57 protein-coding genes and 1 pseudogene (1 of these 58 cut by a window edge) are annotated in these 54,868 nt (G+C 62.6%); 35 read left to right on the top strand and 23 right to left on the bottom strand.

The genetic code is table 11. The features are described 5' to 3' along the window. The 3 genes and pseudogenes from BLT09_RS34955 to BLT09_RS18705 all read right to left on the bottom strand — a co-directional run. Positions 1-155, bottom strand: a pseudogene (locus tag BLT09_RS34955) (LacI family transcriptional regulator); the annotation flags it as partial. 114 nt (positions 156-269) lie between these two features. Continuing rightward, entirely contained in the window at positions 270-716 is a 447-nt protein-coding gene (locus BLT09_RS18700) for an anthrone oxygenase family protein (RefSeq protein WP_091595508.1), read from the bottom strand. Between the two features lie 60 nt (positions 717-776). Then, the gene (locus BLT09_RS18705; protein ID WP_091595510.1) at positions 777-1,145 is read right to left on the bottom strand and encodes an antibiotic biosynthesis monooxygenase family protein; all 369 of its coding nucleotides are present in this window, start codon (positions 1,143-1,145) and stop codon (positions 777-779) included. A 102-nt stretch (positions 1,146-1,247) separates the two neighbouring features. Here BLT09_RS18705 and BLT09_RS18710 point away from each other — a divergent pair, with 102 nt between their 5' ends. After that, positions 1,248-1,718 (top strand): MarR family winged helix-turn-helix transcriptional regulator, encoded by a 471-nt coding sequence (locus tag BLT09_RS18710; protein WP_091595513.1) that lies wholly within the window; start codon positions 1,248-1,250, stop codon positions 1,716-1,718. A 293-nt stretch (positions 1,719-2,011) separates the two neighbouring features. Here the strand turns inward: BLT09_RS18710 and BLT09_RS18715 are convergent, their stop codons facing one another. After that, the gene (locus BLT09_RS18715) at positions 2,012-3,007 is read right to left on the bottom strand and encodes a LysR substrate-binding domain-containing protein (RefSeq protein ID WP_236473444.1); all 996 of its coding nucleotides are present in this window, start codon (positions 3,005-3,007) and stop codon (positions 2,012-2,014) included. Between BLT09_RS18715 and BLT09_RS18720 the strand changes: the two genes are divergently transcribed. The 3 genes from BLT09_RS18720 (at position 2,991) to BLT09_RS18730 (ending at position 4,783) form a co-directional block, all read left to right on the top strand. Further along, complete coding sequence (locus BLT09_RS18720; protein ID WP_091595517.1) at positions 2,991-3,419, top strand: VOC family protein; 429 nt, start codon at positions 2,991-2,993, stop codon at positions 3,417-3,419. The genes BLT09_RS18715 and BLT09_RS18720 overlap by 17 nt on opposite strands. A 230-nt stretch (positions 3,420-3,649) precedes the next feature. After that, a complete protein-coding gene (locus BLT09_RS18725) occupies positions 3,650-4,030 on the top strand; it encodes a nuclear transport factor 2 family protein (protein WP_091595519.1) in 381 nt (126 codons plus the stop codon). A 102-nt stretch (positions 4,031-4,132) separates the two neighbouring features. After that, positions 4,133-4,783 carry an SDR family oxidoreductase gene (locus BLT09_RS18730; protein ID WP_091595521.1) on the top strand — a complete coding sequence of 217 codons (651 nt, stop codon included), beginning with the start codon at positions 4,133-4,135 and terminating at the stop codon, positions 4,781-4,783. 515 nt (positions 4,784-5,298) lie between these two features. Here BLT09_RS18730 and BLT09_RS18735 read toward each other — a convergent pair. After that, positions 5,299-6,342 carry a LacI family transcriptional regulator gene (locus tag BLT09_RS18735; RefSeq protein ID WP_091595523.1) on the bottom strand — a complete coding sequence of 348 codons (1,044 nt, stop codon included), beginning with the start codon at positions 6,340-6,342 and terminating at the stop codon, positions 5,299-5,301. Between the two features lie 387 nt (positions 6,343-6,729). Between BLT09_RS18735 and BLT09_RS18745 the strand changes: the two genes are divergently transcribed. The 8 genes from BLT09_RS18745 (at position 6,730) to BLT09_RS18780 (ending at position 14,778) form a co-directional block, all read left to right on the top strand. Beyond that, positions 6,730-7,968, top strand: a complete 1,239-nt coding sequence (locus BLT09_RS18745; protein WP_091595527.1) for an ABC transporter substrate-binding protein — start codon at positions 6,730-6,732, stop codon at positions 7,966-7,968. Positions 7,969-8,095: 127 nt separating this feature from the next. Further along, on the top strand, positions 8,096-8,989 hold the full coding sequence (locus BLT09_RS18750) for a carbohydrate ABC transporter permease (RefSeq protein WP_023797405.1): 894 nt from the start codon (positions 8,096-8,098) through the stop codon (positions 8,987-8,989). Beyond that, positions 8,982-9,917, top strand: coding sequence for a carbohydrate ABC transporter permease (locus BLT09_RS18755; RefSeq protein ID WP_027153093.1), 936 nt, complete (start codon positions 8,982-8,984; stop codon positions 9,915-9,917). The genes BLT09_RS18750 and BLT09_RS18755 overlap by 8 nt, the downstream gene beginning before the upstream one ends. 2 nt (positions 9,918-9,919) lie before the next feature. Further along, positions 9,920-11,017 carry an ABC transporter ATP-binding protein gene (locus BLT09_RS18760; protein ID WP_091595671.1) on the top strand — a complete coding sequence of 366 codons (1,098 nt, stop codon included), beginning with the start codon at positions 9,920-9,922 and terminating at the stop codon, positions 11,015-11,017. A 54-nt stretch (positions 11,018-11,071) separates the two neighbouring features. After that, the gene (locus BLT09_RS18765) at positions 11,072-11,818 is read left to right on the top strand and encodes a sugar phosphate isomerase/epimerase family protein (protein WP_091595529.1); all 747 of its coding nucleotides are present in this window, start codon (positions 11,072-11,074) and stop codon (positions 11,816-11,818) included. A gap of 12 nt (positions 11,819-11,830) precedes the next feature. Then, positions 11,831-12,991 (top strand): Gfo/Idh/MocA family protein, encoded by a 1,161-nt coding sequence (locus BLT09_RS18770; RefSeq protein ID WP_091595531.1) that lies wholly within the window; start codon positions 11,831-11,833, stop codon positions 12,989-12,991. Between the two features lie 151 nt (positions 12,992-13,142). Further along, positions 13,143-14,189, top strand: a complete 1,047-nt coding sequence (gene mgrA / locus BLT09_RS18775; protein ID WP_091595533.1) for an L-glyceraldehyde 3-phosphate reductase — start codon at positions 13,143-13,145, stop codon at positions 14,187-14,189. Positions 14,190-14,373: 184 nt separating this feature from the next. Then, positions 14,374-14,778, top strand: coding sequence for a Fur family transcriptional regulator (locus BLT09_RS18780; protein ID WP_091595535.1), 405 nt, complete (start codon positions 14,374-14,376; stop codon positions 14,776-14,778). 116 nt (positions 14,779-14,894) lie between these two features. On the opposite strand, the gene polA is transcribed toward BLT09_RS18780, so the two are convergent. After that, positions 14,895-17,861: a DNA polymerase I gene (gene polA / locus BLT09_RS18785; RefSeq protein ID WP_091595537.1), complete on the bottom strand. Its 2,967-nt coding sequence runs from the start codon at positions 17,859-17,861 to the stop codon at positions 14,895-14,897. A 404-nt stretch (positions 17,862-18,265) separates the two neighbouring features. On the opposite strand from polA, the gene BLT09_RS18790 reads away from it, so the two are divergent. The 8 genes from BLT09_RS18790 (at position 18,266) to BLT09_RS18825 (ending at position 25,334) form a co-directional block, all read left to right on the top strand. After that, a complete protein-coding gene (locus BLT09_RS18790) occupies positions 18,266-19,651 on the top strand; it encodes a M20/M25/M40 family metallo-hydrolase (RefSeq protein WP_091595539.1) in 1,386 nt (461 codons plus the stop codon). A 117-nt stretch (positions 19,652-19,768) separates the two neighbouring features. Next, entirely contained in the window at positions 19,769-20,389 is a 621-nt protein-coding gene (locus tag BLT09_RS18795) for a ribonuclease D (RefSeq protein ID WP_091595541.1), read from the top strand. Positions 20,390-20,440: 51 nt separating this feature from the next. Then, on the top strand, positions 20,441-20,689 hold the full coding sequence (locus BLT09_RS18800; protein ID WP_091595543.1) for a hypothetical protein: 249 nt from the start codon (positions 20,441-20,443) through the stop codon (positions 20,687-20,689). A gap of 108 nt (positions 20,690-20,797) precedes the next feature. Then, positions 20,798-21,052, top strand: coding sequence for a GlsB/YeaQ/YmgE family stress response membrane protein (locus BLT09_RS18805; RefSeq protein ID WP_023797416.1), 255 nt, complete (start codon positions 20,798-20,800; stop codon positions 21,050-21,052). A 27-nt stretch (positions 21,053-21,079) separates the two neighbouring features. After that, a complete protein-coding gene (locus BLT09_RS18810) occupies positions 21,080-21,226 on the top strand; it encodes a hypothetical protein (RefSeq protein WP_027153083.1) in 147 nt (48 codons plus the stop codon). A 204-nt stretch (positions 21,227-21,430) separates the two neighbouring features. Then, positions 21,431-21,820, top strand: a complete 390-nt coding sequence (locus tag BLT09_RS18815; protein ID WP_027153082.1) for a hypothetical protein — start codon at positions 21,431-21,433, stop codon at positions 21,818-21,820. Between the two features lie 452 nt (positions 21,821-22,272). Then, positions 22,273-24,525: a transglycosylase domain-containing protein gene (locus BLT09_RS18820; RefSeq protein WP_091595673.1), complete on the top strand. Its 2,253-nt coding sequence runs from the start codon at positions 22,273-22,275 to the stop codon at positions 24,523-24,525. Between the two features lie 56 nt (positions 24,526-24,581). Beyond that, a complete protein-coding gene (locus BLT09_RS18825) occupies positions 24,582-25,334 on the top strand; it encodes an SDR family NAD(P)-dependent oxidoreductase (protein WP_065010150.1) in 753 nt (250 codons plus the stop codon). Positions 25,335-25,394: 60 nt separating this feature from the next. Here BLT09_RS18825 and ybaL read toward each other — a convergent pair whose 3' ends face one another. Next, entirely contained in the window at positions 25,395-27,164 is a 1,770-nt protein-coding gene (ybaL, locus tag BLT09_RS18830) for a YbaL family putative K(+) efflux transporter (RefSeq protein WP_091595545.1), read from the bottom strand. Between the two features lie 213 nt (positions 27,165-27,377). After that, positions 27,378-27,827: a baeRF12 domain-containing protein gene (locus BLT09_RS18835; RefSeq protein ID WP_091595675.1), complete on the bottom strand. Its 450-nt coding sequence runs from the start codon at positions 27,825-27,827 to the stop codon at positions 27,378-27,380. Between the two features lie 439 nt (positions 27,828-28,266). On the opposite strand from BLT09_RS18835, the gene cysG reads away from it, so the two are divergent. The 6 genes from cysG to BLT09_RS18865 all read left to right on the top strand — a co-directional run bounded on the left by cysG (position 28,267) and on the right by BLT09_RS18865 (position 33,933). Further along, positions 28,267-29,718, top strand: a complete 1,452-nt coding sequence (gene cysG, locus BLT09_RS18840; RefSeq protein ID WP_091595547.1) for a siroheme synthase CysG — start codon at positions 28,267-28,269, stop codon at positions 29,716-29,718. Then, positions 29,715-30,020, top strand: a complete 306-nt coding sequence (locus BLT09_RS18845; RefSeq protein ID WP_023797424.1) for a DUF2849 domain-containing protein — start codon at positions 29,715-29,717, stop codon at positions 30,018-30,020. Before cysG ends, BLT09_RS18845 begins: the two co-directional genes overlap by 4 nt. Positions 30,021-30,067: 47 nt before the next feature. Beyond that, entirely contained in the window at positions 30,068-31,738 is a 1,671-nt protein-coding gene (locus tag BLT09_RS18850) for a nitrite/sulfite reductase (RefSeq protein ID WP_091595549.1), read from the top strand. Continuing rightward, positions 31,713-32,477: a phosphoadenylyl-sulfate reductase gene (locus tag BLT09_RS18855; RefSeq protein WP_091595551.1), complete on the top strand. Its 765-nt coding sequence runs from the start codon at positions 31,713-31,715 to the stop codon at positions 32,475-32,477. Before BLT09_RS18850 ends, BLT09_RS18855 begins: the two co-directional genes overlap by 26 nt. A 161-nt stretch (positions 32,478-32,638) precedes the next feature. Then, positions 32,639-33,175 (top strand): DUF934 domain-containing protein, encoded by a 537-nt coding sequence (locus tag BLT09_RS18860; RefSeq protein WP_091595553.1) that lies wholly within the window; start codon positions 32,639-32,641, stop codon positions 33,173-33,175. 137 nt (positions 33,176-33,312) lie between these two features. Continuing rightward, positions 33,313-33,933: a DJ-1/PfpI family protein gene (locus BLT09_RS18865; protein ID WP_027153074.1), complete on the top strand. Its 621-nt coding sequence runs from the start codon at positions 33,313-33,315 to the stop codon at positions 33,931-33,933. A 75-nt stretch (positions 33,934-34,008) separates the two neighbouring features. Here the strand turns inward: BLT09_RS18865 and BLT09_RS18870 are convergent, their stop codons facing one another. Together BLT09_RS18870 and BLT09_RS18875 are read right to left on the bottom strand one after the other, a co-directional pair. Next, positions 34,009-35,031: a fatty acid desaturase gene (locus BLT09_RS18870; protein WP_091595555.1), complete on the bottom strand. Its 1,023-nt coding sequence runs from the start codon at positions 35,029-35,031 to the stop codon at positions 34,009-34,011. 134 nt (positions 35,032-35,165) lie between these two features. Further along, positions 35,166-35,399 (bottom strand): hypothetical protein, encoded by a 234-nt coding sequence (locus tag BLT09_RS18875; RefSeq protein ID WP_023797430.1) that lies wholly within the window; start codon positions 35,397-35,399, stop codon positions 35,166-35,168. Positions 35,400-35,638: 239 nt separating this feature from the next. On the opposite strand from BLT09_RS18875, the gene grpE reads away from it, so the two are divergent. Both grpE and BLT09_RS18885 read left to right on the top strand, forming a co-directional pair. Beyond that, positions 35,639-36,274: a nucleotide exchange factor GrpE gene (gene grpE / locus BLT09_RS18880; protein ID WP_091595557.1), complete on the top strand. Its 636-nt coding sequence runs from the start codon at positions 35,639-35,641 to the stop codon at positions 36,272-36,274. A gap of 119 nt (positions 36,275-36,393) precedes the next feature. Next, positions 36,394-37,026, top strand: coding sequence for a trimeric intracellular cation channel family protein (locus BLT09_RS18885; RefSeq protein ID WP_023797432.1), 633 nt, complete (start codon positions 36,394-36,396; stop codon positions 37,024-37,026). 84 nt (positions 37,027-37,110) lie between these two features. Here BLT09_RS18885 and olsB read toward each other — a convergent pair whose 3' ends face one another. The 11 genes from olsB to sppA form a co-directional block, all read right to left on the bottom strand. Further along, positions 37,111-37,986 carry a l-ornithine N(alpha)-acyltransferase gene (olsB, locus tag BLT09_RS18890; protein ID WP_167366477.1) on the bottom strand — a complete coding sequence of 292 codons (876 nt, stop codon included), beginning with the start codon at positions 37,984-37,986 and terminating at the stop codon, positions 37,111-37,113. A 177-nt stretch (positions 37,987-38,163) separates the two neighbouring features. Continuing rightward, positions 38,164-40,452: a PAS domain-containing hybrid sensor histidine kinase/response regulator gene (locus BLT09_RS18895; protein WP_091595561.1), complete on the bottom strand. Its 2,289-nt coding sequence runs from the start codon at positions 40,450-40,452 to the stop codon at positions 38,164-38,166. Positions 40,453-40,632: 180 nt separating this feature from the next. After that, complete coding sequence (gene acuI / locus BLT09_RS18900) at positions 40,633-41,622, bottom strand: acrylyl-CoA reductase (NADPH) (RefSeq protein WP_027153069.1); 990 nt, start codon at positions 41,620-41,622, stop codon at positions 40,633-40,635. 53 nt (positions 41,623-41,675) lie between these two features. Beyond that, entirely contained in the window at positions 41,676-42,188 is a 513-nt protein-coding gene (lspA, locus tag BLT09_RS18905; protein ID WP_236473443.1) for a signal peptidase II, read from the bottom strand. A 2-nt stretch (positions 42,189-42,190) separates the two neighbouring features. Beyond that, positions 42,191-43,042 carry a TrmH family RNA methyltransferase gene (locus BLT09_RS18910; protein ID WP_091595565.1) on the bottom strand — a complete coding sequence of 284 codons (852 nt, stop codon included), beginning with the start codon at positions 43,040-43,042 and terminating at the stop codon, positions 42,191-42,193. Beyond that, entirely contained in the window at positions 43,043-44,080 is a 1,038-nt protein-coding gene (locus tag BLT09_RS18915; RefSeq protein WP_091595677.1) for an RsmD family RNA methyltransferase, read from the bottom strand. It abuts the gene before it with no gap. A gap of 89 nt (positions 44,081-44,169) precedes the next feature. Continuing rightward, positions 44,170-44,655 carry a DUF1772 domain-containing protein gene (locus BLT09_RS18920; RefSeq protein ID WP_091595567.1) on the bottom strand — a complete coding sequence of 162 codons (486 nt, stop codon included), beginning with the start codon at positions 44,653-44,655 and terminating at the stop codon, positions 44,170-44,172. A 190-nt stretch (positions 44,656-44,845) separates the two neighbouring features. Continuing rightward, the gene (gene lhpI, locus BLT09_RS18925; RefSeq protein ID WP_091595678.1) at positions 44,846-45,820 is read right to left on the bottom strand and encodes a bifunctional Delta(1)-pyrroline-2-carboxylate/Delta(1)-piperideine-2-carboxylate reductase; all 975 of its coding nucleotides are present in this window, start codon (positions 45,818-45,820) and stop codon (positions 44,846-44,848) included. 134 nt (positions 45,821-45,954) lie between these two features. Further along, positions 45,955-46,287 (bottom strand): LapA family protein, encoded by a 333-nt coding sequence (locus BLT09_RS18930; RefSeq protein ID WP_091595569.1) that lies wholly within the window; start codon positions 46,285-46,287, stop codon positions 45,955-45,957. Positions 46,288-46,368: 81 nt separating this feature from the next. Beyond that, on the bottom strand, positions 46,369-46,653 hold the full coding sequence (locus BLT09_RS18935; protein WP_023797441.1) for an integration host factor subunit beta: 285 nt from the start codon (positions 46,651-46,653) through the stop codon (positions 46,369-46,371). Positions 46,654-46,721: 68 nt separating this feature from the next. Next, positions 46,722-47,675, bottom strand: a complete 954-nt coding sequence (gene sppA, locus BLT09_RS18940) for a signal peptide peptidase SppA (protein ID WP_091595680.1) — start codon at positions 47,673-47,675, stop codon at positions 46,722-46,724. 322 nt (positions 47,676-47,997) lie between these two features. Between sppA and lptC the strand changes: the two genes are divergently transcribed. The 6 genes from lptC to ptsN all read left to right on the top strand — a co-directional run bounded on the left by lptC (position 47,998) and on the right by ptsN (position 53,329). Beyond that, complete coding sequence (lptC, locus tag BLT09_RS18945) at positions 47,998-48,711, top strand: LPS export ABC transporter periplasmic protein LptC (RefSeq protein WP_091595571.1); 714 nt, start codon at positions 47,998-48,000, stop codon at positions 48,709-48,711. Continuing rightward, positions 48,698-49,324 carry an LptA/OstA family protein gene (locus BLT09_RS18950; protein WP_091595573.1) on the top strand — a complete coding sequence of 209 codons (627 nt, stop codon included), beginning with the start codon at positions 48,698-48,700 and terminating at the stop codon, positions 49,322-49,324. Before lptC ends, BLT09_RS18950 begins: the two co-directional genes overlap by 14 nt. After that, positions 49,324-50,142 (top strand): LPS export ABC transporter ATP-binding protein, encoded by an 819-nt coding sequence (gene lptB / locus BLT09_RS18955; RefSeq protein ID WP_027153062.1) that lies wholly within the window; start codon positions 49,324-49,326, stop codon positions 50,140-50,142. Before BLT09_RS18950 ends, lptB begins: the two co-directional genes overlap by 1 nt. 189 nt (positions 50,143-50,331) lie before the next feature. Continuing rightward, on the top strand, positions 50,332-51,858 hold the full coding sequence (gene rpoN / locus BLT09_RS18960) for an RNA polymerase factor sigma-54 (protein ID WP_091595575.1): 1,527 nt from the start codon (positions 50,332-50,334) through the stop codon (positions 51,856-51,858). Between the two features lie 269 nt (positions 51,859-52,127). Further along, the gene (gene hpf / locus BLT09_RS18965; protein ID WP_023797447.1) at positions 52,128-52,712 is read left to right on the top strand and encodes a ribosome hibernation-promoting factor, HPF/YfiA family; all 585 of its coding nucleotides are present in this window, start codon (positions 52,128-52,130) and stop codon (positions 52,710-52,712) included. A 152-nt stretch (positions 52,713-52,864) separates the two neighbouring features. Next, positions 52,865-53,329, top strand: coding sequence for a PTS IIA-like nitrogen regulatory protein PtsN (gene ptsN, locus BLT09_RS18970; RefSeq protein ID WP_023797448.1), 465 nt, complete (start codon positions 52,865-52,867; stop codon positions 53,327-53,329). A gap of 91 nt (positions 53,330-53,420) precedes the next feature. Here ptsN and BLT09_RS18975 read toward each other — a convergent pair whose 3' ends face one another. Then, positions 53,421-53,678: a BQ00720 family protein gene (locus tag BLT09_RS18975; RefSeq protein ID WP_023797449.1), complete on the bottom strand. Its 258-nt coding sequence runs from the start codon at positions 53,676-53,678 to the stop codon at positions 53,421-53,423. Between the two features lie 63 nt (positions 53,679-53,741). Then, positions 53,742-54,167: an Hsp20 family protein gene (locus BLT09_RS18980; protein ID WP_091595577.1), complete on the bottom strand. Its 426-nt coding sequence runs from the start codon at positions 54,165-54,167 to the stop codon at positions 53,742-53,744. A 142-nt stretch (positions 54,168-54,309) separates the two neighbouring features. Between BLT09_RS18980 and BLT09_RS18985 the strand changes: the two genes are divergently transcribed. Continuing rightward, positions 54,310-54,868: the 5' portion of a nucleoside hydrolase gene (locus BLT09_RS18985; RefSeq protein ID WP_091595580.1), read on the top strand. Its footprint extends 383 nt past the window's final position; 559 of the gene's 942 nt are visible here — the first part of the coding sequence; it begins with the start codon at positions 54,310-54,312; its stop codon lies off the right edge, out of view.

Raw genomic sequence — 54,868 nt, forward strand, 5'->3', positions numbered from 1 at the left:
TCCGAGACGCCGTAGATGATGTCCGAGACAAAGCTCATGATCTCGCGCTCGGTGTTGAGCACGAGGCTGATGACGTTGGTCTTGCCGGTCCGCAGCCGCACACCAGCGCGGTTCGGCCGGTAACCGATCTGCTTGGCGACGAGCTGGACGCGTCGATGATGACCGCCTTGGAGGCGAATAGTTCAGCGAGCACGGTCGAGAACAAGAAGGTAAGGATCGTTAGGAGTGCGATCGTGCCGAATGAGCTTGGTCATTGGTTTCTGTGTCTTTCACCGGCTGATGGCGAGCACGCCCAGCGCCGAGGCGGCGGCGGCAAGCCCAATGCGGACGTAGTGAATCATGATCCAGGTGTTGAGCCGGTCAGGAACCTGGTCGAGGGGCAGGGCTTTGGCCGCGAACTGAGCGTTGGTTGGCACGAACCAGATCATCGTGAGCGCCAGGACGCCCGCGATGCACGCGGCCGATCCGATCCAGAGCATATGCGGCCCAACGTCGCCCCAGCCGAGCCAGAGGGAGCCGATCAGGCCGACGAGGGTCGGGACGACGACAATAGGAATCGCCCCGGAAATGAACCCGCTGTTCTTGCTGAACCAGTCGAGGAACTCGGCTGCGGGAAGGCTCTTCCAGTAGCCGCCGAGCGTCACACCAATAGTCAGCATGACTCCGGCGAACATGGCCGAACCCGTGACGGCGAGTATGTTGAACAGGAGCCGCATCGGACTCTCTCCTCTTGGCTTGATTTCGATTGTGATGACTTCGGGCTGCAGGCGTCGCGTTTATGCGACGCAGATGCCGGGCACCGCCACCTTCTGGAACAAGTGCGGAGAGGCAACCGCCGACGACGGATAGGCTCCCAGTTTCGCTCTGAATTCGGGATGCGTCAACGCGGCCCGGAAGGCGGCCGTCGATTCCCAGACTGCGTAGTTCAGGTAGGTCGGGCTTTCGCCGATGGCGCGGTGGAGTTGGATGGAAATCAGGCCCGGCTGGGTCTTCATGAAGGACGCATCGTCCTCCCACACCTGAAGAAACACTGCCTCGTCGGCGGGGTCGAGCGTGAACAGATTGATCAAAACAACGGCATCGGCATCGATTCCAATCTGACGGTCGATGGGAAAGGCGGGATCGAGAGGGCGCATGGTGGGCATGAAAGGTCTCCTGAGGTTGCATTTGACACTATAATGTCGAGTGGGTACTATCAACACATAACCAATTGACATCATCGTGTCAACAAAATCATATGGTGACAAATGAACAAACCGCAGCGGGCGTCAGCCGGAGATGCCTTGACCGATCTCATTCTGACGATGTTCCGGGTGAACAACCTCACCCTTACCTGGGGCGACCGGCTCGTCGCTCCTCTCGGGCTGACCAGCGCCCGTTGGCAGATTCTAGGGGCTATCGTGGCGGCAGAACGGGCACAGCCGGTTGCCTGGCTTGCGCGCGATCTCGGCGCCAATCGCCAGAACGTTCAGCGCATCGTCAACGATCTGGCCAAGGAAGGGTTGGTGTCATTCGCGCCAAACCCGCATCATCGCCGTGCACAACTCGTGGCGCTGACGGACAAGGGACGGCAGACCTTCGACGCTGCCATCCGCCTGTACGCGCCGCGGGTCGAGGCGCTCGCGGAAGGGCTTGCCCTAAAGGACATCGAAGCAGCCCGCAGCGTGATGACGATGCTGCGGCAGAAACTTGAGGGGGATGAAAATGCTCAAGAGTAGGCTTCGCACCGCGAATGGCAGTATCCGCTATCTCGTTTATGGTGGCTGTTGACCCTAGCGTCTGATGAAAGCTCGACGTCCCTTGGGTCAGAGATGTCGGTTCCCGCGAAGGTCCGCTTGCAAGCTGCCAAATCGGCGTGGCAAAGGCTGATTTGGGTAAAATCTTCCGGTTGTCGAACCGACAAGTCGCGCCATTTGCGGTCATTGTGCCCGGCAAGATGGAAGCCTCGATCGAGTCCTTTGCTGATTTTTTTCGATTCAACACTGCCGAAATCCAAAGGCTCGAGCGTCACCTACTCGTGCTTATCCGCAGACATCGCCTGCCTGCACTCAGAGATGAACCGAGCGGCTGGCTCATCACACGTTGGCGGCGTCAAAATACCGATCTCCCTGAAGGTTTCCGCCTCGCCTAGCTCTATGACGCGCACGCCCCGGAAATGATCCGCGTAGGCTTCCGCTCTCGGCACGATTGCGACACCCATGCCGTCGGCAACCATGCTCAACAGGGCAGGAATGTCGTCTATCTCGACCCATTCGTTGACCACAACGCCTTGTTGTTCGATCAAACGCTCTACCAGCCGCCCGCCGAACGAATGACGGTTGTACCTCAGGAAGGCGTGTCCGCTCATCGCGGCTTTCCAATTCATGTCGTCAGTTCCTGGCGGCGCCACCAAGACGAAACGCTCCTGCACCAACGACTCCCACCGAACGGTCGACGGCAATCCGAAGCTTGGCCGGATAATGACGGCCACGTCCAATCCGCCTGCGTCCAGGCGATCCAGCAGCTCTAGTGAAGTTCCCGGCACGATCTCGATGTAGAAACCGGGGAACGCGGGGTGGAAAGCCTTCAAAGCGCGCCGAAGGATCGTCGGCTGCACGGACGAGATTGCACCAATCCGGAGGCGCCCGGGTCGGGCTGACCAATCCAACGGCTTGGTCAGTGTTTCAACACCTGCAAGAACCTCCTGCGCTCGGGCCAACACTGTGCGTCCAGTCTGGTTCAGGGTGGCCGAGCGGCCGGTCCGATCGAAGAGCCGCACCTCGAGCTTGTCTTCGAGACGCATCATCTGCCCGCTAACGGCGGCCTGCGTCAGACCAATCCGAGTGCCAGCAGCCGCGAAAGTGCCATATCGGGCGACCGCCAACAGCGTTCTCAGTTCAGCGATCATGCAGCATTGATAACTTTTAATTGGGCTGACCGCAATTACATATAGTTTTTTGTTTTGCTCGGAATCCTCTATCTGCCGGTCATCGTCAGAATGGAGTTTAACGATGACCGACCAGACCATCCGCCCCTTCCATCTCGCTTTTCCTGTCGGCGACCTCGAAGCAGCGCGCGGCTTCTACAAAGATCTTCTCCGCTGCGGGGAAGGCCGCAGCTCGCCCGACTGGGTCGATTTCGACTTTCACGGCCATCAGATCGTCGCGCACTTGGCGCCCGAGGAATCCGGCAAAGCCCGGACGAACGCCGTCGATGGCCACGGTGTGCCTGTCCGTCATTTTGGAATCGTTCTCTCGATGGAGGAATGGCAGAAGACCGCTGATCGCCTGACGGAAGCTGGAATGAACTTCGTGATCGCTCCCTACATCCGCTTCAAAGGCAAGCCCGGCGAGCAGGCAACGATGTTCTTTAACGATCCGGCGGGTAACGCCATCGAGATGAAGGCTTTCAAGGATATCCGCCAGCTGTTCGCGAAGTGAGGCACCGGGAAGAAGAAGGAAGTGCACGCCGTCACTCGGTCGCCGTTCCAGGCAGCCTGCCAGACCTGGGTAGAGGCTGCGCTCGTCTGTCCTGAAACCTCGTGGAGCCACAAGTTCATGGGATCGATGTGGCGCGGGCGACCCATGGCGCTGACGCATTCCAGTTCATCATGCTGGCTCCGTCGCGAGCCTGCCAACATCACATTCAATCAACTGAAAGGAAAAACAGAATGACCGATCCGACATACGTTCAGGAATACGAAGCAATCGTCAAAGTGCTGAACAAGTACAACGAAGGTGGAGCCAAAGCGGACAGCTCGATCATGCGCTCGGCCTTCAGCGAACGTGCGACTATTTTCGGCATCGAGAACAGCAAACTTGAAGGGGGGCCGATCGAAGGGCTTTTCAAAACGATCGATACGGCGTTCCGGCAATCGCCGGAGGCGAAGGCCGCTATCGTGCGCATCGATATCGTTGGTACCGTGGCGAACGCCCGCGTTGATACGGACAATATCTCGGGGTTTCGCTTCACGGATTTTTTCAATCTGGTAAAGGTCGACGGTCAGTGGACGGTCGTTAACAAGGTCTACCACACGCACCATAGCAACTGATCGGACGCCGGCGCAGTTGATGAGGGCTTCGGTTCTCATCAGCCCCGGCCGTCGCTGTTTCGATCATCGAAACTCCCGCGTAGTTACAGAAGGAACATGAGGATGTCCAAAATCTTCATCGTCGGCGGTGCCGGAAAAGTGGGCCGTCGGCTTGCTCAGCAACTTTCCGAGCGTGGTCACCGGCCGCTCTCCCTTTACCGCAAACCTGAACAGCGTGACGAACTGACGGCACTCGGAGCCACGCCGATTGAAGGCGATCTCATCGGTCTGTCAATCGAGGATTTGGCGGACATGATGAAGGGCTGTGGCACTGCGGTCTTCAGCGCGGGAGCCGGCGGCGCGGGGATGGCAGTCACAAACGCCATCGACGGGGCCGGGCTCGAAAAGGCGGTCGAAGCCGCGAAGGTCGCAGGAGTCCAGCGATTCCTGCTGGTCTCAGTTTTTCCCGACGCGCTGCGCGACCAAGAGCGCAAAGAGGGCTTCGAGAACTATATCAGGGTAAAGAAGTTGGCGGACGCCTATCTTGTCGCCAGCGGCCTCGATTACGTCATAGTGCGGCCTGGCACGCTGACCGAAGAGACAGGCCGCGGATGCGTGCGCGCCGACCTCGCTGTTCCCTACGGCAAGGTGCCGCGGGACGATGTTGCCGCCGTTCTGGCCGAGATCGTAGACCGGCCGGACATTGCCAGAGCGATCATCGAGCTAACCGAAGGAGAGACGCCGGTCTCCGAAGCCATCACGCGTCTCGCATAAAGAGCGCGATCATGATGCTTGGGGTTCGGCCGGTGCTCGCCAGCGAGTTGACTGCAAGGCGAAGAAAGGCTCAAGGCGGACGTCGAGCAAGTAAGGGTGGTCGGCGCTCATAGGCGACGACGGGTTTGTCCGCGAAGCTGCCACTTGCATTGCCCCGATCGAAGGCCGTCAAGGGGCCACATCCAGACCACCCCTAGAGCGCAGCGTACGTCCGTTTCCGCACTTCGACGGCCGAAAGCTGTCAGCCCGCTGTCGGCCCGACTACGCCGACGATTGGGCACGCCAGGAACGACGGCTTCCCGGAAGCCGTCCGTGACCATGGGACGACAGAGATGGGTCGGCTTCTGAAGGGCTGCTTCCCGGCCGTTCGAGCGCAAACCTGTCCGTCAGCAAACGTGAAAAGGCTGCCAGTCAGCAGCGCGCATTTTGCAGCCAGGTGGAATCACTTGACGTCGCAGAAATGCGGCTAAGACAAATAGATGGAGATGCCCAATTCTATTTGAACGTATCCCTGTCTAGTCGGGACGGCGATAGGCCACAACCTCGCCAGGCATGCTCAGGCTCTGCAAGGAGCCAGGTGCCGCGCCGCCGATCCAGCCCAGCACCGAGCGGGCGAGCTCGGCGCCGGCCAGCCGGAAGTTCTCGTTGACCACCAGCAATTCCCTGCGGAACAGGTGCAGCAGGTCGGACGACTGCTTGGACACCACGTCGACGTCCCGGCCGAGCTTGAGGCCGGCGTCCTCGATGCCGGCGACGATGGCGAGTGTCGCGGCAGCGGCACTGCTGACGAAACCGTCAGGCCTGACGTCGCGGCGCATCAGCTGCGCGGTCCTCATCCTGATCTGATCGATAGAATGGTCGACCGAAACGGTGTTGAACGGGATCTCGCTGGCGCCGACCTCGCTCAGCGCATCGGTGAAGCCGTTCAGCGTATGACTGTGGTAGGTCAGTTCGACTGGAGGCGCCAGCAGAGCCAGCCTGCGGCGGCCGATGCCGGCCAGGTGGCGCACAGCCTCGGTCGCGAACGCGTAATTGTCGAAATCATGATAGGGGTGGATCAGCCCCATATCGGTGCGGCCATGCGTGGCAAAGGGAATACCACGCTCGAGCATGTAACGGGCCCTGGGGTCATTCGGCTGGGTGCGCGAAATGATGACGCCGTCGGCGGAACCGGTTTCCAAGAGATAACGTATCGGGTCCAGGGGATCCTGAGAGCGTGAATAGGGCGTGACGATCAGGTGATAGGGTGTGTCGGCAATGACTTCCGAGACGCCGTAGATGATGTCCGAGACAAAGCTCATGATCTCGCGCTCGGTGTTGAGCACGAGGCTGATGACGTTGGTCTTGCCGGTCCGCAGGCGCACACCGGCGCGGTTCGGCCGGTAGCCGATCTGCTTGGCGACGAGCTGGACGCGTCGCCTGGTCTCGGCGCCGATCTCGGGCGCGTCCTTCAGCGCCCGCGACACGGTGGTGACGCCCAGCCCGGTCATGAAGGCAAGCGTCTTCAGCGTCGGCCGGCCCGAGCCCTCGTCGTCCTTTTCCGTCTGATCTCTGTCCATTCATCCCGCCCGTCAGGCGCATAGCAGTTGCCGTGCAGGTCGGCAATCGGCGATGAACACCCTATATACTGAAACGTTACAGATTGTCACTTGCCATCGCGCAGCGGCCAGTAAAAGTTGGCTTGGATGAGCGGCACTCCGTTCGACGCAAAGTCGGTGTCCGTCGGCAAGGGATTTGCCCGCGAGCAAGGGTTTGCCGTTATTTCACGCATTGCAGCATCATTTTTGCGATGCAGCCTGCCTTGCTGCGGTGCAGTAGCGGACATTGCGCGGCGGGTTTGTTCGCGGCTCGAAAAAATGCCGAGCTGCTCCTGTTCGGGGGTTGCGCGCTTCCAACAATTGCCGTATCGAAAATCTGTAACGTTTCAGATTCTGGGAGGAGCCGAAATGCGATACCAAATCATGACCGCTGCGTTGGCAGTGACAACCGCGCTGCCATTCGCCGGCCCGGCGGCAGCGACCGATCTGGAAGTCACCCATTGGTGGACTTCAGGCGGCGAGGCGGCGGCGGTCGCCGAATTCGCCAAGGCGTTCGACGAGACAGGCAATCATTGGGTCGACGGCGCCATCGCCGGCTCCGGCGGCACGGCGCGGCCGATCATGATCAGCCGCATCACTGGCGGCGACCCTATGGGCGCCACCCAGTTCAACCACGGAAGGCAAGCGGAAGAATTGGTGCAGGCCGGTCTGATGCGCGATTTGACCGAGCTCGCCACCAGGGACAAGTGGGCGGAAATCGTCCAGCCGAAGAGCCTGCTCGACGGCTGCACCCTCGACGGCAAGATCTATTGCGTGCCGGTCAACATTCACTCCTGGCAGTGGCTGTGGCTGTCGAACGCGGCCTTCGAAAAGGCCGGTGTGCCGGTGCCGAAGAATTGGAATGAATATGTCGCAGCAGCCCCCGCGCTGGAGAAGGCAGGCATCATACCGCTGGCGGTCGGCGGGCAGCCCTGGCAGTCCTCGGGCGCCTTCGACGTGCTGCTTACGGCGGTCGGCGGCACCGACGCTTTCTTGAAGGTCTATCGCGACAAGGATGCCGAATTCGCCGCCGGGCCCGAGGTCGCGAAGGTATTCAAGGCCGCGGACGATGCCCGCAAGATGGCGAAGAACACCAATGTGCAGGACTGGAACCAGGCCACCAATCTCGTCATCTCCGGCAAGGCCGGCGGCCAGATCATGGGCGACTGGGCGCAGGGCGAGTTCCAGGTTGCCGGGCAGACCGCCGGCAAGGACTATACGTGTCTTCCCGGCCTTGGCCTGAACGAGGTCATCGCCACCGGCGGCGACGCCTTCTACTTCCCGCTGCTGCAGGACGCAGAAAAGTCCAAGGCGCAGGAAGCGCTGGCCGAAACGCTGCTCGATCCCAAGACGCAGGTCGCCTTCAACCTCAAGAAGGGCTCGCTGCCGGTGCGCGGCGATATCGACCTCAAGGCGGCGAACGATTGCATGAAGAAAGGGCTCGACATCCTGGCCAAGGGCAGCGTCATGCCCTGGACGGACCAGCTGCTGTCGCAAGACACCCAAAAGCAGAAGGAGGACCTTTTCTCCGAGTTCTTCGCCAAGCCGGACATGACCGTGGAAGAGGCGCAAAAGCGCTTTGCCGACATCGTCGCCTCAGCGGACTGACTTTTCGACGAACCGCTCGCTCCCGGCCCGCCGCGGGGCCGGGAGCTCAGGGTCAAGGCCCTGACTCTTCGGCCTTGACCCTTGGCCCTAACCCTTTGGCCTTACCCGATCCAGCCCGGCTGTGCAGATGAGCAAGAGCGAACGCCCCAACCAACTCTTCCGCAACCTTAACGCCAAGGTCGCCTCTATTCCGATGGTCCTCACCGCACTGGTGATCTTCGTCGGCGGCAGCGCGTGGACGGTGCTCTATTCCTTCACCAATTCAAAACTGCTGCCGCGGCTGAACTTCGTCGGGCTCGACCAGTATTATCGGCTGTGGTCGACGCCGCGCTGGCTGGTCTCGATCGAGAACCTGCTGGTCTACGGCGTGCTGTCGCTGGTGTTCTCTCTGGTCATCGGCTTCATACTGGCGGCGCTGCTCGACCAGAAGATCCGCTTCGAGGACACGTTCCGCACCATCTTCCTCTACCCGTTCGCGCTCTCCTTCATCGTCACCGGCCTGGTCTGGCAGTGGCTGCTCAACCCGGAGTTCGGAATCCAGGGGGTGGTGCGCGGCCTCGGCTGGGAAAGCTTCAGCTTCGATCCGCTCTACAATTCCGACATCGTCATCTACGGCATCTTGATCGCCGCGCTCTGGCAAGGCACCGGGCTGATCATGTGCCTGATGCTGGCGGGCCTGCGCGGCATCGATGAGGATATCTGGAAGGCGGCGCGGGTGGATGGGATACCCACCCTAAAAACCTATCTGTTCATCATCATCCCGATGATGCGGCCGGTCTTCATCACCGCGCTTGTCATCATCGCCGCCGGCATCGTCAAGGTCTATGACCTGGTTGTCGCCCAGACCAGCGGCGGTCCCGGCATCGCCTCCGAAGTGCCGGCCAAATATGTCTATGACTACATGTTCTTCGCCCAGAACCTCGGCCAGGGTTTTGCCGCCTCGACCATGATGCTGCTGTCGGTGGTGGTCGTCATCGTTCCCTGGGCCTATCTCGAATTCGGAGGCAAGAAGCGTGGCTGACCTTGCCGTTCCCCTGCCTGCCGGCACGGGCTCTATCGGGCTTGAGGCATCCGGGCCGCGAGGGCCGAAGCCGCGGCATGTGTTCTCGCGCCGCAACATCTTCCTCTATGGCACGCTGATCGTGGTGGCGCTGTATTATCTGCTGCCGCTCTACGTGATGGTGGTGACATCGCTGAAGGGCATGCCGGAGATACGCCTCGGCAACATTTTTTCACCGCCGCTCGAGATCACCTTTGAGCCTTGGGTGAAGGCCTGGTCCAGCGCCTGCACCGGTCTCAACTGCGACGGGCTCTCGCGCGGCTTCTGGAATTCGGTGCGCATCACCGTCCCGTCGGTCGTCCTGTCGATCGCCATCGCTTCGGTGAATGGCTACGCGCTTGCCAACTGGCGCTTCAAGGGCGCCGATACTTTCTTCGTGATCCTGATCGTCGGCGCCTTCATCCCCTATCAGGTGATGATCTATCCGATCGTCATCATCCTGCGCGAGATCGGCCTCTATGGCAGCCTGAGCGGCCTGGTGATCGTCCATTCCATCTTCGGCATGCCGATCCTGACGCTGTTGTTCCGCAACTATTTCACTTCCATGCCGGAGGAACTGTTCCGGGCGGCGCGCGTCGACGGCGCCGGCTTCTGGGGCATCTATTTCCGCATCATGCTGCCGATGTCGCTGCCGATCTTCGTCGTCGCCATCATCCTGCAGGTGACCGGCATCTGGAACGACTTCCTGTTCGGCGTCGTCTACACCCGCCCCGACACTTATCCGATGACGGTGCAGCTCAACAACATCGTCAACTCGGTGCAAGGCGTGAAGGAATACAACGTCAACATGGCCGCCACCATCCTGACCGGCCTGGTACCGCTCGTCGTCTACTTCGTTTCCGGCAAGCTTTTCGTGCGTGGCATCGCCGCCGGCGCGGTGAAAGGATGATGATGACAAGACTCGAAAATCCCAGCGTTTCGATCCAGGACCTGTCGCTGAATTTCGGCGCAATCTCGGTGCTGGAAACGCTCAACATCGACGTCGCCGAGGGCGAGTTCATCGTGCTGCTCGGGCCGTCCGGCTGCGGCAAGTCGACCCTGCTCAACTGCATCGCCGGCTTGCTCGACGTTTCGGACGGCCGCATCTTCATCAAGGGCAAGAACGTCACCTGGGAGGAGCCCAAGGACCGTGGCATCGGCATGGTGTTCCAGTCCTATGCGCTCTACCCGCAGATGACGGTGGAGAAGAACCTGTCGTTCGGGCTGCGCGTTGCCGGCATTCCCAGGGACGAGATCGCCAAGCGTATCGCGCGGGCCGCCGAAATCCTGCAGATCGAGCCGCTGCTGCAACGCAAGCCGTCGGCGCTTTCGGGCGGCCAGCGCCAGCGTGTGGCGATCGGGCGGGCGCTGGTGCGCGACGTCGACGTCTTCCTGTTCGATGAGCCGCTCTCCAATCTCGACGCCAAGCTGCGCGCCGAATTGCGCGTCGAGATAAAACTGCTGCACAGCAAGCTGCAGAACACCATGATCTATGTCACCCACGACCAGATCGAGGCGATGACGCTGGCCGACCGCATCGCGGTGATGAAGGGCGGCGTCATCCAGCAGCTCGACGCACCGCAGACCATCTACAATCGCCCGGTCAACCGTTTCGTCGCCGGCTTCCTCGGCTCGCCGGCGATGAATTTCCTCGACGGCAGGCTGGAGAAGGACGATGGCAACTGGCACTTCGTCGCCGAGGAAGTGCGGATTCCGCTTGCCACCTACGCTTTCGAAAAGGAGCCGGCGCCGGGAGCGGCGGTGTTCGGTATCCGGCCCGAGCATGTCGCGTTCAACAGCGGCTCCGGATGGCCGTTCACAACCACGGCGAATGTCGTGGTCGTCGAGCCCATGGGGTCCGACACGCTGGTCTGGCTGAAGCTCGCAAATCAGAATTTCACCGTGCGGGTGACATCTGAGCGCACGCCAAACAACGCCGACACCGTGAGCATCGGTTTCGACCCGATGCGCGCTTCGCTGTTCGATGCTGCAACCGGCAACCGCCTGTAATACCCCGAAATTTTCACCCTCAAGCCCATCCATCCCAGAGAACGGACAGAGACGATGAATTGGTCATTCCAACTTTACAGCGCGCGCAATTTCCAACCTTGGGCAGGGGTGCTCAAGATGCTGGGCGAGCTCGGCTACGCGCAAGTCGAAGGGTTCGGCGGCGTCTATGACGACCCCAAGGCGTTTCGCGCCGAACTCGACAAGAACGGGCTCGCCATGCCGACCGGCCATTTCTCGATCGATGCGCTCGAGAACGATTTCGACGGCGTGCGCAAAATCGCTGACGCGCTCGGCATCACGCTGCTCATCTGCCCCTATCTGGTCGCCGAGAGCAGGCCGACCGATGCCGCCGGCTGGCGCAGCTTCGGCGCGCGCCTGGCCAAGGTCGGCGAGACGGCTGAAAAGGCCGGCTACGGCTTTGCCTGGCACAACCATGATTTCGAGTTCAAGAAGCTTGCCGACGGTTCGGTGCCGCAGGACCATATCCTGGCGGTAGCGCCCGACATCGGCTGGGAGATGGACGTCGCCTGGGTGGTGCGCGGCGGCGAAGATCCGCTGCCCTGGATCGAGAAGCATGGCAAACGCATCGCCTCCGTCCATGTCAAGGACATCGCCAAGCCCGGCGAGGGCCTCGACGAGGACGGCTGGTCGGACGTCGGCAACGGCACGATCGACTGGGCCGCTCTGATCCAGGCGCTGCGCGCCAACAGCGCCGCCAAATACTACGTCATGGAACACGACAACCCCAACGATATCGATCGCTTCGCCCGCCGCTCGATCGCAGCCGCCAAGACCTTTTAGGAGCAAACCAGCATGGCAAGAAAACTTGGGGTCGGCGTTATCGGCTGCGGCAACATCTCGAAGGCGTATTTTTCACTGGCGCCGCTATTTCGCGGCATCGAGATGCGCGCCTGCGCGGATATCGACATGGATGCGGCCAAGACGCGGGCGAAGGAGTTCAAGCTGCGCGCCGAGACAGTCGAAGGGCTGCTCAAGGCCGGCGACATCGACATCATCGTCAACCTCACCATTCCGGCGGTGCACTATGAGGTTTCGAAACAGATCCTCGATGCCGGCAAGCACGTCTATTCGGAAAAGCCGTTCGTGCTGTCGGTCAAGGAAGGGCTCGACCTGAAGAAACTGGCGGAGAGAGACGGACTGCGCATCGGCTCGGCGCCCGACACTTTCCTCGGTGGCGCGCACCAGCTTGTCCGCAACCTGATCGACAGTGGCAAGCTCGGCAAGATCACCAGCGGCACATGCCACGTGATGAGCCATGGGATGGAGCACTGGCACCCCAATCCGGATTTTTTCTTCCAGCCTGGCGCTGGTCCGGTGCTCGATATCGGACCCTATTACATCACCAACCTGATCCAGCTGATCGGGCCGGTGAAGCAGGTGGCGGCCTTGGCGACGATTCCGTCGACGGAACGGACGATCTCGTCCAAGCCGCGCGCGGGTGAAAAAATCCTGGTCGCCACGCCGACGACGATCCACGGGGTGATGGAGTTCGAAAATGGCGCCGTGGTGACGCTCAATACCAGCTGGGACGTGTGGAGCCATGGCCATGCGCCGATGGAACTCTACGGCGAATTGGGCACGGTGTCTTTGCCGGATCCGAATTTCTTCGGCGGCGACGTTCGCTTCACCAATGGCGCCAAGCTGGTCAAGAAGCTGCCAAAGTGGCAGCATCCGTTCGGCGTGGCCAACCAGATGCATTCGCACGGCATGATGGCCAATTACCGCACCGCCGGTCTCGCCGATATGGCCCTGGCTATCGCGGAGGGCCGGCCGCATCGCTGTTCGATGGAACTGGCGCTGCATGCCGTCGATGTGATGACCGGCATGTTGCGGTCGGGCGCGAGCGGAAAGTTCGTTGCCATGCAGACCACATGCGAACGGCCTGCGGCACTGGGCGTAAAAGATGCGGAAGGGCTGTTGGCGAAGAAGAAACCCTCGGCGAAGAAGAAGTAGCGTAAGCGCTTCAGCGAATGCGACACGTTTCTGTTTACCGACGAACCCTCTCCCCATAGAAACCGGCAGAGGCTAAGGGTGAGAGGCAGAGTCGACTCACCCTTTTTTGCGTTGGCAGCTGCCGCGCTCGCTTTCGATTTGAGGATCTCCCATGCCCTATGTGCCCGCTGAAAACCGCTACGAGAACATGGTCTACAATCGCTGCGGGCGATCCGGCCTGAAATTGCCGGCGATCTCGCTCGGGCTCTGGCACAATTTCGGTGACGACACGCCGCACCGGACCAAGCAGGCGATCGCGCGCAAGGCCTTCGATCTCGGCATCACGCATTTCGACCTCGCCAACAATTACGGCCCGCCGCCCGGTTCGGCGGAGACGGCTTTCGGCGAAATCCTGCGGACGGATTTCTCCTCTTTTCGTGACGAGCTGATCATCTCGACCAAGGCCGGGTATGAGATGTGGGCCGGACCCTATGGCGAGTGGGGCGGGCGCAAATATGTGCTGGCCAGCCTCGATCAGAGCCTGAAGCGGATGGGGCTCGACTATGTCGACATCTTTTATTCGCACCGCTTCGACCCTGATACTCCGCTGGAAGAAACGATGGGCGCACTCGATCACGCGGTGCGCTCGGGCAAGGCGCTTTATGCCGGCATCTCCTCCTACAATTCGCAGCGCACGCGCGAGGCCGCCGACATATTGAAGCAGCTCGGCACGCCCTGCATCATCCATCAGCCGAGCTATTCGATGCTCAACCGCTGGGTCGAGGACGACGGTCTGCTCGACACGCTGGAGGGGCTCGGCGTCGGCTCAATCGTGTTCACGCCGCTGGCGCAAGGCATGCTGACCGATAAATATCTCGGCGGCATCCCTGAGGGCAGCCGCGCCAGCCAGGGCAAGTCGCTGCGGCCGGCCTTCATCAACGACAAGACCATCGTCAACATCAAGGCGCTGAACGCCATCGCCGGCCGACGCGGCCAGACGCTGGCGCAGATGGCGCTGGCCTGGGTGCTGCGCAAGGGCCGGGTGGCCTCGGCGCTGATCGGCGCCAGCCGGCCGGAACAGGTCGAGGATTGCGTCGGCGCGCTGAAGGCGCTCGATTTCAGCGATGCCGAGCTCGCCGAAATCGACACCTACGCGCGCGAGGCCGACATCAATCTGTGGGCCGCCTCCGCCGAGCGCAAGGGTCCGCCACGGAAGTGACAATCACTTCAGGTTTGCATCGATTGGCATAGCCAAACAATGCCTCGGAGTTGGCCGGCTTCTGGGCCATGCCGACACAGAAACAGTAGCAAAGAGGCCGGTTCGTCGCTATCTGGAGAGAACTGAAGCCGCTTGCATGCGGAAATGACGTGCGAGCGGCGCAAAACGGGTTGGAAACAGGATCATGGCGGCAAGGGATGTGCTGACGAAAAACCAGTTGTGCGTGCTCGAGAAACTCGAGGCCGCCAGCGGGCCGCTCAGCGCCTATACGTTGCTCGACCAGCTGCGCGATCGGGGTTTTCGTGCACCGCTGCAGGTCTATCGCGCGCTCGACACGCTGGTGAAATCCGGCTTCGTGCATCGGCTCGAAAGCCTAAATTCCTTTGTCGCCTGCGCCGAGCCGCACGACCACAGCCATTCGATGACCGCCTTTGCCATCTGCGACACATGCGGGCAGGTGACCGAGTTTTCCGACCATGATGTCGGGCACCGGCTCGACGAATGGGTGCGCTCGACCGGCTTCGCCGCCAACAAGGCGGTGATAGAATTTCGCGGGACGTGTGCCAAATGCCTGGCAGAGGCGGCTTAAGGGCTAGGCCAGCTAACCTATTGATGCTGGAGGGACAGCACCCCCCTCTGTCCTGCCGGACAGAAGGGGGTGCGAAGGAACTCGACCTAGCGGGCTGCAAGCATCCGCATGAGGCGCTAATGCGCCTCTTCCCAATTGTCGGCGGCGCGAGCGTCGACGTGCAGCGGCACCGACATCGACACCGCCGGCATCGCGGCGTTCTCCATGACATGACGCACGACGGGGATCGTCGCCTCGACCTCCGCTTCGGCCGTCTCGAAGACCAGTTCGTCATGCACTTGCAGCAGCATGCGGGCGGACAGCTTCGCCTTTTCCAGCGCTTCGTCCATGCGGATCATGGCGCGGCGGATGATGTCGGCCGCGGTGCCCTGCAGCCGGGCGTTGATCGAGGCGCGCTCGTTGAAGGCACGGACCGACGGGTTTGACGACCGTATCTCCGGGTAGTGGATGCGGCGGCCGAAGATCGTTTCGACATAGCCGTATTCGCGGGCATAGGCCTTGGTCGCGTCGATATAATCGCGGATGCCGGGGAAGCGTTCGAAGTATTTCTTGATATAGGCGCCGGCCTCTTCGCGCGGGATCGACAGCTGGTTGGCCAGGCCAAAGGCGGAAATGCCGTAGATGATGCCAAAATTGATCGCCTTGGCGCGGCGGCGTACCTCCGAGGGCATGCCCTCGACCGGCACGTTGAACATCTCCGAGGCGGTGATGGCGTGGATGTCGGCGCCGTCGGCAAACGCCTGCTTGAGCTGCGGGATCTCGGCGACATGGGCGAGCACGCGCAGCTCGATCTGGCTGTAGTCGGCGGAAACCAGCTTGTTGCCCTTGTCGGCGATGAACGCCGTCCGGATCTTTCGCCCCTCGACGGTGCGTACCGGAATGTTCTGCAAATTGGGATCGGAGGACGACAGCCGGCCCGTCGTCGTTGCGGCAAGCGCGTATGAGGTGTGGACGCGCTTCGTATCGGGATGGACGAAACCGGGCAGCGCATCGGTATAGGTCGATTTCAATTTGGTCAGCTGGCGCCAGTCGACGATCTTGCGCGGCAGCTCGTGGCCTTCTGCGGCGAGGTCTTCCAGGAGCTGGGCCGAGGTCGACCATTGGCCGGTCTTGGTCTTGGAGCCGCCGGGCAGGCCCATCCTGCCGAACAGGATGTCGCCGAGCTGTTTTGGCGAGCCGATATTGATGCGCTCGCCGACGAGCTGGTAGATCTCGTCCTCCAGCCGCGCGGCGCCCTGTGCCAGCTCGCCGGAGAGCCGCGACAGGATCTGCCGGTCGACGGAGATGCCGCGCTGCTCCATCCTTGCCAGAACCGGCACCAGCGGCCGTTCCAGCCGCTCGTAGACCGAGACGAGGCCCTTGGCGGCAAGCCGCGGCTTCAGCACCCGCCAGAGCCTGAGCGTCACATCGGCGTGCTCCGCGGCATAGGCCGTTGCCTTATCGATGTCGACCTGGTCGAAGCCGACGAAGCTTCTTCCAGAGCCGGCCAGCTCCTTGAGGGCAATGGGAGAGTGGCGGATCCACTTTTCCGACAGAGCCGCCATGCTGTGGCCGCCGGACGTGCCTGCATCGAGCACGTAGGAAATCAGCATGGTGTCGTCGAAGGGGGCGATATCGATGCCGTGGCGGCTCATGACGACGAGGTCGTATTTCAGCTCCTGAACGATCTTGAGAACCGACCTGTCCTCCAGCAACGGCTTCAGAATGGCAAGCGCATCACGGATCGGAATCTGGTTTTCGACCACTCCGCCGCCGAGCAGGTCGCCATTGCCGCGTTTGTGGGCGAGCGGCACATAGGCGGCGCGACCGGGCGCAGTGGCTATGGCCAGGCCGATCAACTCGGCCTGCATCGGATCGGCTGAATTGGTCTCGGTGTCGAAGCCGACGATGCCGGCCTCCATCGCCACGGCCACCCATGCCTTCAACACTTCAGTGTCGCGGATGGAGACGTAGGCGCCGGTGTCGATCTTGCTGGCGGTGGCGTCCTCGAAGCGAAGCGCCGAGAGAAGCGATGGGGTGTCGCCTTGTTTGGGTTCCACCTTGACGGTGGCCGGCACCGCTTCCCCGGCTTCGTCTGTCACTGTGCCCGCCGCGCTTTCGGCGGCGCCCGGCACGCCAAACCCCATATCGGGACCATGCGCGGTGTCGGCGCGCTCGATAATGACGGGCATGGCCTTGACGTCAGCCGCTTCTGTTCCGGTTGCTTCCGCCACGCGGCGGGTCAGCGAGGAGAATTCCATCGTCTTGAGGAAGCCGATCAGCCTTGGTCCGTCGGGCGGGTGCAACACGAAATCATCGAGCCCGCCGTTCAACGGCACGTCGTTCTTCAGCGTCACCAGTTCACGCGAGATGCGCGCCTTGTCGGCATTGGCGATGATCGATTCGCGGCGCTTGTCCTGCTTGATCTCGGTGGCACGGGCGAGCAGCGTATCGAGATCGCCGAACTGTTCCAGCAATTGCGCCGCCGTCTTCGGCCCGATGCCGGGCACGCCCGGCACATTGTCGACCGAATCGCCGGTCAGCGCCTGCAGGTCGATCATTTTTTCCGGCGGCACGCCCCATTTCTCGATCACCTCGGGAACGCCGATCTGGCGGTCCTTCATCGGGTCGTACATGGCGACCGAAGGGCCGACCAGCTGCATCAGATCCTTGTCGGAGGAGATGATGGTGGTGTCGGCGCCGGCTTCGCAGGCAAGCCGGCAATAGGTGGCGATCAGGTCGTCGGCCTCGTAGCCTTCCGTCTCGAGGCAGGGCAGGTTGAAGGCCCTGGTCGCCTGGCGGATCAGGCCGAACTGCGGGATCAGATCTTCCGGCGGTGCCGAGCGGTTGGCCTTGTATTCGGGGTAGAGGTCGTTGCGGAAGGTTTTCGACGAATAGTCGAAGATGACGGCGAAATGCGTCGGCACGATGCCGACATCGGTGTTGCGGGCGTCCTGCGTCAGCTTCCACACCATGTTGCAGAAGCCGAGAACGGCACTGGTCGGCAGCCCATCGGATTTGCGGGTCAGTGGCGGCAGCGCGTGATAGGCACGGAAGATGTAGCCGGAGCCGTCGACAAGGAACAGATGATCGCCTTTTTTCATGGGACGAAGGGATAGCGCGGCGCGGCGTCGTGGTCCATGCCAAAGGCGGCCTCAACCACCGGTTCCGGCAACATCCCTGACACGTCGATCCGATCACGGGTATGTTACGAAAGTGTAATCTTCGTGCCCTTGAATCGCCACGTTCGGAGACACAGATAAACGCCATCGGCATTTTTCGCCGAGGTCCGGAGCAAGGCCCGTCCCCCGCCTATCCCGGACACTTGCGGCAGCCTATCCCCCCTCTCCGGGCTGCCGCATCGTTTCGAGTAAAGGCCGCCGTGGTTCCCCCCTCCACCACGGCGGCATTTTTTTGCCTTTCGGTGCCCGTGGTCCAACGACCGCCGGCTTTTCGTTTCTGCCTCGCAGCTTTAGGGTTGCCGCTCAGAATCGAAAGGCTTGATAAAATGTCCAGAATTTCTCCCGTCCTCGACCGCCTCGACAAAAATCTCGACGAGAGCCTGGAGCGCCTGTTTGGCCTGCTCAGGATCAAGTCGATCTCCACCGATCCATCCTATGCCGCAGACTGCCGCAAGGCGGCGGAATGGCTGGTGGCTGAGCTCGAGCTGATCGGCTTCGACGCCAGCGTGCGAGACACGCAAGGCCATCCGATGGTGGTGGCGCACCATGACGGGCCGGCAGGCGCGCCGCATGTCCTGTTCTATGGCCATTACGACGTGCAGCCGGTCGACCCGATCGAGCTCTGGGAAAGCGATCCGTTCGCACCTTCGGTAAAGCAGATCGAGCCCGGCCGCCAGGTGATCACGGGACGTGGTTCGGCTGACGACAAGGGGCAGTTGATGACCTTCGTCGAGGCTTGCCGCGCCTGGAAGCAGGTGTATGGCGGGCTGCCGTGCCGCATCACAATTCTGTTCGAGGGCGAGGAGGAGTCCGGCTCGCCATCGCTGAAGCCGTTCCTCGAGGCAAATGCGGCCGAACTCAAGGCCGACTTCGCGCTTGTCTGCGACACCGGCATGTGGGACCGCGATACACCGTCCATCTGCGTCGCGCTGCGCGGGTTGGTCGGCGAGGAGATCACGGTGAAGGCTGCCGACCGCGACCTGCATTCCGGTCTTTATGGCGGTGCTGCCGCCAATCCGATTCGCATCCTGGCCAGGATCCTGGCCGACATCCACGACAAGGACGGCCGCGTCACCATTCCCGGTTTCTATGACGGTGTCGAGGAGACGCCTTCGCAGATCCTAAAATCGTGGGAGGCGCTCGGCGAGACCGCCGAGACGTTCCTTGGGCCTGTCGGCCTGTCGATCCCTTCCGGCGAACACGGCCGCTCGGTGCTCGAACTCACCTGGGCGCGGCCGACTGCCGAGTTCAACGGCATTACCGGTGGCTATACCGGCAAAGGGTTCAAGACGGTGATCGCGGCGGAAGCCTCGGCAAAAGTGTCTTTCCGCCTCGTCCACAAGCAGGATCCGGAAAAGATCCGCGCCGCTTTCCAGGCCTTCGTCAGGGAGCGCATCCCGGCCGACTGCTCAGTCGATTTCCACCCGCATGGCGGCTCGCCGGCGATCCAGCTTTCCTACGACTCGCCATTTCTCGCCAAGGCCAAGGACGCGCTGTCCGACGAGTGGCCGAAGCCGGCGGTGACCACGGGAAGCGGCGGCTCGATCCCGGTGGTCGGCGATTTCCAGACTTATCTCGGCATCGAATCCTTGCTTGTCGGTTTCGGGCTCGACGATGACCGCATCCATTCGCCGAACGAGAAATACGAGATGAGTTCCTACCACAAGGGCCAGCGCTCGTGGGCGCGCATTCTCGACGCGCTGACACGCTGAGAGGGCGAGACTGCAACTTTCTGTTGATTTTTAAGCGGATCGCGGCGAGGACGGGCTAGAGCGACGTGCGTCCAGTTGGACGCACGAAGTACGCATGGGCCGCGACCGGAGAAGACGATGAGCGATATCCGCTTCCACAAGAACGACCTGCCCGGGCTCTTGCACTACGACGTCGGGGCGGTCGCCATCGACACGGAGACGCTGGGGCTCAACCCGCATCGCGACCGGCTTTGCGTGGTGCAGATCTCGCCGGGCGACGGTTCCGCCGACGTCATCCAGATCGCCCCCGGCCAGAAGAAGGCGCCAAACCTCGTCAGCCTGCTCAGGAACCGCAGCATAACCAAGCTGTTCCATTTCGGCCGCTTCGATCTCGCCGTGCTCTACCACGCCTTCGGCGTCATGCCGGAGCCGGTGTTTTGCACCAAGATCGCCTCGCGGCTGACCCGAACCTACACCGACCGGCACGGGCTGAAGGACATCTGCTTTGAGCTTCTCGGCGTCAGCCTGTCGAAGGCGCAGCAATCGTCCGACTGGGCGGCGGAGACGCTATCGCCCGAACAACTCGAATACGCAGCCTCCGACGTGCTCTACCTGCACCAGCTGCGCGATGTGCTGACGATGCGGCTGGCCCGCGACAACCGTACCAAGGAGGCCGAGGCCTGCTTCCGCTTCCTGCCCACGCGTGCGAAACTCGACCTGATGGGCTGGGATGAGGCAGACATCTTCGCTCACAGCTAAGTGGAACCAGGTGTTCGCCTCGACGTTCTATCGATCGATGGAGGGGATGAAATGGCTGCCAGAAAACCAATCGAAACAGCACCCAGGGATGGCTCCAAGGTCACCGTCTACTGGCAGGACAGCGACGGGGTGATGAACGAATCCATCGCGCAGTACAGGTCGCTCGACCGGCTGAAAGCGGCCGGCGGCGACTGGGACGAGAACGACACCGGCTGGTGGGCTTATACGGACGGTCATACGCAAAGAAAGATCGATCCGATCAGCTGGCGGCCTGCATCCGGGGATGACGACGGCGAATAATGACGCCGCTGGCGGCGCCGGCTTCTTTCCAATAGGTTGGACTTGTTGCAATCGGAGGTCGATTCGGAGCTTTCTGCTCCGCGACCATTCGCTCGGGAGGGATCTGCAATGGGTACTGAGAGCCTGCTTGTCTTCATCATCATCGGCGCCATCGCCGGCTGGCTCGCCGGCTTGATCGTCAAGGGTTTCGGCCTCGGCCTGATCGGCAATATCGTCGTCGGCATCGTTGGCGCCTTGATAGCCGGCTTGCTCTTCCCAAGGCTGGGATTCGCCATAGGCGGTGGCATACTTGCCTCCATTATCCACGCCACGATCGGCGCGGTGATCCTGCTCGTGCTGATCAAGCTGGTGAAGCAGGCCTGATCCTGCGAAGCACATCAAGGGCGCGCCATGAAACAGAACATGCTCTATCTCGTCATCGGCGCGCTCGTCGTCGTGGTCATCGCGCTCGGCATCTATGTCTATCGCGAGCAAACCAGGCCGGAGGGCGTGGAACTCAAGATCGACGACAAGGGAATATCGATCCAGCGGAATTGAGCGGGTGTTGGGTTGGCGCGGCAAAGGAGCCGATGACCCCCATCAGGCCGAAAATTGACGATAAGGCAGGGGCCGCTCCATCCTTCGATGCACCCAAAGAGAAGCCAAGCTGGATATGGAATGAGAGTGACGTATCGACACATTCGCGGTATGATCTTGGTACAGGGAGTTTGGGGCCAACCCGCCTACTACTAGGAGGTTGCCATGAGGCACCAAACACTGGACCAACTGCATACGGTGGCAAAGGTACACAGAGACCCAACGCCTCCGGCAATGGACCGAACCCAGCGTCTCGAACGTTGGTCAAAACTTCTTGAACGGCAGCCCAACCGACTCCTCACCGCACTTATCGGGACCGAATATCGTTCGTCACCCGAGCGCGAAATTATGCGTAGCGAAGGCTCGCCAATATCGGTTGCCTTCGAGGATTCGATCCTGCGCGATGAGGGGCTGAAAGACGATACTTATGGCGAAGCAAAGCGTTTCTTCGAATTGACCGACAATGAGCTCCACGAAATTGTCTGCTACTGCCATGTGGGCGAGACGATGCAATCATCCTGGGCAGCGCTTTCCGTTCGTGCTGCGATTGGCTAACGCATGATCCCCCAGTGCGCGTGACTTTGGTGACAAGGTCATGCGTAGATTCAATGGTTTAGAGCGCGATCGAACGCACTTTACCGATCGCGCTCTAATGACGAGCATAGATTGCGGCAACCTTGCTATCGGCGGTCCGCGCCGAACGACTGCGGCTGGGCAGTTGATGCCGAAATGCGAGAACGCCCGCCGTCTCGCGATAGACGCCATTGTTGCCGACCGCCAGGAGCAAGGAACGGAGCGGTGACGTGCCGTAACGCATTGAATTAACTTTGAACCATTTAACCCGCCCTTAAATCGCCGCATCTACTCTTCACCCGGAACGCCATGGAGCGACGTGCGTCCGTTCGGACGCACGCTCTAAGACTTTGAAGCTTCGCATCGGCTTTTTCCGAAAATCGATTCCGATTTTCAGGCCGATGCGACAGGCATCGGGACAGACAGCACAGCGCATGGCGAACCGCAGAGACAGCCGCATCGAACCGAGCTTCGAGGGACCGCCACGGGCGAAATCCTCGGCCGGTTTTTCGGTGAGCGAGGAGGATCGCGTCGTGCCGAGCAACCGCAAAACCTCTGCAATGCGCCAATCGGCCAAGACAAAACCGTCGCGTCGAGGAAGCGGCAAAAGCCGGCGCGGCCTGTTCGGCGTGCTCGGCCGGTTGGCCTACTGGTGCTTCGTGCTGGCCATCTGGGGCGGCATCGCCGCCGCCGGCATCGTCGTCTATTACGGTGCGAAAATGCCGGCGGCCACAACCTGGGCCATCCCCGACCGGGCGCCCAATATCAGGATCGTCTCGGTCGACGGAAAACTGCTCGCCAATCGTGGCATGAGCGGCGGCGAAGCCGTCGGCCTGCATGAAATGTCGACCTATATTCCCGAGGCCGTCATCGCCATCGAAGATCGCCGCTTCTATTCGCATTTGGGCATCGACCCGATCGGTCTGTCCAGAGCCATGGTGGCCAACGTTGTCGGCGGGCGTTTTTCGCAGGGCGGCTCGACGCTGACCCAGCAATTGGCGAAAAACCTGTTCCTGACACCCGATCGCACGCTGGAACGCAAGGTGCAGGAAGTGCTTCTGGCGCTGTGGCTCGAGCACAAGCACACCAAGGACCAGATCCTCGAGATGTATCTCAACCGGGTCTATTTCGGCTCCGGCGCCTATGGTGTCGAAGCGGCCTCGCGCCGCTATTTCGGCAAGAGCGCGCGCGACGTCACGCTGCCCGAAGCCGCACTTCTCGCCGGCCTGTTGAAAGCGCCGTCGCGACTGTCTCCGGCGCGTGACCCGAAGGCCGCCGAGCGGCGCTCGCAGCTTGTTCTCGCCGCCATGCGCGACGAAGGCAAGATCAGCGCCAAGGAACTGACAACGGCGATGAGCGCGCCGGCGTCGCGGGTGGCATCCTACTGGACGGGTTCGGAAAACTACGTCGCCGACGCCATCGTGGAAGAACTGCCCGACCTGATCGGCGACGTGCGCGGCGACATCATCGTCGACGCCACCGTCGACCTGACGCTGCAGAAGCTCGCCGAACAATCGATCCGCCGACTGATCGACGGCAGCGGCAAAAAGCTCAATGCCAGCCAGGGCGTGCTGGTGTCGATCGACAATTCCGGCGCGGTACGCGCCATGGTCGGCGGCTATGATTATTCGACCAGCCAGTTCGATCGCGCCTCGGAGGCGCGCCGCCAGCCGGGCTCGGCGTTCAAGCCCTTTGTTTACATGGCGGCGCTGGAAGCCGGCCGCACGCCCGACAGCGTGCGCAATGACGCGCCGATCAAAATTGGCAAATGGACGCCCACCAATTACGGCGGCAAGTATTTCGGCAAGGTGACGCTGGCGACGGCGCTGGCGAAGTCGCTGAACTCGGTGGCCGCCCAGCTGACCATGGAAGTCGGGCCTGACGCGGTCGTCGAAGCGGCGCATCGCATGGGTGTCCAGTCCGACCTAACGGCCAACACCTCGATCGCGCTCGGCACGTCTGAAGTGACACCGCTGGAACTGACGTCGGCCTATGTCCCCTTCGCCAATGGCGGCTACCGGCCGGATGTCCATTTCATCCGCCGCGTGACGACAGCCGGCGGCAAGGTGCTCTACGACAACAATGGCGGCGCCCCGCGCGTCATCAAGCCCGAGATCGTCGGCATGATGAACTCTATGATGATGGGCACCGTTGAAATCGGCACTGCCAGGAAGGCGGCCTTTGCCTGGCCGGCCGCCGGCAAGACCGGCACCAGCCAGAATTCGCGCGACGCCTGGTTCATCGGCTATACCGCCAATCTCACCACCGGAGTCTGGTTCGGCAATGACGATGGCGGTCCGATGAAGAAGGTCACCGGCGGCGCGCTGCCGGCGCAGGCCTGGCATGAGTTCATGGTCGCCGCGCACGAAGGCGTGCCGGTGCGGCCGCTGCCTGGAACATGGAGGTCGACGCCTGCCGATACGATCGTGCAGGACGAATTACCGCCCAACACGGCGCAACCGGCGCCGGTGCCGTCCGCTTCGGTTGGCCAATCCGCGCCGACCGCTCAAAAAGCGTCGCCGCCTCGCGCCGTGCGCCCCGCCGAAACGGTCGATGCCGGCGGCTTCGGCATGCCGGGCGGTGGCGGCACCACCGCATCGATCAAGCGCCCGGTGCCGCCCGCCGATGTCGGCGGCCCGGTCAAGAAGCGGCAGACCTCGATCCTCGACATCCTCACCGGCGGCTGACCCCCTCGTCATCGCTGCCGTGTTCCGCTACATCTGCGGTTTAAGAGAGATCGTGAATGGCCGAGACCGACACCAGAAAGACCATCGTGCTGACCGGCGCCAGCCGCGGCATCGGCCACGCCACGGTTAAGCGCTTTTCGCGCGAAGGCTGGCGCGTCATCACCTGCTCGCGCCAGGCCTTTGCCGACGACTGCCCGTGGCCGGCCGGTCCGGAGGACCATATCAAGGTCGATCTCGCCGACCAGGAGGATGTCGGCATCGCGATCTCGGAGATCCGCCATCGGCTGGAAGCGCATGGCGGCCAGCTGCATGCGCTGGTCAACAATGCCGGCATCTCGCCGAAGCTCAAGGACGGCAACAGCCGCATGAATTCGATCGACACGCCGATGCATGTCTGGCGCGACGTGTTCCAGGTGAATTTCTTTGCGCCGATCATGCTGGCGCGGGGATTGTTCAGGGAATTGGCGTCGGCCAAAGGCTCGATCGTCAACGTCACTTCGATCGCCGGCACGCGCGTGCATCCCTTCGCCGGCACCGCTTATGCGACGTCGAAGGCGGCACTTGGCTCGCTGACGCGCGAAATGGCGCATGATTTCGGCCCGCACGGCATCCGCGTCAACGCCATCGCACCCGGCGAGATCGACACCGCGATCCTGTCACCGGGCACGGAAAAGATCGTCGAGACGATTCCGCTGCGGCGGCTGGGCACCACGGCGGAAGTCGCCGACATCATCTTCTTCCTTTGCTCGCAGCAGGCGTCCTATGTGACGGGCTCGGAAATCCACATCAATGGCGGCCAGCACGTGTGAGCTTTTTCACCCTTACCCTCTCTAGTTCTTCACGGGGAGAGGGTGAGGGGCGGCGCCGGCTTAGGCTGCTGAAGGCGCTTTCGGTGCTGCCAAAACCTCTTCCACGATCCCGCGCGCGATCTCGCGCTCACCCATGATGACCGTGTCGGCTCCGACCCCCTTGAGATGCTCGACCTCGGCATCGGAGTGGGCGCGGGCGATGACGTTGATCTTCGGGTTGGCGGCGCGGGCGCGCAGCACGATCTGTCCCGCCTCGAAGGCGTTGGGGATGGCGAGGATCAGCCGCTTCGCGCCCTCGGGATTGGCTGCGGCGAACACCTCGCTATTCGCGGCGTTGCCTGACACGGTTTCGATGCCGTCGTCCCTGAGCTTCGCCAGCGTCTTGTCGGCATCCTCGATGACGAGGAAGGGCAGGGCGGCCTTCTTCAAGGACGCGCCGACGAAGCTGCCGACACGGCCATAGCCGACCAGGATGGAGTGGCCGGTAAGCGCTGTCCTGGGCGGCGGGCCATCCTCTTTCACCGGTGCCGCAACCGAAGCCAACTGGCCTGGCTCCGTGGCGGGGCCGATCGGCTTCGCCTCGTCGAGCGACGCCGCCTTGCCGGCGCGCCTCTCCAGCCATGGTTTCATCCAGTCGACGGCAAGGAACATCAGCGGGTTGAGGACGATCGACAGGATAGCACCGGCGAGGATGAGGTCGCGTCCTTGTTCGGGCAGCAACTTCAGCCCGACGCCGAGCTCGGCCAGAATGAAGGAGAATTCGCCAATCTGGGCCAGGCTTGCCGAAATCATCAACGCGGTCGCGATCGGATAACGGAAGGCGACGACGATGACGAAGGCCGCCAGCGATTTGCCGATGACGATGATGGCCAGCGTCGCCAAGATCGGCCAGCCATTGCTGACCAGGCTGAACGGGTCGAACAGCATGCCGACCGAAACGAAGAACAGCACGGAAAAGGCGTCGCGCAGCGGCAGCGATTCCTCGGCCGCCCGATGGCTGAGTTCGGATTCGCTCATGATCATGCCGGCAAAGAATGCGCCCAGCGCCAGCGAGACGCCGAATAGCTTGGCCGCGCCGAAAGCGACCCCGAGCGCGATGGCCAGCACCGCCAGCCGGAACAATTCACGCGACCCGGTATGGGCGACGTAGTGCAGGATCCAGGGGATGACCCGGCGGCCGACCACCAGCATAACGACGACAAAGGCCGCGACCTTGGCCAACGTCATGCCGACGATACCCCAGACGCCGAAGCTCGCCGGCAGCGACAGCAGACTGCTATGGCTCTCCACTTGCTGCTGGCCACCCAGCACGCCGGCCAATGCCGGCAAAAGCACCAGCGCCAGCACCATGGCCAGATCCTCGACAATCAGCCAGCCGACGGCGATGCGGCCGCGCTCGGTCTCGATCAGCCGCCGCTCCTGCAAGGCACGCAGCAGCACCACGGTCGAGGCGACGGAAAGCGCCAGCCCGAACACCAGCCCCGCGCCCATCGACCAGCCGAGCATCCAGGCAAGGCCGGCGCCGAGCGCCGTCGCGAAGCCGATCTGCACGATGGCGCCGGGCACGGCGATGGCGCGGACCGACAACAAGTCCTTCAGCGAGAAATGCAGGCCGACGCCGAACATCAACAGGATCACGCCGATTTCGGCCAGTTCATTGGCGAGGCCGGTATCGGCGACGAAGCCCGGCGTGTTCGGCCCGACCAGGACGCCGGCGACGAGGTAGCCGACCAGCGGCGGGATGCGGAAGCGATTGGCAATTGCGCCGAAGACGAAAGCCAGCCCCAAACCGGCGACGATGGTGGCGATAAGCGGCGTGTCATGCGGCATTGTCTATGGAGCGCCTTTCAAAATTACGATGTCGGATATGCACCGCCCGAAGCAGCCGCCTTGCAATATGGCGGCCCGGATGGCCGCGAGGCAACCGCAAATGCCATGGAATATACGACAAGGGCCGGCAGAAGGTGGGGTTGGCAGAAGGCGGGCCGCCTCGGGCTGGCAATGGTTGCTGCTAAAAAGAAACCGCCTGCGCCTGATGCCCGATCAGGTGGCCTGCAGCAGGTTTTCGATGTCGACGATGGTGTGGTTGGTCAGCGTCTTGGGAATTTCCGCTGTGATTTTCCCGGCAACTTCCTTGTGCAGTTTTCGACGCATGTCACCCAGTACCTGCGGCGGTGCGATCAGCACCATCTCCTTGAAGGCGCCGCGATGCGCGAGCTTGTATAGGCGCTCGGCAACTTCGTCGGCGAAACGCTCCTTGCCGAGGCGATGCCAGTCAGTGTCCTCGACTGCGCTGCGGTGGACGGATGGGCCGTCGCTGTAGCGGCCAGGGCGGTCCGAACCTTGCTCTCGCGTCGCCGGATTTTCCTGTTCCATCTCCTGCACGACCTGAAGGTCGGGATACTGGGTGTCGCCACGGTTCTCGAGGAACAGTGCCTTCTCGCCGTCGGCGACCACGACCCACAGCCCGCGTTTCAACTTGAGGTTGTTCACCGGAGCGCTCCTTTTTCTGTTTTTCATGGTTTTCCAGGCCCGTCTCTGGAGCCATTGCCGCAGCTGGACAGCCAGGCTCGGATTCGCAGAGGAGCAAACGCGCGCCGAGGCAGGAATGTTCCGGTGACGACAAGCACGGCGAGCAAGCCAACCAGCGGGGATGACGGTGCTCAGAGCATGTCGGCTTTAATCTACTAGATTGGTAGAATTTAGAAAAAAGTGTTTTGTAATATACTTCGCTTGTCGCTAGAACGGCCGCAGATCAAGGCTCGCAACAGCGGCTTGGATCCGCTCCACTCGTGGGTGTGGAATTTTTTTCTCCTGCCTCTGGTGCTTGCGGAAAAGCGATTGCTTCGCACGAAGCGATGCGCGAGTGCGTTCCTTCTGTTTTTTCGCGCCCGCGCGTAAAACCGACAGCGTATTCAGGATTCCGCTCGCTATGCCGCAGGCCCCCGCCAAGCTCAACGCCTTTCCCGTCTTTATGCGGGTCGCTGGCGAAGCTGTGGCCATCGTCGGCGGCGGCGAGGAGGCTCTGGCCAAGGCGCGGCTGATCGGCCAGTCAAGCGCCGTCTTGCGCATCATAGCCGATGCCCCCGAGCATGATTTGCTGGCCTTCATCGCCGCGAATGGCGCCGTCCACATCGCTGCCGCCTATGAGGCCGCGCATCTCGAAGGCGCGGTGATGGTGTTTGCTGCCAGCGGCAACGAGGCGCTTGACCGCCGCGTTGCCGAGGATGCGCGCCGGCTGGGCATTCCGGTCAATGCCGTCGACCGGCCGGAGCTGTGCGATTTCTTCACCCCGGCGCTGGTCAACCGCGCGCCGGTCGCCATTGCCATCGGCACGGAAGGGGCCGGACCGGTGCTTGCCCAGATGCTGCGCAGCCGCATCGACCGCATGCTGTCGCCGTCGCTCGGGCCGCTTGCTTCGCTTGCTGCCTCGTTGCGCGGCACTGTTGAGAGATTGCTGCTGAAAGGCAATGCCCGCCGCCGCTTCTGGAGCGAGTTTTTCGGCGGCGCGCCGGCCCGCGCCATGGAGGCTGGCCAGCTTTCGCAGGCGCACGGTGCTGCCGTCGACCTGTTGCTTTCGAACGCGCCGGCATCGGGTCACATTGCCCTGGTTGGCGCGGGTCCCGGCGCCGAAGACCTGCTGACGCTGCGCGCCCACCGGCTGCTGATGGAAGCCGATGTCATCGTCCATGATGCGCTGGTGCCGGAGGCGATCGTCGCCATGGGCCGTCGCGACGCCGAGCGTCTGCCGGTAGGCAAACGCAAGGGCTGCCACACCAAGAGCCAGGCCGAGATCAATGCGCTGCTGATCGAGCTCGGCCGCGACGGCAAGCGCGTCGTGCGGCTGAAATCCGGCGATCCGCTGGTGTTCGGCCGGGCGGGCGAGGAAATGGCAGCGCTGCGCGATGCCGGCATCGCCTATGAGGTGGTTCCGGGCGTCACCGCGGCCTTCGCCGCCGCCGCCGATTTCGAGCTGCCGCTGACGCTGCGCGGCGTGTCGTCGTCGATGGTGTTCACCACCGGCCACGACCTCAAGGGAAATTCGCTGCCCGACTGGGCAAAGCTCGCCATTTCCGGCGCCACGGTCGCCGTCTATATGGGCCGCTCGGTCGCGGCCGAGGTTGCCGGCCGGCTGATCGAGGCCGGCCTGTCGCCGGATACTGCGGTCGCCGTGGTCGAGAATGCCAGCCTTGCCAACCGGCGCCGTTTCCACGGCACGCTCGCCGACCTGCCGTCGCTGGAGATTCGCGCCGACCTTACCGGTCCGGTCATGACCATCATCGGCGATGCGGTCGCCGGCGCCAACTTTGAACGTTCCGAGCCGCTGGCGGCACACAGGCATGAAGGCGCGGCCCAAACAGCCGCCGAAGGAGCTGAACGATGAAAGTCCTGACTGCAAACCGCCTCGCCGACGGCGAAGCCGTCTGGTACGCCAATGGCGGCTGGGCCGAGACCATCGACAATGCCGATGTCGCCTATGACAAGGCGGCTGAAGACCGGCTGGAGGCGATCGGCGCCACGGCCTCTGCCAACAATGAAGTGGTCGACGTCAATCTGATCGACGTGACCGTCGCCAATGGTGTCGTCGAGCCGGTCCGGCTGCGCGAAAAGATCCGCGCCGCCGGCCCGACCAACCGCAACGACCTGGGCAAGCAGGCCCGCCCGGTAGCCGCCCGGGCGGCGTAAACGACCACATTGAAGACAACGGGCGGACGCGCCCGGAAAGACCAGACATGTACCGTTACGATGAGTTCGATCACGATTTCGTCCAGGCCCGCGTCGCCGAGTTCAGCGATCAGGTCGCGCGGCGGCTTGCCGGCGAGATCACCGAGGATCAGTTCCGGCCGCTGCGGCTGATGAATGGCGTCTACCTGCAGTTGCACGCCTACATGCTGCGCATCGCGGTGCCTTACGGCACGCTGAACAGCAAGCAGTTGCGCATGCTTGGCCACATCGCCCGCAAATACGACAAGGGCTACGGCCATTTCACGACGCGCCAGAACATCCAGTTCAACTGGCCGGCGCTGTCGGACGTTCCGGCGATCCTGGCCGATCTGGCGAGCGTCGAGATGCACGCCATCCAGACCAGCGGCAACTGCATCCGCAACGTCACCGCCGACCACTTTGCCGGTGCCGCCGCCGACGAGGTGGCCGATCCGCGTCCTTATGCGGAAATCCTGCGCCAATGGTCGTCGGTGCATCCGGAATTCTCGTTCCTGCCGAGAAAATTCAAGATCGCGGTGACCGGCGCGGAGCGCGACCGCGCCGCCATCCAGACGCATGACATCGGCCTGCATTTGAAGAAGAACGCTGCCGGCGAACTCGGTTTCGCCGTCTATGTCGGCGGCGGCCAGGGCCGTACGCCGATGATCGCCAAGAAGATCCGCGACTTCCTGCCCGAGGCCGACCTTCTGTCCTATTGCACGGCGATCCTGCGCGTTTACAACCTCTACGGCCGCCGCGACAACAAATACAAGGCGCGCATCAAGATCCTCGTCCACGAGACCGGCGTCGAGGAGATCACCCGCCAGGTCGAGGCCGAATGGCAGGAGCTGAAGGATGCGGATCTAAAGCTGCCGGAAGCCGACATCCGCGCCATCGATGCCTATTTCGCACCACCGGCGCTGGCCGAACGGCCGGAAGGCGACGAGGCCGTCAAGCTCGCCCGCCTCGATTCGAAGAGCTTTTCGGAATGGCTCGACCAGAACGTGGTGACACACCGTCACCCCGATTATGCCGCCGTGACCATCTCGCTCAAGGCCATTGGCGAAGCGCCGGGCGATGCCTCCGACAGCCAGATGGAAGCGGTCGCCGACCTTGCCGAAAAATATGCTTTCGACGAGCTGCGCGTCAGCCATGAGCAGAACCTGATCCTGCCGCATGTCGCGCGGGCCGACCTCAAGGCGGTCTATGACGCGCTGGTCGACATCGGACTGGCGACCGCCAATTCCAACCTGATATCAGACATCATCTCGTGCCCGGGCCTCGACTATTGCGCGCTGGCCACGGCGCGCTCGATTCCGGTGGCGCAGGAAATCTCGCGTCGTTTCGCTTCGCTCGAGCGTCAGCGCGAGATCGGCGAATTGAAGCTGAAGATTTCCGGCTGCATCAATGCCTGCGGCCATCACCATGTCGGCCATATCGGCATCCTCGGCGTCGAGAAGAAGGGCGCCGAACTCTACCAGGTCACGCTCGGCGGCTCGGCCGACGAGAACACCTCGGTCGGCGAGATCATCGGCCGCGGCTTCAGCTCGGCAGAGATCACCGACGCCATCGAGCAAATCGTCGAGACCTATCTCGGCCTCCGGCTGGACAGAAACGAAAAATTCATCGACGCCTACCGCCGTGTCGGTCCCGCGCCGTTCAAGGAGGCGCTCTATGCTGGCGAAGCCAAGGCCGCTTGATCGTATCGTCGACGCCGAGGCCGGCATCGCCGCCGAAGCGGCGGGGCTCGATGCGCTCTATGGTCATCTCAAGCCGCTGGAGATCATCGAGCGGTCGGCCCGGGAATTCTTTCACGGTGAAATCGCCGCAGTTTCGTCGTTCGGGGCGGATTCTGCAGTGCTTCTGCACATGATCGCCAAGATCGACCGGACGCTGCCGGTCATCTTCCTCGACACCGGCAAGCACTTCGAGGAGACGCTCGGCTATCGCGACGCGCTGGTTGCCGATTTCGGGCTGACCGATATAAGGGTGATCACTCCCGAAGAAGCGGCGCTCGAACGGATCGATCCGACCGGTAATCTGAACGAAACCGACACCGACGCCTGCTGCGAGGTCCGCAAGGTCGAGCCGCTGGCGCGCGGCGTCGAGCCGTTCCGCGCCTGGTTCACCGGCCGCAAGCGTTTTCAGGCGACGACGCGAGCATCCCTGCCGGTGTTCGAAGCGGTCGGCTCGCGCATCCGCATCAATCCGCTGGCGCATTGGACGACATCAGACCAGGCCAACTATATGCGCGCGCATGCGCTGCGTGAGAATCCACTGGTCGCCTATGGCTATCTATCGATAGGCTGCTTCCCGTGCACGCAGCCGGTGCAGCCGGGCGAGGATGCACGCAGCGGCCGCTGGGTGGGGCACGCCAAGACAGAGTGCGGCATCCATTTGTCGGGGCTGGAGAAGTCGCTGACCGACGCATCGCTTTAGGGTATATTCAGGTGAGGCTGGCCTGCGAATGGCGGCACGTACCTAAAGTACGCTCCGCTCCGGTTCTCGGAAGCCACCATTCTCGGCTCGGCCTTACCTGAATCTCAACACACCCTCGAGCGTTTTGAACTTTGGAATTTTGTGGGCTTGGGAATTTCTCGATGAATGAATCGATAGCGGAAAACGCCACCCGCCTCTGGACCCCGACAGGTTTTAGCGAGGACGAGTGGAGCCATGCCGAGAGCGCCGACGCACTGTCCGGCAATGGCCGCTTCATCCTGCCACTGCAGGTGCTTCTCGACCTCGATCCGGCGGTGCGCCGGTCGGCGAAGGAGCGCCTCGGCGTGCTGCTTCAGCCCGGCGATCAGCTCGAAAAGATCGCGGACCTGCTCGACCAGATATCGCTGGTGGCGCTGGCCTTCCCGGCTTTCAGTGACGGCCGCTCCTTCTCCAAGGGCGAACTGCTGCGCAGCCGCTACCGTTTCGAGGGCGCGGTCCGCGCCACCGGACAGGTTCTGGTCGACCAGCTTCCGCATATGCTGCGCCTCGGCTTCGACGAGTTCGAAGTATCAAATCCAGTGTTGCTGAAACGGCTCGAGGAAGGCCGCACCGGCGGTCTGCCGCTGTCCTACCAGCCGACCGTGAAGCCGGAGGCCAAAGGCCCCAAATATTCCTGGCGGCGGGTGCGCACCGGTTGATCTCCCCCGACGGAGCGAGTCGCATCTGGTCGGACCACTTTGCCGATTCAATCTTTTATTTTCGGCATCCGCACCTTAAGATAAGGCCTATTATTTCGCGATCCGAAATAAATTCGCCACCAAGGGAGGAACCGGGAATGGCTGGTAAGAAGATATTGATGCTCGTTGGCGAGTTCAGCGAGGAATACGAGATTTTCGTCTTTGAACAGGCCATGCATGCGGTCGGCCACACCGTGCATGTCGTGTGTCCCGACAAGAAGGCAGGCGATATCCTGAAGACGTCGCTGCACGACTTCGAGGGTCACCAGACCTATACGGAAAAGCTCGGCCACGACTACATCCTCAACAAGACGTTTTCCGAGGTCAATCCGGCTGAATACGATGCCGTCTATGCGGCAGGCGGGCGCGGGCCGGAATATATCCGCATCGACAAGCGCGTGCAGGCGCTGGTGCGGCATTTCCACGAGACCGGCAAGCCGATATTCACCATTTGCCACGGCGCGCAGATCCTGATGGCGGTCGACGGCGTGCTGCGTGGCAGGGAAGTCGCGGCGCTGCAGTATTGCGAGCCGGAAGTCACGCTCGCTGGCGGCACCTACATCGATGTCGCGCCGACCGGCGCCCATGTCGACGGCAATCTGGTGTCGGCCAAGGGCTGGCCGGGGCTGGCCGCCTTCATGCGCGAATGCCTGAAAGTGCTTGGCACCGAGATCCGCCACGGCGAGATCCTGATGCGCGACGAACGCCAGGCGGCTTGAGCCACCATTATAAAAGCCGCCGTACCTGTGGTGCGGCGGCTTTACAGCGCCGCGCGTTCGTTTTTGGGATGTGCTTTATGCAGTCATCCGCGCTTCGCGAAACGATATCAGCTTGCTGCGGCTCTCATCCCACAGCGCCAGCTTGACGCAGCGCAGGCTGTCGAGAAGCGTGACGCGGCCAATTTCGCGCAGTTCCGGATAGTCCCTCAGGACCTCCTGCAGACGATAGCACGGCACCTTGGCGGAGAGGTGGTGCACGTGATGGACGCCGATATTGCCGGTGAACCAGTTCAGTACCGGCGGCAGGTCGTAATAGGACGAGCCGTGCAGGGCCGCATGCTGGAACTCCCATTCGGAGTCCTTTGCCCACTCTGTCTCTTCGAACTGGTGCTGGACATAGAACAGCCAGATGCCGGCGGACCCGGCGAGAACGACGATGGGCAAATGGACGACCAGGAACGCTTCGAGACCGACGAACCAGACAAGGGCGGCGGCGGCGACCGCGATGGCCGCGTTGGTGGCCATCGACGACACCCAGGGCGTGAGGCCGCCTCGCATCATGCCGACCGGCAGTCTCTGTTCAAAGATGAAAAGCCAAATGGGGCCGAGGCCGAACATGACGAGCGGATGGCGATAGAGACGATAGGCAAGGCGGCCCCGCCAGGACATTTGCCGATATTCCGCGACAGTCAGCGTCTTGATGTCGCCCGTGCCGCGCTCATCGAGATTGCCGGCGCTGGCATGATGGGTTGCGTGGGCACGCCGCCAGCAATCGTAAGGCGTCAAAGTCAGGATCCCCAGGCCGCGGCCGATCCAGTCGTCGGCGGTGCGGTTGGCGAAGAAGGAACCGTGGCCGCAATCGTGCTGGATCATGAAGATCCGCACCAGAAAGCCGGCGGCCGGAAGGATGAGGATCAGACCCCACCAATGGCCATAGGCATAGGCAGCCGAGGACAGTGCCCACAGCGTGGCAAAGGGGATGAGAGTGATGGCAAGTTCGACGGCGCTGCGCCGCCTGTCAGGTTTCTTGTAGCGCGCCAGGATCTTCAACCAGGCACGCTTGCTGTTCGCTACAGCTTCGGGGGAAATCATGTTCATCAGGAAGCATAGACGGACCATTTCGTCGCCGCAAGCCAGGCATCACGCAAAGTTACTGCGGGTAATTGTCGCGCGACGCGCAAGCTGCGGCAAAAGGCATGCCAATGGCGCGCAGCGACAGGCGTGTGTGTTGTCTATCGCCGGTTGCCACCGGCGGCTACGCTGCTTTCGATGCCGTCGAGGCGGTCAAGCAATTCCCTGAAACGATCGGGAATGTCGTTCTCCGTCCGGAACGCCGGCAACGCGCGCAGAAAGTGCATCGTTGCCTCCGTGCCGAACTGGCGCCTGATGCCGGCCGCCAGCCTTTCACGTCTTTCGTCATCGTTGGGGGCGCCATTCTTACGGTCGCCGTCGTTGCGGGTCGCCATCTCAAAATCCTGTGTCGGTTTCGAAACTCTTCCAGCAGACGAATGGTTCCCCCATCGCAGCATCTTGGCAAGCAAAGCCGGTGGTTACAGTAAAATTTGAATTAATATCGAAAGGTCTCCATGATGCGTCGTCAAAAGTGCGAGCGGCCTGTCCAGTATCGCTTGCCCCTTGATTTTTGGCCGCCAAACCTCGATATCGGGCACAAAATCCACATCATTTGAAATGACGGGAAACGGCGATGAGCGACCAGGCAAAAGACGAACGCGCGCCCGATGAAGCCGAGACGGCCGGGGCTGCCACCGAACACACGCAAGGCAGCGCCGACGGCGACTATGAAGCGCTTGTGCGGCTGCTGAAGGAAAACGACGAGTTGAAGGACCGCGCGCTCCGCGTCGCAGCCGAGATGGAGAATCTGCGCCGCCGTACCGCCCGTGACGTGCACGATGCACGCGCCTATGCGGTTGCCAATTTCGCCCGTGACATGCTGTCGGTATCGGACAATCTGCGCCGCGCACTGGATGCGATCCCGGCTGAGTCCAAGGCGTCAGGTGATGCCGGTTTGAAGTCACTGATCGAGGGCGTCGAACTCACCGAGCGCGCCATGCTATCGGCGCTCGAGCGGCACGGAGTGAAGAAGCTCGAGCCGGAAGGCGAGAAATTCGACCCGAATTTCCATCAGGCGATGTTCGAGGTGCCCAATCCGGAGGTGCCGGCCAACACGGTGGTCCAGGTCGTGCAGCCAGGCTATTCGATCGGTGAGCGGGTGTTGCGGCCGGCCATGGTCGGCGTTGCCAAGGGCGGTCCCAAGCATGTGGCAAGCGAAGCGCCGGTCGAGCCAGGGCCGGTGAATGAGCAAGCTGAGAAGGATGCGTAAGTTAAGGGAATAGGGCAGTAGGAGCAGTAGGGGCAGTAGGGTAAAGGAGCCGTACCAATCGTGCGGCTTCGTGCTATTCATACATCCCTATTCACCCGCTCTCCTACTCCGCTATGCCCTTGAACCCGATCGAGCTTCTCGACTATGCCGGTGTCGCCGTCTTCGCGGCGACCGGTGCGCTGGCCGCTTCGCGCAAGCAGCTCGACATCATCGGCTTTCTGTTCCTGGCCAGCGTCACCGGCATCGGCGGTGGCACGTTTCGTGACGTCATCCTCAATCTTCCGGTCTTCTGGGTTACCAACTCTGGCTATGTGCTGATCTGCGCGGTGGTGGCGATGCTTGTCTTTTTCGGGGCGCACCGTCTCGAATCCCGCTGGAAATTACTGCTCTGGCTCGACGCCGTCGGCCTCGCCGCGTTTTCGGTGATGGGTGCCGCCAAGGGCCTGGCCATCACCGGCTCGCCGGTCGTGTCCGTTGTTACCGGCGTGCTCACCGCCACGTTCGGCGGGATCTTGCGCGACCTGCTGGCCGGTGAGGCTTCGGTGCTCTTGAGACCAGAAATCTATGTCACCGCCGCCCTTGCGGGCGCCATCCTGTTTACAACAGGCGATCTCGCCGGACTGCCGCCGCTCGCCTCGGGCCTGGTGGGCTTCATAGCCGCTTTCTGCGTGCGTGGCGGCGCGCTTAAGTTCGGCTGGGCCTTTCCGTCCTACAAGAGCCGGCCCGGCCGGCGGCCGGAAGATATTCCGTGAAATGAGGCGAGTAGCGAATAGGGACAACGATCCGCAGCGAATTGGCGGAACTCTCGCTACTCGCTATTAGCTACTCATTGGAATTCAGGCGGCGAAGCGCTGGGCTTCCCCGCCATAATAGCTGACGTAGCGGGCGCCGATCTCCTTGACCGGCATCACCACGAACACGTCGACCGTCGAGAATTCGCGGTCGATGACGCAGCCGTCGCCGATGCGCGCGCCGACGCGCAGATAGCCCTTGACCAGCGGTGGCATCGCCGCGATCGCGGCCTTGGCGTTGACCGCCTCGATCGGCATCAAATCCATGGAACAGTAGCGGCCGGCGACGGCGCGCACGTCCCAGGCCGAATTCGTCCGGCAGTGATGGGCGAGATAGGTCAGCGCTTCGGCGTGTGCCGCCGGCACGGTGCCGGGGAACGAGGCGCAACCGGTCATCACGCCGATCCCATAATGGTTGATATAGGCCCAGATACCTTGCCAGAGCGCCTCGATGGTGCGCTTCGAGCGGTATTCCGGCAAGACGCAGGAGCGGCCGAGCTCGAGGAAACGCTGGCCGGGATGGCGGGCGATAAGATTGGTCAGCTCAAACTCGCCCTCGGAATAGAAGCCGCCGGCCGCTGCCGCGATCTCCTGCCGCAACAGGCGGTAGGTGCCGACAATGCGGCGATGCTCGGGACCGGACAGCGAGGTGTCGAAGACGAGCAGATGATCACAGAGCGGATCAAAATGGTCGGCGTCGCGGCGGTCCTGCACCTGAAACAGGGTTTTCCTGGCGCCGAGCTCGTCATAGAACACCCGGTAGCGCACTTCCTGCGCGGCTGCGATCTCGGCCTCGTTGCGTGCGAGCCGCACTTCGAGGTTGCCGATACGGCCAAGCGCTTCGCCTTTTATGACAGCATCGACGTTGCGCCCGGTGAGCAAAGCACCCCTGGCGTTCGGCCGAGCGTCACATTCCGGCATAACTGTATGCACGAGTGATTCTCCTTCGAGCCATCCCTCTTGGCACGGGGATACGGCGTAGGTGCAACAGGATTGTGACAGTACCGTGATACGGCCCTGCCGGCAATACTTCGTCGGCTGGTCAACTCTTCAACCGGCTATGTTCTGCAGGTAAGCCAGGCAAGGACAGCCGGCGGATCAAGCGGCCACGTGACCCTCGACCGCATGGACAAGCGCGTCGGGGTCGAGCGGCTTGGTGACGAAGCCGCTGGCGCCATGGGCGAGCACTGCGTGGCGGGTCGTTTCCTGACTGTCCGCCGACAGCACCATGATCGGAACCGGCGACACGGCGGTTTCCTCCTCGTGCCGGCGGATGGCGGCGATCGCGTCCAGCCCGTCCATGACAGGCATGTGCAGGTCCATCAGCACCACGTCGAAGCGGTACTTGTGGTCGGTGCCGGTGATGGCCTCGACGGCGGCCTTGCCGTTGCCGACCAGTTTCACGCGATGCCCGGCCTTTAGCAGCGTGGCACGGGCAAGCATGGCGTTGATGTCGTTATCCTCGGCGATCAGCACGGACAGGCCCCGCCGCCGGCCGCCAATGGCGCGGGCGGTTGGTGCGCCGCGCTTTTCCGGCTGCGGCTGGGTGAGGGCAGGCACGCTGCTGGTCAAAAGCACGCGAAGCAACGTTTCGCCACGCACCGGCCTTGCCAGAAAGGTGGCGTAGCCGCTGGCGCGGAACTCGCCCAGCATGCCGCGGTCGGTTGGCGCGATCAGTGTGATCGCCTCGCAATCGGCAAAGCCGCTCTGGCGAAGGCGCTTGAGCAACCTGCCGTCGCCTTCCTCCATGGCCGCATCGACCAAAAGCGCGTCGCAGCCTTCGGCGAAGGACGCTGCCTGGGCGGCGGTGGTGGCCAGATCGACCTTGCCGCCATTGGCGCGGATGGTGCGGGCGATGGCGTCGGCCTCGATGGCGTTCTTCGACAGGATCACGGCGCGCCGCCCTGACAGCGCATCCCGACGGCTCTGCGGCGGCTCGGTGGCCGATATTGCAGGGATTTCGAAGACGAATTCCGAACCCTGGCCGAGCTGGCTCGACACCGAGATCGTGCCGCCCATGGCGATCACCAGGCGCCTGGAGATGGCAAGACCGAGCCCGGCGCCGCCATGCGCGCGAGTCGACGTGCCGTCAGCCTGTTCGAATTCCTCGAAGATGCGCTCCAGGTCGTCCTCGTGCAGGCCGGGACCGGTGTCGGTGACGGTGAAGCCTATGCGGTCGGTGGTTTCGGTGCGGGCACGAGCGATGCTCACCAACACGCCGCCGCTGTCGGTGAACTTGATGGCGTTGCCGATGAGGTTGAGCAGCACCTGCCTGACCCTTCCAGGATCGGCTGATATCATCTGCGGCACGTCGGGTTCGACATGGCAGCCAAGGCCGATGTTCTTGGCGAAGGCACGCGCCGCCAGGAGTTCTACGATGTTGTCGGCGATCTCGCGCACCGACATTGGCTGCGGTTCGGGATCGAAGCGGCCGGCCTCGATCTTGGAATAGTCGAGCAGGTCCTCGATCAGCGCCAGCAGCGCGCTGGCCGAGGTCGAGATGGCGCCGACATAGGTCCGTTGTTGCGGCGAGAGCCCGGTGTCCGCCAGCAGCTTGGCCATGCCCATGATGCCGTTCATCGGCGTGCGGATCTCGTGGCTGACGGTGGCGAGGAAGCGCGATTTGGCCTGGCTTGCATATTCGGCTCGCTCGCGGGCGGTGATCAGCGACGTTTCGGCGTGCTTGCGGGCGGTAATGTCGCGGGCGATGGCGCGATGCGAGACAGCGCCGCTCTCCTTGTCGCGCACGGACAGTTCGATCCATGAGAACCAGCGCGGGCCGCTCGGTGTTCTAATGGCGACGTCGGTGGAGCTCAGGCATTCATGGTCGGAAAAAGCGGCATCGGGAACTATGCCGACGTCAATGCCGAGGTCGGCCAGGGCCTTGCCGGCAAGGTCGCGCTGGTCGGCTCCGACAAGCTCGGCGAAAACCTTGTTGGCATAGACGATGTGGGCGTCACGGTCGCGATGGACGACGAGATCGCCAAGCGCGTCGATCAGCCCGCGAAAGCGTTCCTCGCTCTCCTGCATCTCCCACACGCGGTCGGCCAGGCTCTCAACCTCGGCGCGGCTGCGCGCTGCGGTCTCGCCAAGCAGCGCAACCGTGCGGCGCGCCGTGCGCCTGGCACGCAGATGCACGGCAAGGCCTGCCATGCCAGTCGACAAAAGCCCGACGGTGATGAAGATCGGCGCGCCGGTCAGATGCGACAGGCCCGCCAGCACGACGATGGCGACGAGCATCAGGAACGGCAGGCCTTCGCGATTGGCGGCGGGCAATTCAGGCGCCAGTGGCGGCGCCGCGATATGCTGCCGGCTTGGCGCCTCCGGGCCGATCCCGTCGACGTTTTCGGCGCTCTCTGTTTCTCTGATGCCGGATTCCGTGACCATGCGGAAACCCTTGCCAGACAGAGATTATGGAAAATTACCGCGGATCGTTCGAATTTTAGCGGTCGCGCGGTTTTTTCCTCTCCGCTCCTGAAGCGCGTCGCGTTTGGCCGGCCTCATGCGAGGCGCTTCACCGCTGCACACCCTGGGTCATGCTTTTGCTCGACATGCATTAAAAACCGCTCACATGTCCACCACCACGCGACCGCGGACCTTGCCCTCGACGATATCGTGCGCGGCGTCGATGATGCCATCGAAGCCAATGGTCGTGGACAGGTTGGCGAGCTTCTGGAGGTCGAGGTCCGTGCCGATCCGGCGCCACGCCTCCATGCGGACCGTTTTTGGCGCCATCACCGAATCGATGCCGAGGAGACAAACGCCGCGCAGGATGAACGGGGCGACGCTCGTCGGCAGATCCATGCCGCCGGCCAGGCCGCAGGCGGCGACGGCGCCGCCATAGGAGGTCATCGAAAGGACGTTGGCCAGGGTGTGACTGCCGACCGCGTCGACGCCGCCGGCCCAGCGTTCCTTGGCGAGCGGCTTTGCAGGCTGGGCAAGCTCGTCGCGCGAAATCACCTCCGAAGCACCCAGGTCGGTCAGGTAGGAACTTTCAGCGCTGCGGCCGGTCGAGGCGACGACGTGATAGCCGAGGCTGGACAGAATCGAAACCGCGACCGAGCCGACGCCGCCGGCCGCGCCCGTCACCACGACGGGGCCGCGTTCCGGCACGATGCCGTGCCGTTCCAGCGCGATAACGCAAAGCATGGCGGTGTAACCTGCCGTGCCGACCGCCATCGCATCATGCGGGCTCATGCCCTGGGGCAGCGGCACCAGCCAGTCGCCCTTGACACGGGCGCGCTCGGCATAGGCGCCAAAATGCGTCTCGCCGACGCCCCAGCCGTTCAATATGACCTTGTCCCCCGTGCGCCAGTCGGCATGGGAGGACGAGATGACGGTGCCGGCGAAATCAATGCCCGGCACCAGCGGCCAGCGGCGGATCACCGGCGCCTTGCCGGATATGGCGAGGCCGTCCTTGTAGTTCACCGTCGTCGCCTCGACGGCGACGGTGACATCGCCTTCCATCAGGTCGGCTTCAGTAAGGTCGGTGATCGCGACCGACTGCTTCTTCTCGGCGTCGCGCGAAACGAGGATGGCTTTGAAGGTTTCGGGCATGTCTTCTCCTCGGGCTTCTTGAATGGGACACTGTATGGCGGCAGAAGGCCAGGTCAATCGCTTGAGGGCTTGGCCTCACGCCGCCAACCAATGAGTTCGTCGAGGACGACCACCACCGCGCCGACCGCGATGAAGGCGTCGGCGAGGTTGAAGATGGCGAAGGACCATATTGGGGTGTGAAACAGGATGTAGTCGATCACGTGGCCATAGGTAACGCGGTCGAACAGATTGCCGAGCGCGCCGCCGACGATCAGCGCAAAGCCGATGCGGGTAAGCACGTGGCCGGGCGGAGTGCGGGCCGCGAGATAGAGCACGAAAGCGACGACGAAAGCGGCGATGACCACCAGGCCGGTGTCACCGAAGGACGAAAACATCGAGAAGGCGATGCCGGTGTTGTAGGTGCGATACAATGCCAGGAACGGGACAAGATCGACCTTTTCCTGAAAAGGGAGGCCGGTCTCGACCAGATATTTCACCCACTGGTCGAGCGTCACCGCGGCGGCGACCAGCACGACGTAGGGCACCCAGGATTTTGCCGTTGGGGATTTCACCGTTCGGGATGTCACGGTCAGGCGCCCTCCGCGGCAAGTTTCAGCGCGCCGCGCCGGATCTCGAACAGCATGATGCCGGTGGCCACAGCGAGATTGAGCGAATCGGCCCGACCGGACTGTGGAATCCGCAGCAATCTGTCGCAGCTTTCGGCCAGGCTTTCGGGCAGGCCCTGCTGTTCGTTGCCCATCATCAGCAGCACCGGGCCTTTGGAAAAGTCGACCGAACGGTAATCGACCGCACCCTTCAGATGTGTGCCGGCAACCAGGCCAGGAAAGCTTTTTCGCCACGCAAGGAAGGCTTCCGGCGTCGCTTTGGCCACCGGCACGGCGAAGATCGAGCCCATCGTGGCGCGGACGGTCTCGACGGAAAAAGGATCGGTGGTCTCGCCGACCAGGATGATGCCCTTGGCGCCAACGGCATCGACGGTGCGGATGACGGTACCGAGATTGCCGGGGTCGCGCACGCGGTCCAGCGCCACCCAGACGTCGCCGTCTTGAGCGCGGATGTCCTTCAGCGGCAGGAACTTTTGCGAAAAGACGCCGACCACCATTTGCGGGTTGTCGCGGCGGGTGATGGCGACGAGCACTTTTTCCGAAACTTCGAGCACGGTGCCGCCGGCGGCAACCGTGCGTGCCGCGACCTTTTCGACCGCCGCGTTGCCGCGTCCGGCTTTGGCGAAGACCAGTGTCCGGATCGACCAGCCGAGGTCGAGCGCGTCGATGACCAGCTTCAGCCCCTCGGCCATGAATGCGTTCTGCTGGTCGCGGTATTTCTTCAGCGAGAGCGCCTTGATGTCCTTGATCAACGGATTGGCAAGGCTGGTGACTTCCTTCACCTGCCCTGGCGCGCCGGCGTGCCGCTCGCTCATTCAGGCCACCCAGCGCGAGAACAGCGAGGTGGACAGCGCCCGGCCGGCGGATTTCTCGCGGATAATCAGTTCGCCGGATTCGACCGTGCCGCCCATGCCGGCAAAAGTGTCGCGCATCAAGGCATGGATGGCGAAGAAGGAAGCGCGGATCGAATAGGCGGTCAGCACGACAGCGAGCGGCTTCGGCGTCAGGATCGAGCGGCAGAGGTCGGTCAGAGCCGGCAGATCCTCGAACAATTGCCAGACCTCGCCCCTGGGGCCACGGCCATAGGCGGGCGGATCGAACAGGACGATGTCGTAACGGCTGCCTCGGCGCTCCTCGCGCTCGGCGAATTTTAGGGCGTCGTCGACGATCCAACGGATCGGCTTTTGCGACAGGCCCGCCATCTCCTGGTTCTCCCTGGCCCAGCCGATCGCCTTCTTGGAAGCATCGACATGGGTGACCTCGGCGCCGGCGCGCGCCGCCACCAGCGAGGCAAGGCCGGTATAGCCGAACAGATTCAGCACTTTGACCGGCCGCTTCGCCGCCGCGATCAGCCCGGCCATGTGATCCCAGTGCGAGGCCTGCTCGGGGAACACGCCGACATGGCGAAACGAGGTGAAGCGGCCGAGATAATCGATGCCGTCATGCTTCATTGGCCAGGTTTCGCCGAGCGGCGTCCTGGGGAAACGCCAGCGGCCGATGCCTTCCTCGTCGGTGTCGCCGGTGAAAATGGCGTCGGCGCGGTCCCAGTCTTTGGCCGGCAACGCTTTTTGCCAGATCGCCTGGCCTTCAGGCCGAACGATGCGATAGGGGCCGTACTGCTCGAGCTTCTGTCCGGCACCGCTGTCGAGCAACGCGTAGTCGGCGTTGGGCGCGACTTCGAGGATCAGCGGCAGGTGTTCGGCGGGCAGGGCGCCGTCGCGGCGGGAAAGGACGCGCGGCGCGGCTATCGGCTCGGTGCGGTTGCCCGATGCGCCGGTTCCGCGCGGTTCCGCCCCGCCCTTTGCGAGCTGATGCGAGCGGCTGTCGCGGCGTTTGTCGCGAAAAGGTTTCAAGAAGCGCATCTCCGGGCCGACGTGGCCCGCTTCTGCCACAGCACATTCACCGGCGCAACAAACGCAGTCGCCGGACATTTCCGAAACGGTCAGCCGCGCCTGATGAAGAGCAGGGCGGCAACCAGCGATACGAAGCCGACGGCCTTGAAGCCGGCGACGATCATATGGCCGGTTTCCCAACGCAGCCGGATCGCTTCGAAATTCTCCGGAATCGGCCCAGGCACCCAGGTGGCCAGAATATCGTTCGCCGGCTTGACGAGAGCAAACCACATCGCAAGAGACACCGCATAGATCACGGCAGCGGCCAACGCATACCAGAACGCCGGTCGGTCATTGCGCAGCATCCAAGCGAGCAGTCCCGGACAGCCGATCGCGGCCAGGTCCAGTGGCGCGCCAATGACGGCAAACAGCTGGAACTGGGCGTTGAAGACAGTGGCCTCGCGCCAGAGCGAAGGCGACCACTTCGTCAGCCGAGGAGCCGATTCCAGGACATGGGCGAAGGACGGTCCAAGGCTGAGCGCCGCGACAACGGCGGCCAAGATGGACCAGAACAACAGGAACCCGCGTATCTCCATAACGCCCGAACAACGGGGTGACGCCGGAGACGTTCCGAAGGGAAGGGAGTAGGGGAGTAGGGGAGTAGGGGAGTAGGGGAGTAGGGGAGTAGGGATAAAGCAGCAAGTGAATAGGGAAAGTATGGCTTGCACGAAGCCGATCCAATGGTACGACTCCCCTACTCCCCTACTCCCCTACTCCCCTACTCCCCTACTCCCCTGACTTCCCCATCGCCTTGTACACCGCAATGCCGGCGGCGAGGTCTTCGAGGGCTGCGCCGACCGATTTGAACAGCGTGATCTCACCGGGGCTCTGCCGGCCCTTCTTCTGGTCGCGTGCCAATTCATGCAGGTCGGCGACGATGGCTTGCGCCTCCAGCACGCCCGAGGCCAGTGGCTGGACGATGTCGCCCGCCTCCTTGGTGGCGCCGGCCCGGGTGTCGACGTAGACGCGGGCGCGCGCAATCGCATCGTCGTCGCTTTCGCGCATGGCCGGGGTGAAGCCGCCGACCAGATCGACATGGGTCCCCGGCTTCAACAGCGCGCCCTTGATCAGCGGCGTGGTCGTGATCGTCGCCGACGAAACGATGTCGGCCTGGCCGAGTTCGGCGTCGAGATCGCTCGCGGCGGTGGCCGCAAAGCCCTCGGCGCGCAATTCCGCCGCAACCTTTTCTGCATTGGCGGGCGTGCGGTTCCAGATGCGGATGACGGTGATCGGCCGCACCGCGCAATGCGCCCTGGCGAGGAACGGCGACAGCGCGCCGGCGCCGACCACCAGCAGCCGCGAAGCGTCCTCGCGGGCCAGATAGGAGGCTGCCAGCGCCGAGGCGCAGGCCGTGCGCCACTGCGTCAGGCGCTGGCCGTCGATCATGGCTTCAGGCTCGCCGGTCGTACCGTCGAGCAGGAGGTAAAGCCCCATCACCGCGGGTTTGCCCACGGCGTTGTTGTCGGGCGACACGGTGACGATCTTGACGCCGATATGGCCGCCTGCCGACGAGCCGACGGCATTGAAGTCGGTCCAGGCCGGCATCAGGAGCAGGGTCGAGGCCGCGCCGTCGGGCCGTTCGACCGTATGGTGGTGCCTGACCGGCTGTACCGCGCCATCGCGAAAAGCCGCGCGCAGCGTTTCGACCAGGCCGGGAAAGGTCAGCGCCTGATCGACCTCGGCCGCCGAAATGCTCAGCATGGGAAGCTCCGTCGAGAGAAATACGCCTGACGCATGACCGCGAAACCAGAAGCGATTTTCCGCAAAGATCATGCGCAATCAAAAATGGTACAGCGTCCTTTGCGCGCCCAAAAAGGACGCGCGGCGGTTCCGGGTCAGCCCGTCGGCTTCGGCAAGGAGGGGCCTTGTTGCGCGGCCGGTGCCCGGCTGACCGCCTGGCGCAAGTTCTCGGCCTCGACGCCGCGCTGGCGCGCCAGCTTGCGATAGCGGCCCTGCTTGATCCAGGTCGCCAGGCTGCCGACGATCATGCCGATGGCGAGGGCCACGAACAGGAAGATGAAAAGCGGCAGCGTCATCGTCAGCGCCGGATTGCCGGGGTTGAATGGGTCCAGGGTGAAGGCAACCGGATCGCGGTTGGCGACCGCCAGCGCAATCAGAATGACGGCCAGCGGCACGAAGACCACGATGAGCATGAAACGATTGAACATAGAATTTCCTGTCGAAGGCGGGCTCTACCAAAGGCCGGCCCTCCTGAAAAGGCCGGCATGGCGCATGAGCCCGCGCGGCGCTTATTTGCCGCTGTTCAGCCTTTCACGCAATTCCTTGCCGGTCTTGAAGAACGGCACCCATTTCTCCTCGACCTCAACGGATTCCCCGGTACGCGGATTGCGGCCGGTGCGGGCGGGGCGGTTTTTCACCGAGAAAGCGCCGAAACCGCGCAGTTCGACCCGGTTGCCTTCGGCAAGCGCGTCGGTGATCTCGTCGAAAATCGCGCCGACAATGTTTTCGACGTCACGCAGGAAAAGGTGCGGGTTGCGTGTGGCGATGATCTGCACAAGTTCGGATTTGATCATGAGAGGGCTCCCCGTGAAAACACTGCGGTCAAATTATGAGGATGATTTTATTTGCTTTTTCACTCGTCTCAAGGGTGCCAGACGGAAACCAGACCGTCAAGAAACAAGCGATCGGCACCAAGTTCGTGAATGATGTCGCCGCCATAGTCGGGCAGGCCGAGCGCACTGCCGATGGTTCGCGCCATCGCCTTCGAGAACAGGAAACCGCCGCTTTCCGCGTCCTTCCACTCCACCACCTTGAGCTTGGCGTCGACGCCCTTGGTTGCGAGCCAGTCGATCGCTTCGGTCTCGCCGCCGACCGCGTCGACCAATTTGTTGGCAACGGCCTGCCGGCCGGTGAAGATCGATCCGTCGGCCAGCGCCAGCGCCTCCGGTTTGGTCATCTTGCGGCGTTCGGCGACGATGCCGACGAACCAGTCGTAGCTGTCGAGAATGAGCTTGCGGACCATGGTGCGCTCGTCGTCATTGGTCGGCTTGAAAGGCGACGGCGAAGCTTTCAACGGCGACGATTTCACTTCCTCGAGCTTGACGCCGAGTTTGTTCATGAGGCCGCTGACGTCCGGATACTGGATCAGCACGCCTATCGAGCCGACAATAGACGATTTGCGCGCGACGATATGATCGGTCGCGGTGGCGATCATATAGCCCGCCGATGCGGCCAGCGTGCCGACCTGGGCCACCACCGGCTTCTCGGCGGCCAGCTCGCGCACTGCCTCGTAGATCGATTCGCCGCCGACGGTGGTGCCGCCAGGTGAATCGATCGACAGGATTACAGCTTTCACCCTCGAGGATTGACGGATGGCGTCCAGTTGCTTGATCAGGTCGTCGTCTTCGGTGATGGTGCCCTCGATCTTGACCTTGGCGATATGGTCGACCGCCGCGCCAGTGAAGTCATCGCCGTAAATCCAGGTCGAAAAGGCAATCAGCCCGGCTGCTGCGACGACAAGCGCTGCAACGCGCCAGAATGTCAGCTTGCGGCGCAAGCGGCGGCGGTCGATCAGGTCGTCGGCTCTCAGTACCATGGTCAGCCTCATAGTCGGTGGGGAGCAGATGCTTTTAAAGCAACCGCCCGCGCCCGGCTACCGATTCCTGACGAGCTTGCGCCAAAGACAAGGTCTCGACGTTGGCGAGCCGGCGTTACGAGAGAACATAAAAGACCAATCCACAGCCCCTAACGCTGTCCGCCCGTATCTGGTATGACGTGCAAGTTGTGCCGGTTTCATTTTCGTTTGTGCAACAGCAACCGTCACACTTTTGCGGTTTTCCTCCGCTTGTGCTTGCTTGAGGGCGCCGGCATCCCACCTATAGGGGTGCTTGGCGGCAGGGGCTTAGAAGAAAGCAGTTATGTTAGCGCGACCGATCGAACCGACCAACACCGAGACGGAGTTGGCTTCCCCGGACGTAGGCCCGGCGCGAGTCGACGCCTTCGGCATCGCCCAGCGCCATTCGCGCCGCGTGCGTATCTTGAAGCTGGCGGTGCCGCTGGCCGCTGCCGCGATCGCGGTCGCCGTCCCGGTCTATTCCTATCTCATGGCACCTGGCTCAATCCAGGTCCAGGCCGACGCCAGCGCGTTCGCCAATGGCAAGCTGGTGATGGCCAACCCCAAGCTCAACGGGTTCACCAAGCAGAAACTGCCCTATTCCATGACGGCTTTGCGCGCCATACAGGACGTGAGCCAGCAAGGTATCATCAATCTGGAAGGCATCGACGCCAAGCTGCCGATATCAACCGACAATGTGGCGGCCATCAATGCCCCGCACGGTAGCTTCAATCGCGATGGCAACACCATGAGCCTGACCAGCGATGTCACCATAACCACCACCGATGGTCTGGCGGCAAAGTTCAAATCGGTCTTTCTCGACATGGGCAAAGGCACTATGAAGACGAACGATCCGGTCGACGTCAGCCGTGGCGGGTCGCGGATTACCGCGGATTCGATGTCTGTCCAGGACAACGGCAAGATCGTGGTTTTCGAGAACAGAGTGCGTGTCAACATCGATCCCGCCAGCTTGAAGGCGGCAGAGGCAATGAGCGGAGAATCCAATGCGGTTCAGTAGTTCGACACGGCTCGTGGCCGCGGCTTCGGCGTTGCCGGCCGTAGGGCTGGCCGCCCTGGGGCTGGCTTTGGGGCTGACTTTGGCGGCGGCGCCGGCTCTGGCGCAGTCCAGGACCACCAGCCAGCTGTCGGGCCTCAAACTGTCCGGCGACAAGCCCATCCAGATCGAAAGCGACAAGCTCGAGGTCCGCCAGGCGGATAGCGTCGCCGTGTTCACCGGCAATGTAAACGTCGTCCAGGGTCCGACCTTGCTCAAGGCCGGCAAGATGACGGTCTATTACGTCAAGGATCCGGACGCAGCCGCCAAGGGTGAGCAGGCCTCGGGTGCCGCGATGACCGGCTCGGCCGACATCGACCGTCTGGAGGTCGCCAACAAGGTCTATATCAAATCGGACGACCAGGTCGCCACGGGCGACAGCGGCACCTTCGACATGAAGACGGAAGTGCTGGTGCTTTCAGGCAGCAAAGTCGTGCTCTCGCAAGGCGACAATGTACTGGTCGGCTGCAAGCTGACCGTGCAGATGAAGAGCGGTCTGGCCCAGGTCGACCCCTGCGGCGGTGGACGCGTCATGATGTCGATCACGCCGCCGAAGTCGGGAGCGGCGAACCCCTGATGGTCGACGTAGCATCGCTGTTGGCGCGTCTTCCAGGACGCGCCGCCAGCAAACTTGCGGCACCGGCCGCGGTTAACCTCGATCAGGTAAAATTCAAGGGAACCCTGATCGCCAAAGGGCTGACCAAAAGCTACAAGGGCCGCAAAGTCGTCAGTGGCGTGACGATCGGCGTGCGCGCCGGTGAGGCGGTCGGGCTGCTCGGCCCCAACGGCGCCGGCAAGACCACCTGCTTCTACATGGTCACCGGCCTGGTGCCGGTCGACGAAGGCACGATCGAAATCGACGGCTTCGATGTCACCTCTATGCCGATGTACCGCCGCGCCCGCCTTGGCATCGGCTACCTTCCGCAGGAGGCGTCGATCTTTCGCGGCTTGAGCGTCGAGCAAAACATCCGTGCCGTGCTCGAAGTGGTCGAGAAGAGCCGCAAGGAGCGCGAACGCATTCTCGACGAACTGCTCGAGGAGTTTCACATCAGCCATCTGCGCAAGGCGCCGTCGCTGTCGCTTTCCGGCGGCGAGCGGCGGCGCCTTGAAATCGCGCGCGCCCTGGCGACCCGCCCCGCATACATGCTGCTCGACGAGCCTTTCGCCGGCATCGATCCGATCGCCGTCGCCGACATCCAGCAACTCGTGCGCCATCTGACGGCGCGCGGCATCGGCGTGCTCATCACCGATCACAATGTCCGCGAGACGCTCGGCCTGATCGACCGCGCCTACATCATCCATGCCGGCCAGGTGTTGACCCATGGCCGGGCCGACGAAGTGGTCGCAAACCCGGATGTGCGGCGGCTTTATCTCGGTGAGGGTTTTACACTCTAAGCGTGAAAATTTCTGTCCAGACGCGGTTTTTGACGCGAGACAGAGCTTTTTTTTCGATTTCTCGTCGGAATACGCACGGACAGGCGAGTTTTGATCGCCGTCGCCTTGACAAGCAAAAGCCGGGCCAGTTTCTATGCCGAACTCCTTCCGGCAGTCCGGATGCGTAGACAGGGCGTTTGAAACCGAACCATGGCGTTGGCGGCAAAACTACAGCTACGACAGTCCCAGTCGCTGGTGATGACGCCGCAACTCATGCAGTCGATACGGCTGCTGCAGTTCACCCACATCGAGCTGGAACGCTTCATCGACGACGAGATCGAGCGCAATCCCTTGCTCGAGCGCGCCGAGCCGCAAGACGATGCCGTCAGCGACCAGGCGCAGAAGATCGATGCCGCGCCGGAAACGGTCACCGCCGGCGACTGGTTCGAGAAGGACACGGCGTGGAGCGCCGAGGCGATCTCGGAAAAGCTCGATACTTCGCTGGAAAACCTGTTTCCCGACGACCCCGGCACCAGCGAGCGACTCGGTCCCGACCTGACGGCCCAGTGGAAATCGGCATCCGGCAACGGTTCCGCATCCTCTTCCGACGGTTTTGACGTCGGAGACATGGCGGCCGGAGCCATCACGCTGCGCGAGCATGTCGCCGAGCAGGTTGCGCTTGCCTTCGCCGACCCGGCAGCACGGCTGATCGCCAGCGAACTGGCCGATGGCCTCGACGAGGCCGGCTACATGCGCGCCGACATGGCTGAGATCGCCACCCGTCTCGGCACCGACAGAGCGGCGGTGGCAAATGCGCTCGCGGTCTGCCAGACATTCGAGCCCACCGGCCTCTTTGCCCGCGACCTTTCCGAATGCCTGTCGCTGCAGCTTGCCGTCCGCGACCGTCTCGACCCTGCGATGAAGGCTCTGATTGCCAATCTCGAACTCCTGGCCCGGCGCGATTTCCAGACCCTGAAACGGATTTGTGGGGTGGATGAGGAGGATCTGCTCGACATGCTGGCCGAGATACGTGCGCTCGATCCGCGCCCGGGGATGGCGTTTTCGGGCGGCGCCAGCGACGCGATCATCGCCGATGTCGAAGTGCGTGCGGCCAATGACGGGAGCTGGGTGATCGAACTCAACCCCGAAACGCTGCCGCGCGTGCTGGTCGACCATATCTATTTCGCCCGGGTTTCGCCGCATGCGAAAAATCAGACGGAAAAGGATTTCCTGGCGGAGTGCCTGCAAAACGCCAATTGGCTGACGCGCAGCCTCGATCAGCGGGCGAAGACCATCCTCAAGGTTGCCTCAGAAATCGTGCGCCAGCAGGACGCCTTCCTCGTCCATGGCGTGCGTCACCTGAGGCCGCTCAACCTGCGCACGGTGGCCGACGCTATCGGCATGCACGAATCGACCGTCAGCCGGGTCACCGCCAACAAATACATGCTGACGCCGCGCGGCGTGTTCGAACTGCGCTATTTCTTCACCGCCTCGATCGCTTCGTCGGGTGGCGGTGACGCGCATTCGTCTGAAGCGGTGCGCGACCGCATCAAGCAGTTGATCGACGAGGAGAAACCTGCCGACGTGCTTTCCGACGACGCGATTGTGGATATGTTGCGGGAAAGCGGCGTCGATATCGCCAGGCGCACGGTCGCCAAGTATCGGGAGGGCATGAATATTCCCTCGTCGGTGCAGCGGCGGCGTGAAAAACGCGCTTTGGCCAGCGCCGGACGTTGATCTCCGACTGAATTTTCGACAGCTTTCGCACTTCATTGACAAGCCGCAATGAAGTGGCTAGAAGCCCGCCCGCATGGGACGGGCTACTGCCCGCATGCGGATGGTCCGTCACGACGTTGGCCACGGGACGGTCAAGAAGGCGGCTTGTGATCAATCGGAAAAGTTCGGATTTAAAATCGGCGCAAGTGACGCCGCAAAGCTTGTGCGCTCAGACCACGGGTATAAACTCGGGACAGTTTGAAGCCTGAGCAAGGAAGGTCAGTATTCAGATGACGCTGCGCATATCAGGAAAACACATGGATATCGGCGATGCGTTCCGTACGCGCATCAACGACCGTGTCGGAGAGGTGATCGGGAAATATTTCGATCGGGGCTTTTCTGGGCAAATTGTAGTCGTCAAATCGGGATCGCGCTACACGGCCGATTGCATGATCCGGCTGGATTCCGGCGCTTCGCTGCAGGCGACCGGTGAAGCGCAGGACCCGACGCTCGCTTTCGAGGCGGCGGCGGATCGCCTCGAGACCCGCCTTCGCCGCTACAAGCGTCGGCTGAAGTCGCATAATTCAGGCAACGCCAATGGCGAACCCACCGACGTCGCCTATACGGTGATGGCGCCGCTTGCCGACGATGACGAGGAAATGCCGGAGAATTTCGCGCCAGCCATCGTCGCCGAATCAACCATGACGCTGCGGACCATGTCGGTGGCGTCAGCCGTGATCGAACTCGACACCAAGGACAGCCCGGTCCTCGTCTTCCGCAACGCCGGGAACGAGCATCTCAATATCGTCTATCGTCGGCCGGACGGAAACATCGGCTGGATCGACCCGTCTACGACCAAGGTCGCGCAGGGCTAACGGCCAAGGCCGCACTGGGCTGACGGCCAAGGCCGCACTGGGCTGACGGCCAAGGCCGCACTGGGATGACGGCCAAGGCCGCACTGGGATAAGGCACCAGCCGCACGCGAGAGTGAGGGCTGGCGACGGCAGGCGAACAAGGGATTTCAAGTATGGACCTGAGCGATCTTATCAACGTTCCGGCAATCTTGCCGGCGTTGAAGGCGAACTCCAAGAAGCAACTGCTGCAAATGCTGTCCGAAAGGGCGGCGGCGATTGCCGGCATTCCGGAACGGGAGGTGTTCGACACCATCCTGCAGCGTGAACGGCTGGGCTCGACCGGTGTCGGCAACGGCATTGCCATTCCGCATGGCAAGCTGGCCGGGGTGAAGCGGATCGCCGGGGTTTTCGCCCGGCTGGAGACGCCGGTCGATTTCGAGGCGCTGGACGACCAGCCGGTCGATCTGGTGTTCCTGCTTTTGGCGCCCGAAGGCGCCGGCGCCGACCATCTCAAGGCGCTGTCGCGCATTGCGCGGGTGCTGCGCGACGCCGACACGGTGGCCAAGATCAGGGGCACCCGCGACGCCGCCGCGATCCATGCGCTTTTATCGGATACACAAGCCTCGCACGCGGCCTGAGTTTTTTCGATCAGTTCGGTTAAGGGGCCGCCGCGAGCGGCCCTGTCCGTTCTAACCAGATCGCTGCGCCGTCTTGTTGGTGGATGGCGACTTAGTGGATCGCGACGGGGGTCAGGTCGTTTTCCAGGGCGCCGGCCAGCGCCCGCTCGCGAGCGTCGGAAAGCAGGATCGGCTGGCCGTTGGCGGCAAACAGGGCCCACAGTTCCAGCCCGGGCGCGATTTCGCCGAGGCCCGGGAAACGGCCGCGCAGATCGTCGCTCGAGATTTTCCTGAGATAGGCGACCGAGCCTTCGCCGAGATGGGCGAATTCGCCGCTGGTCATGATAAGATTTTCGTCAGTTCTGGTCATTTAAGCCTCCGTGCAGCGAGGACCCCGTTCAAGGCCGCCTCGCATGAGAGCAATCGGTAAAAATCAGTCTTTCACCGATATGTTTATTTTCCGTACCAGCCGTTCGGACTCGGGCCGATCGAGATCGATCGACAAAAGACCGTTCTTCAGCTCCGCCGCGATCACCCGCATGCCGTCGGCCAGCACGAAACAGCGCTGGAACTGGCGCGCGGCAATGCCGCGGTGCAGAAATTCGCGCTCGGTGTCATCGTTCTGACGGCCGCGCACGACCAACTGGTTCTCCTCCGTGGTCACATCGAGATCGGTTTCGGCGAAACCGGCGACAGCGAGCGTGATACGCAGCCTTTCGGCCTTGCCGTCGGCACCGCTGAGGCGCTCGATGTTGTAGGGAGGGTAGCTGTCACCCGACTTCGCCAGACGCTCCAGGGTCTTTTCCATGGCGTCAAAACCCAGGAGAAGCGGGCTGGAAAAAGGCGTCATTCGGCTCATGTTACACTGTCCTCTCAAGAGCGACATAAACTGGAAAAACCCGTATGGCATTTTTCCCGATGGTCTTGATATGGTCCGCCCGGCGGTCGAGTTCAAGCCGTCAAAATCCCCGCCCAAAAAGACTCCCTAAAAAGGAATTGAAATGCCCCAATCCCGCAAGATCATCATCGACACGGATCCCGGCCAGGACGATGCCGTCGCCATATTGCTGGCGCTCGGCAGCGCCGAGCTGGAGATCGTCGGCATGACCGCCGTCGCCGGCAACGTGCCGCTGAGGCTCACCGAAAAGAATGCACGCAAGATCTGCGAACTGGCCGGCCGGCCTGACATCAAGGTCTATGCCGGCGCCATCCGGCCGCTGGCGCGCGAACTGGTCACCGCCGAGGAGGTGCACGGCGAGACCGGGCTCAACGGACCGCAATTGCCCGAACCAACCATGGAGCTGCAGGCCCAGTACGCGGTCGATTTCATCGTCGAGACGCTGATGAAGGAAGAGAGCGGCACGATCACCCTGTGCGCGCTCGGCCCGCTCACCAACATAGCGCTGGCGCTGATCCGCGAGCCGAAGATCGCGCCGCGCATCAAGGAAATCGTGCTGATGGGCGGCGGCTTCTTCGAAGGCGGCAACGTCACCCCGACCTCCGAATTCAACATCTATGTCGACCCGCATGCCGCCGATGTCGTATTCAAATCCGGCATTC

It is taken from the genome of Mesorhizobium muleiense, assembly GCF_900099905.1.
Taxonomy (GTDB): Bacteria; Pseudomonadota; Alphaproteobacteria; order Rhizobiales; family Rhizobiaceae; genus Mesorhizobium; species Mesorhizobium muleiense.

What these genes read in the sequence shown, in the direction of transcription:
- BLT09_RS18845 (WP_023797424.1), top strand. Translation starts at nt 29,715, where the DNA reads ATGAAAGTCCTGACTGCAAACCGCCTCGCCGACGGCGAAGCCGTCTGG.
- BLT09_RS18715 (WP_236473444.1), bottom strand. Translation starts at nt 3,007, where the DNA reads ATGGTCTGGTCGGTCATCGTTAAACTCCATTCTGACGATGACCGGCAG.
- sppA (WP_091595680.1), bottom strand. Translation starts at nt 47,675, where the DNA reads ATGGTACTGAGAGCCGACGACCTGATCGACCGCCGCCGCTTGCGCCGC.
- BLT09_RS18975 (WP_023797449.1), bottom strand. Translation starts at nt 53,678, where the DNA reads ATGACCAGAACTGACGAAAATCTTATCATGACCAGCGGCGAATTCGCC.
- polA (WP_091595537.1), bottom strand. Translation starts at nt 17,861, where the DNA reads ATGAAAAAAGGCGATCATCTGTTCCTTGTCGACGGCTCCGGCTACATC.
- BLT09_RS18875 (WP_023797430.1), bottom strand. Translation starts at nt 35,399, where the DNA reads ATGGCGACCCGCAACGACGGCGACCGTAAGAATGGCGCCCCCAACGAT.
- grpE (WP_091595557.1), top strand. Translation starts at nt 35,639, where the DNA reads ATGAGCGACCAGGCAAAAGACGAACGCGCGCCCGATGAAGCCGAGACG.
- BLT09_RS18710 (WP_091595513.1), top strand. Translation starts at nt 1,248, where the DNA reads ATGAACAAACCGCAGCGGGCGTCAGCCGGAGATGCCTTGACCGATCTC.
- cysG (WP_091595547.1), top strand. Translation starts at nt 28,267, where the DNA reads ATGCCGCAGGCCCCCGCCAAGCTCAACGCCTTTCCCGTCTTTATGCGG.
- BLT09_RS18865 (WP_027153074.1), top strand. Translation starts at nt 33,313, where the DNA reads ATGGCTGGTAAGAAGATATTGATGCTCGTTGGCGAGTTCAGCGAGGAA.
- BLT09_RS18705 (WP_091595510.1), bottom strand. Translation starts at nt 1,145, where the DNA reads ATGCCCACCATGCGCCCTCTCGATCCCGCCTTTCCCATCGACCGTCAG.
- lptB (WP_027153062.1), top strand. Translation starts at nt 49,324, where the DNA reads ATGGTCGACGTAGCATCGCTGTTGGCGCGTCTTCCAGGACGCGCCGCC.
- BLT09_RS18910 (WP_091595565.1), bottom strand. Translation starts at nt 43,042, where the DNA reads ATGAGCGAGCGGCACGCCGGCGCGCCAGGGCAGGTGAAGGAAGTCACC.
- BLT09_RS18735 (WP_091595523.1), bottom strand. Translation starts at nt 6,342, where the DNA reads ATGGACAGAGATCAGACGGAAAAGGACGACGAGGGCTCGGGCCGGCCG.
- BLT09_RS18745 (WP_091595527.1), top strand. Translation starts at nt 6,730, where the DNA reads ATGCGATACCAAATCATGACCGCTGCGTTGGCAGTGACAACCGCGCTG.
- BLT09_RS18765 (WP_091595529.1), top strand. Translation starts at nt 11,072, where the DNA reads ATGAATTGGTCATTCCAACTTTACAGCGCGCGCAATTTCCAACCTTGG.
- BLT09_RS18780 (WP_091595535.1), top strand. Translation starts at nt 14,374, where the DNA reads ATGGCGGCAAGGGATGTGCTGACGAAAAACCAGTTGTGCGTGCTCGAG.
- olsB (WP_167366477.1), bottom strand. Translation starts at nt 37,986, where the DNA reads ATGCCGGAATGTGACGCTCGGCCGAACGCCAGGGGTGCTTTGCTCACC.
- BLT09_RS18850 (WP_091595549.1), top strand. Translation starts at nt 30,068, where the DNA reads ATGTACCGTTACGATGAGTTCGATCACGATTTCGTCCAGGCCCGCGTC.
- ybaL (WP_091595545.1), bottom strand. Translation starts at nt 27,164, where the DNA reads ATGCCGCATGACACGCCGCTTATCGCCACCATCGTCGCCGGTTTGGGG.
- hpf (WP_023797447.1), top strand. Translation starts at nt 52,128, where the DNA reads ATGACGCTGCGCATATCAGGAAAACACATGGATATCGGCGATGCGTTC.
- lptC (WP_091595571.1), top strand. Translation starts at nt 47,998, where the DNA reads ATGTTAGCGCGACCGATCGAACCGACCAACACCGAGACGGAGTTGGCT.
- acuI (WP_027153069.1), bottom strand. Translation starts at nt 41,622, where the DNA reads ATGCCCGAAACCTTCAAAGCCATCCTCGTTTCGCGCGACGCCGAGAAG.
- BLT09_RS18950 (WP_091595573.1), top strand. Translation starts at nt 48,698, where the DNA reads ATGCGGTTCAGTAGTTCGACACGGCTCGTGGCCGCGGCTTCGGCGTTG.
- BLT09_RS18980 (WP_091595577.1), bottom strand. Translation starts at nt 54,167, where the DNA reads ATGAGCCGAATGACGCCTTTTTCCAGCCCGCTTCTCCTGGGTTTTGAC.
- BLT09_RS18790 (WP_091595539.1), top strand. Translation starts at nt 18,266, where the DNA reads ATGTCCAGAATTTCTCCCGTCCTCGACCGCCTCGACAAAAATCTCGAC.
- BLT09_RS18730 (WP_091595521.1), top strand. Translation starts at nt 4,133, where the DNA reads ATGTCCAAAATCTTCATCGTCGGCGGTGCCGGAAAAGTGGGCCGTCGG.
- BLT09_RS18720 (WP_091595517.1), top strand. Translation starts at nt 2,991, where the DNA reads ATGACCGACCAGACCATCCGCCCCTTCCATCTCGCTTTTCCTGTCGGC.
- BLT09_RS18770 (WP_091595531.1), top strand. Translation starts at nt 11,831, where the DNA reads ATGGCAAGAAAACTTGGGGTCGGCGTTATCGGCTGCGGCAACATCTCG.
- BLT09_RS18795 (WP_091595541.1), top strand. Translation starts at nt 19,769, where the DNA reads ATGAGCGATATCCGCTTCCACAAGAACGACCTGCCCGGGCTCTTGCAC.
- BLT09_RS18815 (WP_027153082.1), top strand. Translation starts at nt 21,431, where the DNA reads ATGAGGCACCAAACACTGGACCAACTGCATACGGTGGCAAAGGTACAC.
- BLT09_RS18800 (WP_091595543.1), top strand. Translation starts at nt 20,441, where the DNA reads ATGGCTGCCAGAAAACCAATCGAAACAGCACCCAGGGATGGCTCCAAG.
- BLT09_RS18935 (WP_023797441.1), bottom strand. Translation starts at nt 46,653, where the DNA reads ATGATCAAATCCGAACTTGTGCAGATCATCGCCACACGCAACCCGCAC.
- BLT09_RS18870 (WP_091595555.1), bottom strand. Translation starts at nt 35,031, where the DNA reads ATGAACATGATTTCCCCCGAAGCTGTAGCGAACAGCAAGCGTGCCTGG.
- mgrA (WP_091595533.1), top strand. Translation starts at nt 13,143, where the DNA reads ATGCCCTATGTGCCCGCTGAAAACCGCTACGAGAACATGGTCTACAAT.
- BLT09_RS18725 (WP_091595519.1), top strand. Translation starts at nt 3,650, where the DNA reads ATGACCGATCCGACATACGTTCAGGAATACGAAGCAATCGTCAAAGTG.
- BLT09_RS18860 (WP_091595553.1), top strand. Translation starts at nt 32,639, where the DNA reads ATGAATGAATCGATAGCGGAAAACGCCACCCGCCTCTGGACCCCGACA.
- BLT09_RS18930 (WP_091595569.1), bottom strand. Translation starts at nt 46,287, where the DNA reads ATGTTCAATCGTTTCATGCTCATCGTGGTCTTCGTGCCGCTGGCCGTC.
- BLT09_RS18700 (WP_091595508.1), bottom strand. Translation starts at nt 716, where the DNA reads ATGCGGCTCCTGTTCAACATACTCGCCGTCACGGGTTCGGCCATGTTC.
- BLT09_RS18855 (WP_091595551.1), top strand. Translation starts at nt 31,713, where the DNA reads ATGCTGGCGAAGCCAAGGCCGCTTGATCGTATCGTCGACGCCGAGGCC.
- BLT09_RS18805 (WP_023797416.1), top strand. Translation starts at nt 20,798, where the DNA reads ATGGGTACTGAGAGCCTGCTTGTCTTCATCATCATCGGCGCCATCGCC.
- BLT09_RS18825 (WP_065010150.1), top strand. Translation starts at nt 24,582, where the DNA reads ATGGCCGAGACCGACACCAGAAAGACCATCGTGCTGACCGGCGCCAGC.
- BLT09_RS18750 (WP_023797405.1), top strand. Translation starts at nt 8,096, where the DNA reads ATGAGCAAGAGCGAACGCCCCAACCAACTCTTCCGCAACCTTAACGCC.
- ptsN (WP_023797448.1), top strand. Translation starts at nt 52,865, where the DNA reads ATGGACCTGAGCGATCTTATCAACGTTCCGGCAATCTTGCCGGCGTTG.
- BLT09_RS18920 (WP_091595567.1), bottom strand. Translation starts at nt 44,655, where the DNA reads ATGGAGATACGCGGGTTCCTGTTGTTCTGGTCCATCTTGGCCGCCGTT.
- BLT09_RS18895 (WP_091595561.1), bottom strand. Translation starts at nt 40,452, where the DNA reads ATGGTCACGGAATCCGGCATCAGAGAAACAGAGAGCGCCGAAAACGTC.
- lhpI (WP_091595678.1), bottom strand. Translation starts at nt 45,820, where the DNA reads ATGCTGAGCATTTCGGCGGCCGAGGTCGATCAGGCGCTGACCTTTCCC.
- BLT09_RS18810 (WP_027153083.1), top strand. Translation starts at nt 21,080, where the DNA reads ATGAAACAGAACATGCTCTATCTCGTCATCGGCGCGCTCGTCGTCGTG.
- BLT09_RS18820 (WP_091595673.1), top strand. Translation starts at nt 22,273, where the DNA reads ATGGCGAACCGCAGAGACAGCCGCATCGAACCGAGCTTCGAGGGACCG.
- rpoN (WP_091595575.1), top strand. Translation starts at nt 50,332, where the DNA reads ATGGCGTTGGCGGCAAAACTACAGCTACGACAGTCCCAGTCGCTGGTG.
- BLT09_RS18760 (WP_091595671.1), top strand. Translation starts at nt 9,920, where the DNA reads ATGACAAGACTCGAAAATCCCAGCGTTTCGATCCAGGACCTGTCGCTG.